We start from the raw sequence: 57,671 nt of genomic DNA, 5'->3' as shown, positions 1-57,671 counted from the left end.
TTGGATATTACATCGGTAACGAACGGTATTTTGATACCGCGTGTGAACCTCACTGCAAAAAACGCATCCGCACCCGTCGTAAACCCTAACGGAGGCGGAACTCCGATTGACGGGACGCTTGTCTGGAACATTGCTACATCTGGAGTTTCGCCCAATAACGTCACGCCCGGATTTTACTACTGGCAAGGCACTTCCTGGAAAGAAATAGGAAGCGCAACGACCAACCAATGGGCACTTTTGGGAAATTCAGGAACGACTGCGGGAACGAATTTTATCGGTACGACAGATGGCCAAGACATACGATTCAAGACCAATTCGAACGACCGTTTTAACATCAGCAATACGTTGGGAACGCTGCAATCTTACGGCACGGGTTCGGTAAACGGCCCAAGTTACAGCTGGACAGGAAGCACGAATACCGGGATGTTCATGCCGGCGACTTCCAATATCGGTTTTGCGACGAATGGGACGGAAAAGCTCCGCATCCCGAACGCCATGCAAGTCTACGCCATGGGATTGGGAAGCACGGGCGCGCCTTTCTATTCGTTCAACGCAGACCCGGACACAGGCATTTGGAGTTCCGGGGCAAACACGCTCAACTTCTCGACAGCGGCAACCGAACGCATGCGCATCCTATCGACAGGGCAAGTAGGCGTAAACACGACCGCTCCCGATGCAGTCGATTTATTTACGGCTACGGCTACAGCCACGTACAACTACGGCATCAACGGCTATAACAACCAAACATCAGGCTCTGCCATTTATGCCGAAGCTTCGAATACGGGCACTTCTTATTCCGCTCTCGAAGGAACTACCTATTCCGGAGTAGGATCGGGAATTTTGGGCAACAGTTTCGGCGCGGCTACCGGAACGAATACGCCAACCGGTGTGACCGGACAATACACGGGCTCATCCACGACAGGCGTAAGGATCGGCGTAAGCGGCTATTCCGGAAACGGCTCGGGCAATCGTCAAATTGGCGTGCAGGGCAATTACAATGGTTTCGGATACGGAATCGGCCTTATGGGAATCGGGTTCGGCGGCGGCGTGCCTACGGGAAACAACGATATCGCGGTAGTCGGATGGCGTGCGAACAATTCCAATTACAGCGGTTATTTCAACGGAAACCACGTCATCGCAAACGGTACGAAATCGGCCAGTGTAGGTACGAGCAAAGGAAACCAATTGCTTTACGTGACCGAAACGCCCGGAGTTTGGTTCGAGGATATCGGACGCGCGCGACTTGTGAACGGATCGGTCGAAATAAAACTCGATCCGATGTTTATCGAAACCGTTTTTATAGACGACACGCATCCGATGAGTGTCTTTCTTCAGGAAGAAGGCGATTCGAACGGTCTTTACGTGACAATAGGAAAAGACGGATTTACCGTGAAAGAGAAAAACGGCGGCACATCGAACATCGCATTTTCATATCGCATCATGGCAAAACGCCTGAATTTCCAAGACCACAGATTCGGGAACGATCCCGTTTGGGGCGAAGGAGACACGCGAAAATACAGCCAATACGCGACGCCTCCGCCTGTCGATTACAATGAGAACGTGAAATTTCAGGAAGAGCAGAAACGCAATTACAAGCCTGCCGAAATGCCTGCCGGATTCACGACTTATGTAGAAACACAAAATCAGGCGAAAAAAATCAGTTCGCGCCCTAAGAAAAACGAGACCAAATAATCACAGATAGCTTATAAACTTCCATAAAGCCCGCGATTTCAAATAGTCCGGGCTTTTTTCGTTGGCATAGGCTTCACGTTCGAAACAGATGTTCCTATAAGCCAACTTCCGATCGCGATACTGGATCAAACGCAGCAAATATTCAAATCCGTACCACAAAAAGAAAGGCAACACAAGCAATTCGCGTTGTTGAAAAAGATGGATGCGTTCGTGGTTGAGCAAAACGGCATTGTCGCGACCTTTTTCCGACCCGAGCAACACGAACGGAAACAGCGTCAACCCCACAAAACCCTTCGGAATTAAATATTTCGCAACGATAACTATCATTGCTTTCAAATATCCTAAATTTGTGGCTAATGACACGCGAAAATCAGGCAAATCAATTAATCGAAGGCGAAGATTACTATCTCACGCCCGAAGGCTTCAAGGTGTTCACCGAAAAATACCATCTCAAGCGCGGTTATTGCTGCCGAAGCGGATGCCGTCATTGCCCTTACGGATACGACAAAAACACGAATACATTCAGGAAAAAATGACATTCCAAGAACAGATTTTAGAAGGAATCCCTTCGATATTGCCTCTGCCGAAACCTTACGAACCGCAAATCAACCACGCGCCGAAACGCAAGGAAATTTTGTCGGCGGACGAGAAAAAACTCGCAATCCGCAACGCTTTGCGTTATTTCGACAACAAAGACCACGCGGTACTTGCAAAGGAGTTTTCGGACGAACTCAATACCTACGGCCGCATTTACATGTACCGCCTTCGTCCCGATTATGAAATGAAAGCGCGCCCGCTTGCCGATTATCCCGGGAAAAGCGAACAGGCAAAAGCCATAATGCTCATGATCCAGAACAATTTGGATTATGCCGTGGCGCAACATCCTCACGAATTAATCACTTACGGCGGAAACGGCGCGGTGTTCTCGAATTGGGCGCAATATCGCCTCACGATGAAATATCTCGCCGAAATGACCGACGAGCAGACGCTTGTCATGTATTCGGGTCATCCGATGGGACTTTTCCCGTCGCATAAAGAAGCGCCAAGAGTCGTCGTCACGAACGGCATGATGATCCCGAATTACTCCAAACCCGACGATTGGGAAAAATTCAACGCGCTCGGCGTGACGCAATACGGCCAGATGACCGCCGGAAGTTACATGTACATCGGGCCTCAAGGCATCGTACACGGAACGACTATCACCGTGATGAACGCGGGTCGCAAAATCGCTAAAAACGGAGAGGATTTGAGCGGAAAATTGTTCGTCACTTCAGGCTTAGGAGGAATGAGCGGCGCCCAACCCAAAGCCGGAAAAATCGCCGGAGTGATCACGGTTTGTGCCGAAGTGAACCCGAAAGCCGTCCACACGCGCCATTCGCAAGGTTGGGTCGATGAAGTCATCACCGATCTGGATGCACTCGTAACCCGCGTCAAATCTGCGAAAGCGAATAAAGAAACGGTTTCGATCGCCTATCAAGGCAACGTGGTCGAGGTTTGGGAAAAGTTCGATTCCGAAAATCTATATATCGATTTGGGATCGGACCAGACTTCTCTTCACAATCCTTGGGCAGGCGGTTATTATCCCGTAGGCGTTTCGTTTGACGAAGCCGTGGCGATGATGGCCGAACAACCGGAATTATTCAAACAAAAAGTTCAGGAATCGTTGCGCAGACATGCTTCCGCAGTAAACAAACACACAGCGAAAGGCACATATTTTTTCGATTACGGAAATGCATTTTTACTCGAATGTTCACGCGCCGGTGCTGACATTTTTGCTGCGAACGGCATCGATTTCAAATATCCGAGTTACGTGCAGGACATTTTGGGTCCTATGTGTTTCGACTACGGATTCGGGCCTTTCCGATGGGTTTGTACGTCTTGCAATCCAGAAGATCTGGCGAAAACGGACGCAATCGCTTTGTCCGTTTTGGAAGAAATGGCGAAAACCGCTCCTTCCGAAATCAAGCAACAGATGGAAGACAACATCCGTTGGATCAAAGGCGCACAACAAAACAAGCTCGTCGTCGGGTCTCAAGCGCGTATTCTATATGCCGATGCCGACGGACGCACCAAAATTGCCGAAGCGTTCAACCAGGCGATTGCCAAAGGCGAAATCGGATATGTGGTTTTGGGACGCGACCATCACGACGTTTCAGGCACGGATTCCCCATACCGCGAGACGTCGAACATTTACGACGGCTCTCGTTTCACAGCCGATATGGCCATCCATAACGTCATCGGTGACAGCTTCCGTGGTGCGACTTGGGTAAGCATCCACAACGGCGGCGGAGTCGGTTGGGGCGAAGTCATAAATGGCGGATTCGGCATGGTTCTTGATGGTTCTGAAGCAGCTTCCAAGCGCCTGAAATCCATGCTTTTCTGGGACGTGAACAACGGAATTTCCCGACGAAGCTGGGCAAGGAACGACGAGGCTATTTTCGCCATCAAACGTGCGATGGAACACGAACCTTTACTCAAGGTGACGCTTCCGAATCTCGTCGATGACGGTCTTCTGGAAAATCTCTGACATGGAAAAACTCAACAGCATATCGCTTCTTATCATGGGAACCGGATTTTTGCCTCTGGCGATGATCATGGACAACATGTTTTTGAAGTGTTTGGCGCTGTTGATCTCGATCGTGCTCAACATCATGGCGATTGTCAGGAATTTTCGTGAAAAGCGTGAAAACAAACTGTAAATCAATCTGCTATGAAAACTATAAAACTATTACCTGTGTTGCTGGTGCTGTTCGTCGCCGGCTCGTGCTGTTCGGTACGCGTTTATACCGATTACGACAAAAACGCCGATTTCGGCCAGTACAAAACCTACGCATTCTACAAATCGGGCATCGACAAAGTAGAGATTTCCGATCTTGACAAGAAACGTATCATGCGCGCGATCGAAGAAACTATGACGGCAAAAGGCTTCACCAAAAGCGAAAAACCCGATCTGCTTGTGAACATCTTCACCAAAGCGCGCCAACAAGTCGATGTGAATACTTACAACGCTGGTTGGGGTTATGGTTGGGGTTACGGCTGGAATCCTTACATGTGGGGCGGAAACACTTCGGTCAATACGTATACCGAAGGCACTTTGTTCATCGACCTCATCGACGCCAAGAAAAAAGAGCTCGTCTGGCAAGGCGAAGGTGAAGGCGTGTTGACGAAAGACATGGAGAAAAAAGAGGAACGCGTCAAGGAATTCGTTTCTAAAATCCTTGAGAAATATCCGCCTCAACCGAAAAAATAATTTAAGATTTACTACAGGAAAACTGTAATCGGATAGATTGGTTTTTTTGTATTTTGGTAAACCTCAAAGGTTTTTCAAAACCTTTGAGGTTTGTCATTTTCCATGATTTCGAATTCTTCCAAAAATCCCATTACCTCTTAAAATCATCCGTTTACCTCAAAAATTTTCAAATGACGTAACGTTAAATTTACATTTGTCGCTTACCACGAATGCTGCCCCGAATCCAGATTTAACCTAAATGAACGACAAAATGAAAAAACTTCTACTTTGCGTTGCCTTGTTTGCGTTTTATCCGGAAACCCAAGCGCAGACTTTGCCTTCAGAAATGCATTATTCCGCAGACGGCAGGATTCTTTACACCGGTGGCGAAGCTCCGACCGGACTTTACGATCGCACCGTAATCCGAAACGTCTATCTCAATTTCGCCCAAACCAATTACTGGACGTTGCTCACGAACAATTACGCGAGCGAGACCGAAATCCCGGCATCGATGACCATAGACGGCACGACCTATGCCGACGTTGGCGTGCGCTTCCGCGGAAACACCTCCTATACGACCATCGGCACTTCACAGAAGAAATCGTTCGCGATCAGTTCCGATTTCGTCAATGCCGACCAAACCATTATGGGCTACAAGAACCTCAAGTTCAACAACGCCCATCAGGACGCGACGTTCATGCGCGAAGTGTTGTACAACCGTATGGCGCGTCGCCACACGCCTATCGCGAAAGGAAATTACGTGCATTTATACCTCAACAATCAGGATTGGGGCATTTATCCGAACGTACAATCTGTAGACAAAACCTTTTTGGACGAGTGGTTCCTGAGCAACGACGGCGCGCGTTTCAGAGCCACGACCGAAGAAACCGGAAGCGGCGGACCCGGCGGCGGTTGGGGAGACGGCACGGCCGGGATGAACTACCTCGGCGCCGACACGTTGAGCTACAAGAATTATTACAGCCTCAAATCGAGCGATATTTCGTATCCGTGGCAAAAACTGCTCAACGCGACACAAGTGTTGAGCACGGCTTCGGCAGCGAATATGGAAACCGTAAAAACGGCTGTCGATGTCGACAAAGCGTTGTGGTTTTTGGCGTGCGAAAACATTTTTGCGGACGACGATTCCTACATCATGAAGGGCAAAATGGATTACATGATCTATTACGAACCCGAAACCGGACGTACCACGCCTTTGGAATACGACGGAAATTCGACTTTCCTCACCGAAGCCGCCACAAGTGCGAGTTGGGGTCCGTTCAAGAATGCCACGAACGCAAATTATCCGTTACTGTACAAATTGCTCAACATCCCGCAATGGAGACAGCGTTACCTGGCACATTACCGAACCATTCTGAACGAAACGTTCACGACTGCGAATGCCACGACAATCGTAGACGAAATGAACGCCCAAATCAGTGCGCTGGTCGCATCCGACCCTAAAAAATTGTACACGACGGCCCAATACACGAGCGGCGTTCCGGCTTTGAAGACGTTTGTGACCAACCGCAGGAATTATCTGTTGACGAATACCGAGGTCGCCCAGGTCGCCCCAACAATCGCTTCCGCGCCTTATTACAATACATCGGACGTGCAATACGAAGCGCCTTTAGCCAACCAGCAAGCGCGAATCAAAGCGTCGGTCACCTCTGCAAACGGCATCAGCAAAGTGAATTTGTATTACGCGACGGGAGTTGTCGGGAATTTCACGGCAACACAAATGTTCGACGACGGTCTTCACAATGACGGCGCGGCTTCCGACGGGGTTTTCGGGGCCTCGATTCCGGGTTACGAAGCCAATACGTTCGTGCGCTATTACATCGAAGCGATCGCGAACAATACGGCACTTTCCGTTTCGTATCTGCCGACAGGAGCCGAACACGACATTTTCGTCTACACGGTGGCCGCTGCGCAAATCGCGAACGGCGTCGTCATCAACGAGTTCATGGCGAGCAATTCGGCTGGAAATACAGATGAAGCCGGCGAGTTCGAAGATTGGATCGAGCTGTACAACAACAATGAAATCGGTATCGATTTGAACGGATTCCATTTGACCGACGATACCTCGGATTTGGATAAATGGACCTTTCCTTCGGGAACGACGATCGCCGCCCACGGTTACCTGATCGTTTGGGCCGATAACGAAACGGCGGACGGCTCGCTTCACGCAAGCTGGAAATTATCGGCCGACGGAGAAGATCTCGTATTGTCCGATTCGGCGTTGAATATTGTGGATTCGTATACGTTCGGAGCGCAGTCGACGAACATCGCATCGGCGAGAATCCCGAATGGCACCGGAGATTTGGTGATGCAAGCGGCTACGTTTAACGCCAACAATGAAAGTTTGGGTGTCGAGACGCAAACGTTGCATTCGCTCGTGATCTATCCGAATCCGGCCAATACGATCGTCAACGTCAAAGGTTCGGATAACCTCATCGGACAAAAAATCGAATTATATAATGCTCTCGGACAAAAACTTTACGAAAACACGATTACGGCCGAAATGCAAATCGCGACCGACCGTTTCGCCACCGGAATATATTATCTCAAAATAGGAAGCCTGACCAAGAAATTGAGCATCAGGCACTAATAAAAAGCATTGATCGATTTTTGATTTATTTGTTGTTGTTGTTGTTTTAAAAACCGCGTTCTCCCTAATGAACGCGGTTTTTTTATGATTTCATTTCGGGCTTACTGTTGCGGATTTCGTATTTTTACCCCAACCCTATTGAGAATCTTATGAGTACCGATTTTGAAAGCAATCCTTTGATTGACCGACTTCCCGAACATCTGAAGCAATTCATCAAGCCTCAGGATTACGAGGACTACACGCCCATCAACCAAGCCGTTTGGCGTTATGTGATGCGCAAGAACGTCGATTATCTTTCAAAAGTCGCTCACGAATCCTATCTCGAAGGCTTGAAAAAAACAGGTCTTGAAATCGATTCGATCCCGAACATGTACGGCATGAACCGCATCCTCAAGGAAATCGGTTGGGCCGCCGTGGCCGTAGACGGATTCATCCCGCCGAACGCGTTCATGGAATTCCAGGCGTACAACGTTCTGGTGATCGCTTCAGACATCCGACAGCTCGAACACATCGAATACACGCCGGCTCCCGACATCATCCACGAAGGTGCGGGCCACGCTCCTATCATCGCGAATCCCGAATATGCCGAATATTTGAGACGTTTCGGAGAGATCGGCTGCAAAGCGATTTCGTCGGGCAAGGATTACGAATTGTACGAAGCCATCCGTTTGCTTTCGATTTTGAAGGAAGCAGAGGGAACGCCAGCCGACCAAATCGAAGCCGCCGAAAAAGCGGTAGAGGACTTACAGCAGAACATGGGCGAACCATCCGAAATGGCGCGCATCCGCAATTTGCATTGGTGGACGGTCGAGTACGGCCTGATCGGTTCGGTCGAAAATCCGAAAATTTACGGTGCAGGCTTGTTGTCGTCTATTGGCGAAAGCGCTTGGTGCATGACCGATGCGGTCAAGAAAATCCCGTACGATCTTTCTGCGGCCGACCAAAGTTTCGATATCACCAAACCGCAGCCGCAGCTTTACGTGACTTCGGATTTCGCGCATCTGAATCTGGTTCTCGAAGAATTTGCGAACAATATGGCGTTGCGCACCGGCGGACTCAGCGGCATCCAAAAACTCATCGAATCCAAAGCGATAGGAACGATAGAATTAAGCACAGGTTTGCAGGTTTCGGGCGTTTTTACCAACGTAATCGAAAATTCCGGAAAACCGGTTTACATACAAACGACGGGCAAAACCGCGCTTTCCTACCGCGAGAAAGAACTCGTAGGGCATTCTACAGAAACGCACAGGGACGGTTTCGGGTCGCCTATCGGGAAACTCAAAGGCATCAACCTTGCGATCGAAGACATGAGCCCGCGTGACTTGCGCGCTTACGACATTTACGAAGCCGAAACGGTGACGCTCGAATTCGAAGGCGACATTACCGTAACCGGTGAAATCATCACGGGTTCGCGCAATTTGCAAGGCGAAATCATCCTGATCAGTTTCAAGAATTGTACGGTGACGCATGGAGATACGGTTCTTTTCCGTCCTGAATGGGGCATTTACGACATGGCGGTCGGTAAAAAAGTGGTTTCGGCGTTTTCAGGTCCGGCCGACGTGAAAAGTTTCGATCTGATTACGCACGTGCCTTCGTCCAAAACCATAAAAGCCAAACAATCTGCCGAAAAAACGGAGCTTGAAGGCTTGTACAAAACCGTCCGAAACATTCGCGAAGGCAAGGATTCTTACAAGAATTTGGCCGATGTGTTCGAAACGCTTCACACCAAACATCCGAAAGACTGGTTGCTTTCCGTCGAAATCGTCGAATTGTTGCATCATTCGAACCAAGACGGATTGGAACAGCAGGTGTTGCTTCACCTCGAAAAACTCAAAAACGAGCGTCCGACGGTGGCGCATTTGATCTCGAACGGTTTAGAATTGGTTTTCGAAAACGAGAAAGTTTAAAAATCAGATATAAAATGAAAACCATCCGTTGTGGATGGTTTTTTTTGTTTTTGAGCCATCAAGGAAGTTAAGAGAGTTAAGGCTGCAATCTTAACTTCCTTAACTCTCTTAATGGTTTAAATTTTATCAACCAATGGTTTAAATTTTTACCCTTGAATGTTCAAATTCAACCCACGCTCATCTTTAATCGTTTCTCCGTTGTAAACCAAAGTCCAACCCATCGAATCCGTCAAAATCAAAATCTTCGAAAGTTCACTGACCAATCGGTTTTTCGCATTTGATGTCAACGTTGATTTCTCTATTTTTTTCGCTAGGTTCGCCTTCACCGCCTTATTGATTTTATTGTAATCGTCTCCCGTAAACGGATTCATGCTGCTTTGGTCGATGTCGTAAAACTTGATGTCGGGCGAGATTTTGATTTCTTCTTTCGGAATGTTTTTTATCGTGATGACCTTGTTTTTCTGGTCGATGTCGTAAGTCACTTTGCGCAAATCGTAAGCGACCGTCACATCGGCATTCACGACCAAAAGCGCCTTCTTTTGGAACGACAGCATGTTCATGAAATAACTCTGTTGGTCTTTGTACGTGAGGACTTCGGAAAAATGTCCTTCGGTGACGACCAATTTCCCGACGTTGACGATTTGCTGTTGAATAAGGTTCGTATCCGATTCCAGGCTCGAAGTATCATTTTTCTTGAATTCGCAATACCGGAACGCAAGCAAAGCCCCGATGATACAACACGAAATAAAAATTATGCGCCTTGAAGTCATATCTGTTTTTTCTTAAAGATACGATTTCCAAGATTTACAGATAAGCAGGTTAAACGGATTCCTGAAAATCTAAATCAAATTATTGCTCTTCGCTTTCTGGATCGCCTCGAGCTTATTATGCACCTGAAGTTTGGTGTAAATGTTCTCGATGTGTTTGCGCACAGTGCTTGGCGAAAGGAACAGATTGTCGGCGATGTTGTTGTAGTTCAAACCCTTGCTGAGTTGTTCCAAAACCTCTATCTCGCGAGAGGAAAGTTTGATGTCTTCGGTTTGGGCTTTATTGCCGAAATCGAACGGGTTGCGCAGTAATTTCAACGTTTTCAACGCAATCGACGGATTCATCGCCGCACCACCGTTTAGCGTTTCCAAAATGCCCTGATGCAAATCTTTCGGGTTGACTTCCTTTAAAAGATACCCGTCGGCTCCGGCTTTGATCGAATTGAAGATGTTCTCGTCGTTGTCGAAAACAGTAAGCATGATGATCTTGATGTGCGGATATTTCGCTTTTACCGCCGAAGTCGCTTGCACACCGTTCATTTTGGGCATTTCGACATCCATCAAAATCAGGTCGACGTTGCGGTTCGACTCGAGTTTTTCAAGCAGGTCTTTCCCATTGACGGCGGTGAATTTGACGTGTAGATCGTCGAAAAACGATAGCTTTTCCTGAATCGCGCGGATCAGGAAATTGTTGTCGTCTACAATGGCGATCTTGATGTTCATGTTCACGAACTTACGAAATTCGAGGCTTAAAAAAAGATGATGAACGCCAGATTGAGCCCGATAACCGTAAAAATTATCGCCACGAGCGTCCAAAACCTGATAGTGTGCGGCAGCGTATCCATGGGGACTGATTTAGGATTTCAACTACACAAATCTGCTCATTTTGATGACGCGCCGCAATACGTCATTTGGCGTATTTAAGCGAGATGGCGCTTCGGAATCATGATTTCAACAACCGTTCCTTCGCCCTTTACGGAATCTAAACTGAAAACCCCGCCCACTTCCTCGATGCGCTTTTTCATATTGTGCAGGCCGTTGCCCAAAGACACGTTTCGGATGTCGAAACCCTGACCGTTGTCGCTGATCCTGATTTCGATTTGCGCACGATCGCCGCGAACCCCGATATTGACCTGGGAAGCCTGCGAATACTTGATCGCGTTGTTCACCGCTTCCTGAACCGTGCGATAAATATGCATGCCGTTTACCGACGAAAGCCTGAACGGATTCAAATCGTCATCGATAAAAATCACGAATTCCATGTTCGCCTTGGCGTTTTTGGCCTTTTCGATGAAATTGGAAATGCGCGCGAGCACGTCCTCAAAAGTGATTTCCTTGGCATTCATCGCCCAAATCGTATCGCGAAGCTCCGAAATCGTGTCTTTGGTGAAATCGCTTATGCTTTCCAGTTTGCGCGCAAGCTTCGAATCGTTGAGATCGAACGCATATTTGAGGTTATCGACCGATGAGATGATGAACGTAAGCTGCGACCCGATGTTGTCGTGAAGGTCGCGCGAAATGCCCAGACGCTGTTCCTGCAACTGGTTTTGGGTCTCGATCTGCGCAATCGCCGTCTTGAGTTCGTGTTCCTGCGCCAGTTGCTGGTTTTTGAGGCGTTGTTGTCTCCAAATCAAGAATCCGGTAATGGAAACCGATGCGACCAAAATCCCCATCAAAAGCAACAGATTCGACTTGCGCCGCGATTCGGACTGCTTCTCTATAAGCTGCTTTTCCTTTTCGTTGGTTTCGAACTGCACTTCGAGCTCGGCGATTTTTGCGTTGGTTTCCTTATTGAGCAAGCTGTCTTTGAACTGGACGTATTTTTTGTAATCGGACAAAGCTCCCGATTTATCTCCCGATGCTTCTTTCAAATCCGACATCGCCTGATAATTATGCGACAACAATTGGAAATATTTGTTCCTGTCTGCGATTTCGTTCGACGATGCGAAATGCTGCAATGCGCGTTTTTCGTCTTTCATCATGCCGTACAAATCGCCGAAATACGAGTAATTTTCGGCCATTCCCGCCGAGTCTTTCTTGAGTTTTCGCAACTGCATCGCCTGTTCGAAAAGTCGTTCCGCATCGATAAATTTGCCTTTCATCGCATACACGATCCCGATATTGTTGAGACTGAACGGAATTCCAGTCGTGTCGCGTATCGCCTGCTTTATGACGAGTCCTTTCCTATAAAAAAACAACGCGCTGTCAAGATCTTTCTGCATTTCCTTGATCACGCCGTAGTTGTTGTAGATGCTCAAAAGTGAAGTCGTGTCTTTAATTGATTCGGCAAGACGTTTGCCTTTGAGCATGTAATATTGCGCTTTCGGAAGATTGCGGCGCTTCATCGCATAACCCAATTCGCCGTATTCGCGCGCCGTTTTGCTTTTGTCGCCGATTTTCTCGAACAGCCGTATCGCCTTGAACGCATTTTCTACAGACAGGTTGTGTTTTCCCTTGTAGTTGTAAACAAGCGCGAGGTTGCTGTAACTCATCGCTTCTCCGGCCGCATACGATATCTTTCTTGCAGCTTCGGCGTTTTTGAGATACGCTTTGTCGAGAACGGCTGCCTTGGCGATCCTGGTCTCGAAAGGCAGGTCGTTGAGCGAGTCGATTTGCGTTTTAGTCTGGGCCGAAAGCGAAAGCGACAAAAAAAGCCATATGACGACGAGACGGTTCATATCAGGTGGCGCAAATTCCCGGAATCACGATGTGGATGTGCGTACCTTGGCCGATTTGCGATTGCAAATTGAATTTCCCGCCAAGTGCTCCGACGCGCTTTTTCATGTTGTGCAAACCATTGCCGTTTTGGGCCGATTCGGGTTCGAAACCGTCGCCGTTGTCTTCGATCCTAAGATGCAGATCGTCTTTTTCGCATTCGATGAAAATCCCGATTTTGGACGCCTGCGCATACTTTACGGCATTGTTCACGGCTTCCTGGATCGTTCGGTACAGGTTCATTCCGGCCACCGATGAGAACCGCAAATGATCGAGGCGTTCGTCTATATTAAACACAAAGTCGATGTCTTCTTTCGCGTTTTTCGCCTTCTCGACGAAATTGAATATCCGCACACGCAAATCCTCGGGCGAAATTTCGGCGTTGTTCATCGCCCAGATCGTATCGCGCAATTCGATGATCGTAGACTTCGTGAAATTGTTGATGCCTTCGAGTTTTTTCTCGAGTTTGGAATCCTTAAGGTCGAACGCGTAGCGCAAATTATCGACCGAAGAAATGATGAACGTAAGCTGGGCGCCTATGTTGTCGTGCAGATCGCGCGAAATGTCGAGCCGCTGTTCCTGGAGCTTGTTCTGCGTCTCGATTTGCGCGATGGCCGTTTTGAGTTCGTGCTCCTGCGCTTGTTGACGGTTTACGACGCGTTGTTGACGGTAAATCAGAAATCCGGCGAAAGCGATAAATAAAGCCGCGAGCGAAATCCCGATGATCAGGTTGTTACGGTTTTGTACTTCCTTTTCTTTTTTGAGCAGTTCGATATGGTTTTGGGCGATGATCTTCTCTTTTTTCTCGGTCTCGTGAACGATCTTGAATTCGGCCATGGCTTCTTCGCGCTTTTCGTTCATGAGTTTTTTGTAGAGTTCCACGTAATCGTCTTTGGCTTTGATCGCCTGCGGATATTTGCCCCAAGCCGTGTACAATTCGGCGAGCACGGCATACGATTTCACGAGATTGTTGTTGTTGTGCACGCTTTTGAGTATGTCGACGCTTTTGAGCGCATATTTTTCGGAAGCCGCGTAATTGCCTTTCATGAGTTCCAATTGCGAGAGGTTGCTGTACGAATCGGCCACCTGTTTTTCATCGCCAACCATAAGATCGATTTTGAGCGTTTCGTTGAAGTAGAATTCGGCGCTGTCGAGCCTGCCCGAATACATATAGCACATGGCCTTGTTGTCAAGGAACGGCACTTTGAGTTTGGGCGATGCGATGCTGTCTGCAATTCGGATGGCCTCGTTGTCGATTTTGAGCGCCTGCCCGAATTCGCCCGAAATGCCGTGCACGTTGGCCAACGTATGGGCCGCAGTTAGGTACGGGTTCTGCCATTTTTGGTGGGCGTATACGTCCATCGCCTTGCGCAGATGCTCCTTGGCCAAAGCCATATCGTTCTTTTGCATATAGACTTGGCCCAGGTTGCCGTTCGAGGTCGCAATCCCGCTTTTGTTCTGTCGGATTTCGAAAATCTTCTGTGCGGCGAGCAGGTTCTCGAGTGCTTTGGGATTGTCGCCCGTATTCTTGTAATAATTTCCGATGCCCAAAAGCGCGCGTGCACGTAATGTGTCGGCTTTGGAACGCGCCAAAAGACGCAGCGCGTTCTCGAATGTCTTATGACCGAGTTCGTATTGGCCTTTGTTCATATACATACCGCCTTTAGCCAGCAACGCCATCGCCTTGAAATCGTTGGGCTGGCCTTGCGCCAAAGCCCCGAGTTTGTCGGCAAATACTTTCATCGAATCTACCGAAAGCTTGGCCACTTGCGGCATGCGTCGGAATTCGGTTATGATTTGCTGTTGTTTCGAGGTGAATTGGGTCGATCCGGTTTTTTTTTCGCGTGCGCATCCGATCATCAAAAGCGCAAAAAGGAACAGTATGAATCTCATTACAAGAATTTTACTGCAATATAGAAAAGTCTTGCCCATACTTTACTTGAGCAGATTGTGGGCCGAAAGTGTCTCGACGAATTCATTGACGAGAACCGTAATGTCTCTTGAAAGGACGGTGTTGGCCGACCGCAGCCGTTTCATCAATTCGTCCGAAAGCTGCAGTTGCTGGTTTTTTAGGGCTGAATTTCCGGCGAGTTCCACGATCACGCGTCTCAACACTTCCATCTTTTGTTCGTGTTCGTGTCGCGACCTATTGATGAGGCGCATCTGCAAAACGATCACCGCCAAAAGCGCGATTATGGTGAAAAGCAAAACGTAAATCATCTGGCCATACATTGGAACTACAAAATTGCACAATCGCAAAAACCAAAAAAATACGGCATCTGCCCTATTTCCAAAAGAAAAACCGGGACGATGCCCGGCTCAACCAAATAACTACTACTCCATTAGTTTTGCATGAAAACGCCCCTGAATTTTCCGGTGGTGACGGTTTTAGAAGACGAGCAGTTTTCATCGTCCTTTCCGGTAAACGAGAACGTACCTTCGATTTTCTCTTCGGTCAGGTTCGTAATCGTGACCGTTCCGGTGGCGCCCGAACAATTGCTCGTATCGTAACTGATGTTGTTTTCGAGATACGACAGCACGTTATCGGTATCAGGGCCGACCTCGTAAGTGCCTTCGCCGGTCACGTTGAAAAGGCCGATCGCGATATTTTTCAGATCGCCGTTCGATCCGCTCACTTGATAAAAATTGCCATTCTTTACAGCAACAACGGTTGATTGGCCCATGATTTCGGCCTTGAAGTTGGAACCGTCCACTTTTGAGCTCAGGTAGGAACCAGATCCGCCGCCCGATCCGCCTGCGTCGTCACTGCTGCAAGCCGCGGCGAAACAAAGCGCCAATGTCAAAAATGCCATTTTCCCAATTGATTTGAACTTTTTCATGATAAAAGGTTGGTTTAAGGTTAATTACAGATTCGTTAAAAAGTTTTTACAAATCTGCGGGTAACCCTGTCCCAAATCAATACGACATTTGCCGTATTTATGAAAAGCCCAGAAATGGCAGGCGTTCGCGAAGTTTTCGAATGCGATTTTCTACAGCCGAAACGAATTTTCGATGCTGTTCCGAATCGGGATTGAACGGTTTATGCGCAAGGGCTTTTCGGATCGCGTCGACTTCGTTCATGTCGGCAGAAACGTTTTCCGAAATCCAACAAGAAACGAACTTTTCCCAAATGTAATCGATCGCGACCTGGTTCGGATGGATCATGTCCGGAGCATAAAAACGATAATCGCGCAACTCGTCCATCACGATCTCGTAAGAAGGAAAATAATGGCAATTCCCGGTGTTTTCCAATGCCGAATGCAATCCCGCCAAAAGATGCGATTTGCTGCGTTGATTCTCTGCGAAACCATCTTTGATATGGCGTACGGGCGAAACCGTGAAAATGGTCTGCGCGTTCGGATTGTGTTGTGAAATCAGTTCAACAATGTGACATATCGACCGCGAAATATCGTCCACACCCAAAACCTCTTTCGAAAACTCGCGCTGCGGCACTTTATGGCAGTTCGCTACCAAATTCCCCGAATCGGATTTTCGGTACACCCAAGCCGTTCCAAGCGTGATGATGAAATGCGAAGCCGTCTTGAGATAGTCGTGCGTCAAAACGATCGCATTGTTGAGATTGGTCAGTAGGGTTTCCTTATCGGAATGCGACACATCGGAATGCGCATCGAAGCAGTGCCAACGTTCGTTGTGATAGAAAATGTCGGTTTCGGTGAACGATTTCTTTTCGGATGCGGACTGCATAAAACGCTCCAACGCTTGCGGATGGAACAGGATTCCAAGCGGGTTCACCTCGTTCCGAAATTGGAAATGATCGAATTTTTCGGCCATGTTCACCGCGAAACACGAACCCAATGAAAAAATTTTGGAATCGTACGAAATAGGGAAATTCGATTTTATGACTGGGACGGGCGTGGTGAACTGCATGAGGCAAAAATACTAAAAAGAAACCCGGACGGATCCGGGCTTTATTGCTATTGGTAAGAATAGGTGGTCGAAATCGGGTCGCTTCCCGAAGACGTGCGTATCGAAGTCGCCGGATAGTCGTCGGTGTTGTACGTGTACGTAGCGCTTTCCGATCCGGTAACGTTTCCGTTGGTCGAAGAACTCGTCGTCAGAATATTATGGTCGACGCCTTGAAGCAGCAACAGATCAGACCAGCCTACGACATTCTTGAACGGATTGTTCTTGTCGTCGTATGTGTAAGAATAGGTCGTCGTGCTGCCCGAAGCCGTGTTGGCCAACGTCGAGATTTCGCCGTTCGAACCGATCGTGTACACTTGGTCATATAGCAATTGGTCCTGCGAATTTTCGTCTCCGATAAAGGTTTGGCCCGTAATCGTGGTCGCATTCGGATACGCGAACGTTTGCAGCATCACGATTCCTAAACCGGTTTGGGTGCGCTTGGCTTCGACCATATGTCCGCCGGAATACGTGAACTCGAATTCGTAAGACGTCACGCCGTTGGCATTCTGTACCTCGATCGACGTGATTTGGTTGCCTGTGTACGAATACAGCGTCGTGTCGCCGTTCTCGATGACCGAGCTTGCGATTTTGTTTCCGTTATAGGTGTAATTTGTAGTATACGAATCCGAACCCGTAGTCTGGACGGTACTTTGCAGCAAAACGCCGCCTTCCGTAGGTTGGTTGCCCGAATCATCCGATGCGCACGACTGCAATACAAAAGCCGATGCGACAAAAAACAATAGTACTTTTCTCATATTCATAATTTTAGCCAATATACAAAAAAACAAACCCGGCATTAAACCGGGTCGTATTTCAAAACTGGATTCTTAGTTGTAGAAAAACTGTGTGTTGTACACGTCTCCGTCCCAATTTTCGACTGCCGTAGCCGGAAAGTCGTTGTTGTTGTACGTGAATGTGTACGTGCTTCCGCCGCCTTCGCTAGAAGATTCCTCGGTTACGTTGTGCATGATGCCCGAAGCGCCGCCATCGATGTACGAAATCTTGCCGTAACCCGTAACATTCTTGAACGGATTGTTCTTGTTGTCGTACGTATACGTGATGGTTTCGAACGGCGTCACGATCTGTGAAACCTCGCCGTTTGCAAACGTGATGGTATACGTATCGCCTTCAAGCGTTTGAGAAACCAAGTCTCCCGAGTAGTTCTGTACCGTAGCGGTATTGTCGCTGTTGTACGTATAGACTTCTTTAGAACCCCATCCGATTTCATAATCAAGCAATGTATGTGTCGCAAGTTTGCCGCTCGCATCGTACGTGTACAATTGCTCCTCGATGAGTTCGTTGTCGAGTTTCCAGGCCATTTTCGTGATGTCGTCGCCTGTGTAGGTAAAATCGATCCTACCGCCGTCGTTAGTGGTGATTTTGACGATTTTGTGCCCGTTGTAAGAAGCCTCGCTGATGAACTGCCCGTCGGGTCCGTTTTCAATCGTCTTCTTTAACAGAACGCCGTCGCCGGTTTCTGTAGAATTTCCTCCGTCGTCACTTCCGCATGATGAAAAAAGCACGATAAGCGCGCTTAGTCCGAAAATCATTTTTTTCATTAAATAGTTTTTGTATAGGATTAGGCCGCAAATATATCTTTTTACGCTAACGTTTTACCGCTTGTTGAGAATTTGACGACATCTATAGAGAAATCGTGGTGTTTGGCCTAACTTCTTACGGAAATTGGGAAGTATAACCTTACGGCGCCAAATTGAAAAGGTCATTTCAAGGCAAAAAAAATCCGGGAACAAAACCCGGATTCGTATTGAAAACTTCTGATTATTTGACGAACTCGATCGCTTTCTCCAACGCTTCAGGAATTCCCAAAACGTCTTTTCCTCCGGCCGTCGCGAAAAACGGTTGACCGCCGCCGCCGCCTTGGATGTATTTGCCGAGTTCGCGCACGACTTGTCCGGCATTGAGACTTTTTTCGGCCACGAGTTCCTTCGAGATATAAACCGTCAGCAACGGCTTGTCTTCGTTTGCCGTAGCCAAAACGACGAACAGGTTGTTGTCGATGTTTCCGAGTTCGTATGCGAGGTCTTTTGCGCCTTCTGCAGTCAAATCGACTTGTTTGGCAAGGAAATTTACGCCGTTTATCAGTTGGAATTCCGAAGCCAATTCGCCTTTGAGCGCTTTTGCTTTGTCCTTCAGAAGCGCTTCTACTTGTTTCTTCAATTTCGCGTTCTCATCCTGAAGCGACAAAACAGCTTTTATCGAATCTTGCGGATTTTTAAGCACCGTCTTGATTTCGGCCAACGTCTTTTCCTGAGCCGCGAAATAGACTTTCACTGCGTCCGAAGTGATGGCTTCGATGCGTCGGATTCCGGCTGCGACCGCACCTTCGGACACGATTTTGAAATGCCAGATTTCGGCCGTGTTCTGCACGTGGATTCCGCCGCACAATTCAACGCTGTCGCCGAATTTGATCGCACGCACCGAATCGCCGTATTTTTCGCCGAACAATGCCATCGCGCCTTCTTCGATCGCCTGTTGGAACGGGATGTTGCGTCTTTCGACAAGCGGCAAATGCTCCTGGATTTTCTCGTTGACGAAATCTTCTACTTTCTTGAGTTCCTCATCGGTCACTTTAGCGAAATGAGAGAAGTCGAAACGCAGGTAATTCGGGCTTACGAGCGAGCCTTTTTGTTCGACGTGCGTCCCTAAAACCGAGCGCAAAGCCTGGTGCAGCAAGTGTGTCGCCGAGTGGTTGCTCGCCGTATGTTCGCGCAGATCACGGTCGACCTGGGCAATAAAAGTCGCACCTAAATCTTCGGGCAATTTCTGCGTGAAATGCAAAATGAGGTTGTTCTCTTTTTTGGTGTCGATAATTGGAATCACCTCGCTTCCGTTGGTCAGAATTCCTTTATCGCCGACTTGTCCGCCGCCTTCGGGATAGAATGGCGTGTGATCCAAAACAAGTTGGTAGATTCTTCCGTCTTTCTTGGAGTCGACGACTCTGTAACGCGTGATCTTGACTTCATTGACAAGCAAATCATATCCGACGAACGTTTCGACGTTTCCATCGACAAGCACTTGCCAATCGTCTTTAGAAACTTCCGAAGCCGCACGCGAACGCATTTTCTGTTCGTACATTGCCTTATCGAACGCTTCTTCGTCATACGACATGCCTTTTTCCTTGAGAATCAATCCCGTCAAATCTTTCGGAAAACCGAACGTGTCGAACAATTCGAACGCTTTCACGCCCGAAACGACTTCGCCTTGGGTTTCGTCGATCACGTTGTCGAGCAATTGCAAACCTTGGTCAAGTGTGCGCAGGAACGAGTTTTCTTCCTCGCGGATCACGTTCTCGACCAATTTCTGTTGTTTACGGATTTCCGGAAAAGCCGTTCCCATTTGTTCCGCGAGCGTCTCGACGAGTTTGTAGATGAACGCTTCTTTCGTATTCAAAAACGTAAATCCGTAACGGATCGCGCGTCTCAAAATGCGTCGGATGACGTAACCCGCAGCCGTGTTCGACGGCAATTGCCCGTCTGCGATCGCAAACGCAACCGCACGAACGTGATCGGCGATTACACGAATCGCGATGTTGGTTTTTTCTTCGTCTTCCGAAGCGTTGTCTTTCGTATATTTTTTATGCGTGACGGCTTCGATTTTTTGGATCAAAGGGCCGAAAACGTCTGTGTCGTAATTCGATTGTACGCCTTGCAGCACCATGCAAAGACGCTCGAAGCCCATTCCCGTATCGACGTGTTGGGCAGGCAATTTTTCGAGTGAGCCGTCGGCTTTGCGGTTGAATTCCATAAACACGTTGTTCCAGATTTCGACAACGTGCGGATGATCGGAATTCACGAGTTCGCGTCCCGGTTGTTTCGCTTTTTCTTCAGCCGAACGGATGTCGACGTGGATTTCGGAACACGGCCCGCACGGACCTTGGTCGCCCATTTCCCAGAAATTGTCTTTTTTGTTTCCGAGCAGGATTCGGTCTTCGGAAATCAAGCTTTTCCAAATGTCGTAAGCTTCCTGGTCGAACGGTACGTTTTCTTCTTTCGAACCTTCGAAAACCGTGACATAAAGGATGTCTTTGTCAATTTTGTAAACCTCGGTCAATAATTCCCAAGCCCAATGGATCGCTTCTTTTTTGAAGTAATCGCCAAACGACCAGTTGCCGAGCATCTCGAACATCGTGTGGTGATACGTGTCGATTCCGACTTCTTCCAAATCGTTGTGTTTTCCCGAAACGCGAAGACATTTTTGCGTATCGGCTACACGTTTCGATTTAGGCGTGCCGTTTCCGAGGAAAAATTCCTTGAACTGTGCCATTCCCGAGTTGTTGAACATCAGCGTCGGATCGTCTTTGAGTACGATGGGCGCCGATGGCACGATCAGGTGGCCTTTTGATTGGAAAAAGTCTAGGAATTGCTGGCGGATCTGTTGAGATGTCATGACTGAAAATTTGGAAATCAAAAAAATGTCAAAAGTTTCCGTCAACTCCGCCCCAATCCAAACATTTAATTAAATTTGTTGATAAGGCAAAACAGCCGAAAACCCTGTTTTTGAACGGCAAAAATAGGACTTTTTGAGACATGAAAAAGGTAAAATATTACTACGATTCCGAAAATCTGGCGTTTCGCAAAATCAAGATCAAAAAGCGCACGAAAGTAGCGTATGCGGCCTTGTTCTTACTGGCTTCGGCTTTGTTCGGTACGTTGGCCTTCATCGTGTTGCTCAACACACCTTATTTCGAGACTCCGAAAGATCGTTTGCTGTCTCGCGAAGTCGACAATTTCAAGATCCAGTATTCGATCCTGAACAAGAAAATGGACCAGATCGACGAGGTTTTGGCGAACATCGAAGAACGCGACAACAACATCTATCGCACGTATTTCAACACTTCGCCCATTCCCGATGAGCAGCGAAAAGCAGGATTTGGCGGCGTAAACCGATATAAGGAGCTCGAAGGTTACGACAATTCCGAACTCGTAGTCAACACCTCAAAACGTGTCGATGTGATTTCGAAGCAACTTGCGATACAATCCAAATCGCTTGATGAAATTTTGAAACTCGCGAAGGAGAAAAATAAATTATTGGCCGCAATACCGGCGATCCAACCCGTGAAGAATGAAAATTTACGGGCGGTCGCGTCGGGTTTCGGGTATCGCACCGATCCGTTTACCAAAGTGCGCAAATTCCACGCGGGTATGGATTTTTCGTCGCGCACCGGAACGCCGATTTACGCCACGGGCGACGGAATCGTGGAACGCGCCGACAACACGGCATCGGGATACGGAAATCACATCGTGATCCGTCACGGATACGGATACGAAACCTTGTACGGACATTTGAGCAAGTACAACGTTCGCGCCGGAAAACGCGTCAAACGCGGCGACTTGATAGGATTTGTGGGAAGCACGGGTCGTTCTGAAGCGCCTCACCTGCATTACGAAGTCCATAAAAACGGAGAAGTCGTCAACCCTTTGAATTATTATTACGGAAATATTTCGGCCGCCGAATACATACAGATCGCCAAAGTGGCCAACCAGGAAAACCAATCTCTTGACTAAATCAAGATAATAGACGGATAAATAATAGACAGTGCCGTGTTTAGACAGAATACCGTTCAATCTTCGGCATCAGAGAATAAAAAGAATACATGCACATAGAACTTTCACCAGACAAACGATATTACAGCATAGGCGAAGTGGCAAAGGCGTTCAACGTCAATGCGTCGCTGATCCGATTTTGGGACAAGGAATTCGACATCCTCAAACCCAAGAAAAATGCCAAAGGAAACCGACTTTTCACACCCGAGGACGTAAAGAACCTGCAACTCATCTATCATTTGGTGAAAGAGCGCGGTTTTACGCTCGAAGGCGCGAAAACACATCTCAAGGAAGGCCAGAAAAAAACGCTCGACAAGTTCGAGATCATCTCAAAACTCGAAGCCATAAAAAAACAGCTGACAGACTTGAAGAATGGACTGTAATTTGATACATCGACTGCCAATAACATTAATAACAAATTAAAATCAAACATCATGAAAAGATTTTTGCCATGGATTATCGGAATCGGAGCGATTCTAGGAATTATTCTCCTCGTAGTAATTTATTCGTTTAGCGTGAAAAATTCCGCGCTTCGTAAGGACCAAGATGTTCAAGGCCAGTGGGCGGATGTAGAAGCGGCATACCAAAGACGTAATGATCTTATTCAAAATTTGGTCAATACAGTTAAAGGTGCCGCGGATTTTGAAAAATCGACATTGACTGCCGTAATCGAAGCTCGTTCGAAAGCTACATCTGTACAAGTTGACCCGACAAATATAACCCCTGAACAATTGACGCAATTCCAACAAGCGCAATCAGGTGTCAGTTCGGCGCTTGGGCGACTTTTGGTGACAGTAGAGAAGTATCCTGATTTAAAGGCAAATCAAAACTTTTTGAAATTACAAGATGAACTTGCGAGTACGGAAAATCAAATTTTAACAGCAAGGACGCGTTTCAACGAAAAGGTTAGAATTTATAACAGCTACATACTTGCTGCACCTCAAAGCTTTTTCCTCGGAAGTTACGCGCAAAAACCTTTCTTCAAGTCAACCGAAGGCGCCGACAAACCCGTAGAAGTCAAATTCTAATGACCGAAGTAAGCGATCTTTTAAGTCACGACGACGAACGCGAGGTGATCGAAGCCATACGATTGGCCGAAAAGGAAACCTCGGGTGAAATACGCGTGCATATCGAAAAGCATTCGAACAGCGACCATTTCAAACGCGCGACCGAAATATTCCACCTGCTCAAAATGGACAATACCAAATTGCAGAATGGCGTACTCATCTACCTTGCCGTAGACGACCGCCAATTCGTCATACTCGGCGACAAAGGAATCGATGCCGCAGTAGAGAACGATTTTTGGGATTGCACCAAAGACGTGATGCAGTCGCATTTCAAGAATGGCGATTTCAAGCAAGGTCTTGTTGAAGGAATTGCACGCGCCGGTGAAAGATTGCGCCAGTTTTTCCCGTGGGAAGAAGGCGATACGGACGAATTGTCGAACGAAATATCGAGAAGCTGATGACAAAGTGGTTCAGAAAAGCGATATTACCTTTTGTACTGTTGCTCACTACGATCGGTTTCGCCCAGTTCGACATTCCGAAAAAGCCCGATTTCCAAACGAGCCTTTACGATTACGCGAATTTGCTGAGTGCTTCCGAAAAGACGCAGCTCGAAGAAAAACTCGTGCGTTATTCCGATTCGACGACCACGCAAATCGTAGTCGTTACGGTTCCGACCATTAACGGTGAGGACATCGGGATTTTGGCTCCGAAATGGGGTCATGAATGGGGTGTCGGACAGGCCAAAGAAGACAACGGTGTGTTCATTTTGCTCGCAGCCCAGGAACGCCGTATTTGGATCGCTCCGGGTTATGGAGTCGAAGACCGATTGACGGCGGGTATCACGGGAGAACTCGTGCGCAACGTCATCATTCCCGAATTCAAGGCCGGAAGCTATTATCGCGGCCTTGACAAAGGTGCCGACGCGATTTTCGACGTGCTCAAAGGCAAATACAAAGGCACACGCCAAACCGAAGACGGACCTGCGGGCTTCATCGCCATCATCGTGATCATGATCGTCATTTTCGTCCTTATTGCGATTTTTCGCGGAAAAGGCGGAGGCGGTCGCGGCAGCGGACGTTTTTCGGGACCCGATCTTGCAGACATCCTGATCCTTAGCAGTCTCGGACGAGGCGGTTTCGGCGGAGGCGGATCATCGGGTGGCGGTTTCGGAGGCGGAGGCGGCGGTTTCGGCGGTGGCTTCGGCGGCGGCGGATTCTCGGGCGGAGGCGCGGGAGGAAGTTGGTAATTGGGGAAAATTCCAAATTCCAAATTCCAAATTCCAAATTCCAAATTCCAAATTTTAATAGAATAATCATAAGATCGCGGCCTTAAAACCGCGATTTTTATTTTTAGCTTTCTATAGAAAATCGCTTCGGATAGAACATGAAGCAAGGCACCGAAATCATCGGGAAAAACTGCAAATAGCACAACGAAACGATTTTTTTATTTATTTCGTAGATAATACCGCCCCAATGAGTAAACGATTTCTTCCCAGCATGCTGATTGTGTTGCTTTTATGCGCGCACTCCCTTTTCGCACAAGGTTTCCCTAAAGAACAAATCCTAAAGAACATCGCCGAACTTGATGAAAAAATCAAGATAAATCCTACAATCGATTATTATTACAAACGCGGCTATTGGAAAGCCAAGCTCGACGAGATGGCCGATGAAGCGCTCAAAGATTACGAAAAAGCGCTCGAGAACAATCCGAACCCGTTCCAGGTGTATTTCAGCCGCGGCCTTCTATACGAACGACGCAACGAACTCCAGAAAGCCATAGCCGATTATGCTGCCTGCGTAAAACTCAACAGCAAAGAATACAAGGCGCATTTCAACCTCGCTTACGCCAAATCGCTGACCGAGGACAAACGTGGTGCGATTTCGGCATATACGGCTTGTATCGGTCTTGATCCGATGAATGCGCAGGCGTATATCAACCGCGGATATTTGTATTTCCAACTCGAGATGTACCGCGAGGCCGTAACCGATTTCGACCGCGCGCTTACGATTGATCCTAACGACGGCGACCTGTATTTGAGTCGCGCGCTGTGCAAGGAAAAACTCAAGGATAAAACCGCTCTTGCCGATTTCGACGTAGCCGTAAAACTGCGTCCGAAAGATCCCGAAGCCGTTTACGATCGCGCTTTGTACCGCATCAACAATAAAATTTCGGGCGATTATTGTTCCGACTTAAGAAAAGCCAGCGCGCTAGGATACCTAGAAGCCCAGACGTTGATCACCGAAAAGAAATGTCCCTAAAAAATAAAACCACGGCTCTCACCGTGGTTTCTGATTTTATTTCCAAAACAGATTGGACATCATAAAGGTCGGATTCGCGGCATTGGACGCATAGATGTGATAATATAGCGTCGACATGATCATTACAGGCTCGATGTCGTCGTCGTTGACTTCCAAATCAAAACCTTTTAACGTAATGGCGTTATCGTTTTTGATTACGACAAGATCCTCATCGTTTTCGTTTACAAGACGCGTTCCGGGCTTGAACCATTTGCCTTTCACTTCATAGCCTATCGGTTCTCCGTTGGCCTCGATTTCGGCTCCGCCCCAAAGTTTGTCGAAGTTGAACTTGAACACAGGAACGTCCGCTTTGGTCACCACGATGTCTTTGTCGGCGGCACTTTCGGGCCCGACGTGGAATCGGTCGGTGTAAATAAAAATATCGGCATGCGCCATTCTCTCCTTGCTGAAATCGATAGAACCGAACAGCTTCTCACCGTTGTAAACCCTGACGGTTTTCCCGTCGAATTTTGCCGTATATGTCATGTATAAATATTTAGTCGAACATCCAGAAACGCCTTCCGCCTTCTTTCTTCTTGCCCGCGAACTTGTCGAGCTTGTAAGTCAGCGAGAACATCGCGTAGCGCTTGAGCACGACATTTTCCTCATCGCGTATGTACGTAGCCGAAATGCTGCGCGTGGTGTTCTGATTTTGGTTCAACACGTCGTAAACCTTCACCTTGAACAACAGATGGTCACTTAGGAAATTGTAGCCGAGACTAGCGTTCCAAAGATAGAAATCCTTTTTAAATCCGTCGGCTATATTTGAATTATACGTGTAGCTGAAATCGTTTCCGAAAACTACGTGTTTTGGCCAATAGCTCGTCGTCTGCAACGTGAACTTGTGCGTGACGTTGGTTTGTTTGTCGGTAGAGAAATTCGTGTAGTTCGTTTCGTTGTACGTGAGTTCGTAACGAGGCGCGACGCTCAACAATTCGCCATAATCGTAATTGAACATCACGCGAGGCGACAATCTCGTCGATTTTGCGTCGTACAATTCGCCTTCGAGGAAACCTTGGTTGCGGTTGTAGCCGCCGTTAAGCCCGAAGCCAAAGCGATACGAATGCGCTTCGTGCTTGATCGTCCTGCTCCAGTTTCCGCCGAACCACAAGCTTGAGTTGCCCGAAACGTTCACGTATTCGGTCGTGCTCTTGCGGCTCGAATCATATGTAGTGGAACCGACAACCTGGCTTTCAAAGAAATTCCCGCCTCCGTAAATGCTCCAGCCCGATTTCGTCGCGTAGTCGTAATCGCGGAAGCTGATATACGTGTAGTGCGATTTGTTCGGACTCAAAGCCGGATTTCCCGTCCTCGTGTTGAGCGGATCCGAAACATCGGTCACGGGCAAGACTTGGGCCGCGGAAGGAAAATCTACGTTAAATGAATAATTCACCCATAAATTCATCGATTTCGTAAAGTTGAAGCCGCCCCAAAGATTTCCCGTCGGGTAGATTTTTTCCTGGCTTATCGAAACCTTGTCACCCAAATAATCGGAATTCGCTTCGAACAAATACACCGCCGTCCCGAAATTCGCCTGCAAGTTGAGTTTCTTCTTGTTGATCGAGAAACCCGCCTGCGGTGCAATCTTGCGCGTAGCCGAACGCAGGTAATTCGTGATGGAATCGTTGAGCAACGAATAGGAGTCGGTCGTGGCATCGAAGTCGTACGTGTGTCGGTTGCCGATGTTCTGCTCTTTCGAGAAATCGATGCCGATCTTGATGTTGATCGAATCTTTCAAAGGTTCGGTGAAGTCGATGCCGCCCTGGAAACGGTCGCTTAGGTTGCGATCGAGTCGCTTCTGGTTTCGGTCGTCGTTGTCGATCGCATCGGTCACGCCGTCTTCGTCCGTGTCGCGATAGAATGTGTTTTGCGAAAGGTTCCGGTTTTCGGCATCCGATTTGGTGAATTCGCTCTCTAACCACAAGCTCACGAATCGGCCTTTTCGCTTGAATGCTCGGTTGATATACAAGTTTCCTCCAAGGCTTTGGTTGTCGCTGTTGCTGAAATTGTCGCGCGAAGATTCTCTTGAAATCCTGCCGTTTTCCTCGGTCGTCACAGATCCGCCTTTGTTTTCATTATACGAATGGCCTTTCACGAAACGGGGCGCGAAATTCACCGTCGTAAGCGAGTCGATTTTGTATTCCAGATCGAGATTGACGTTGTGCCCGATGCGATCGTCGACGGTTTTCGAATTCGAATCCGTCGTGAAACTTCCCGAATTCAGGAGTGTCTTCTCGCGCGTGCGGTTCGTGTTTTCGGTACGCGCCGCATTGTAGAAATAACTGCCGTTGCTCGAAAAATCCTTGATCAGCTCATCCCCATAATTGAGTCCGACGAGTTGCGAGGTCGTAATCCCGTTCCCGCCTCCGAATTGCATGTTGTTGATTCCGAAAGAACCATTGTCGTTAGTCCAGACCGAATAATTGCGACCTCCGCCCATCGAATCGAAAATCTCGTTCATCGTGAATCCCGTCGAGTTGATGTTATTGGCCGAAGCGAGCAACGAAATCTTGCGCTTGTTGTTGAAATAGTTAAGCATGAGACTCGATTCGTATCGGTCGTCTGTGCCGTATCCGCCATTGATTTTGCCGAAGAAACCTTTATTTTTCTCCTCGTCTATCGTCAGGTTGATGCTCGCGTTGTTGGAACTCGCCTTTTCGCCCGAAAGTTCTTCTTTCTTGGTCTTGGCGTCGGTAATCTGTACTTTGTTGATGATGTCGCTCGGAAGATTCTGCAACGCGACTTTTCCTTCCTTGTCGAAAAACGGCTTTCCGTTCACGAGGATTTGCGAGACTTCTTTTCCGTTGACGGTGATTTTTCCTTCGTTGTCGATCTCGACTCCCGGCAGTTGCTTGAGCAACGTCTCGACATTGGCATCGGGCCTGATCTTGAACGAAGATGCATTGAATTCGAGTGTGTCGTTTTTGATTCGGATCGGCGGCGCTTCGTTCTTGACGGTCACTTCGCCGAGCATCATCTCGCTTTCTTCCATGCGCATCACGCCGAAATCGAGGTTTGTCGAAAGCCCTTTGTCGTAGGTTTTTTCGATGGATTTGAAACCGATGAACGACACTTTGAATACTACGGGTTTATCGGTTTTGCGCGACGTGAACGAAAACGCCCCGCTTTTGTCAGTGACCGTATAATCGATTACGGTAGAGTCTTTGGCCGATGCGATGTAAACCGTCACGGCTTCGAGTGGAATTTGGGTTTTGTCTTCAAGGATTTTGCCCTTGATGGTGACGGAATTCTGCGCAAAGCAGCCTAGCCCGACCAGCAGCGCCAGCACGGAGAGATAAAGTTTCGGCATTGAAGATTAGTTTGTTTGATTTTATTAACTGCCAAATAACCGAATTAGTATTCCAACGAGAAAATTTCTTACAAATTTTTTAACGATTTGTAATTAAGCCGCCTATATCCTCAACAGAAAATATCCACCTCATCCAGAATACTTGTGGCGTCGCATCCAATGTTGGTGTATTCCATCCTTTTATTGGAGAATTACTGATGCGTCTTGCAGTTCATCCGATAGCCTCAAGGAATATTTTACGTTTTAACAAAAACACGTCCCAAAACTCATTTTCGGACTTTTTTACTATCCGGAAAAACTGTGAAATAGTACAAGATTTGAAAGAAATCATACAATATAACTTGCTGATTTTAAGACTTTTAAAAATTTACGTTACTTAACTTTGGGTAACTAAATTTTAATCTTATGAAACGAATTTTTTACTTTTTGGCACGTGCGATTTGTGTTATCGCATTGTGCATACCAACTATCGGAAACGCCCAATCGGAGATTTTTACAACCTCTGGAACCTTTACCGTTCCCGAAGGCGTAACTTCTATTACGGTAGAAGCTTGGGGCGGCGGAGGCTGTGGCAGTACAATCTCAGACAATTTAGCCGGCGGTGGCGGTGGCGGCGGTGCTTATGCGCGCAAAGTAGTCGCCGTAACACCATTGGCCACTTATACGGTAACTGTCGGTCAAGGCAGTATAAGCGGTTCTGAATCCGGCGGTGATTCCTGGTTCATCGATACGGCGACCATAGTCGCGAAAGGCGGGGCAAGCGCATCCGACAACTCGGCCACTGCTGCAGTCGGAGGCCAGGCTTCCTTAAGTATAGGCGATGTCACTTTCGACGGCGGTAATGGTGCCGACGGAACCGGATCCATTGCCGGTGGCGGTGGTTCATCGGCAGGAAGCACAGCCACCGGAAATGCGGCAACGGGTGCTACAGGCGGACTCGCACCTTCTGAAGGCGGAATCGGAGGCGATGGACGTATCGATACGAGCGGTCCAGGCATAAACGGCGGATTTCCAGGCGGCGGCGGCGGTGGCGCTTATCGCGTCGATGGCGGAATAGCCGTCGGCGGAACTGGCGGAAACGGCTTGGTACGCCTAACTTGGATCGGAGCCGAAATCAACGTATTCGGAAACGACACGGCCATCAACAACGGCGACACTACGACTTCGGTAGACAATTGGACAGAATTCGAAGCCACGTCTATCAACCTGCAAAGTTCGCGTACTTTCCAAATCGAGAGCTCGGGCACGGCGTCTTTGTCGTTGACCATTTCGACGATCACGATTTCGGGAGACAACGCTTCCGATTTCACATTGACCTCATCGCCTACGCCATCGATAAACCCTGGCGCAAGCTCGTTTTTCACTGTTTCTTTTTCTCCATCCGAAGTCGGTTTGAGAACGGCGGTCATTTCGATCCCGAACAATGACGACGATGAGAATCCGTTCACGTTCGCCATTTCGGGCATGGGTATGGCCGAAGACGGTGACGGCGACGGATTTTCTGCCGATATCGACTGCGACGATACGAATCCCGATGTTTGGCAAAACCTCGAATTCTATGTAGACGCCGATGGTGACGGATACGGAACTGGCGAATTGACGTTGGCCTGTGCCGGCGATCCCGGAACAGCACCTGTCGGATTCTCGTTGACCGCTGATGATTGCGACGACACAGCGGCTACCACAAATCCGGGCGCTGTAGAAATAGATTTTAATGGCATGGACGACAATTGCGACGGTACGATCGACGAAGGAAGCCAATTGCTTTCTCAGGTTTTGCCTTCTCAATGCGGCCAGACATTCCAATCTATCAACGCTTTGGTCGGTGCGGTAAGTTTCGGAGGCGGCGTCGACGGTTATCGATTCCGTTGTACGAACAATACAACGATGACCACCGAAGACATCGATAGCAATGTCCCGCATTTCAACATGACATCACTTGCCAGTTATGACTATTCTACCACTTACACAATTTCGGTCATGTTAAGACGCAACGGTATTTGGCTCAACTATTTCGGACCGTCTTGCGAAGTGTCGACTCCGGCAATTTTAGGACCGGGTGGTTCAGCATCTATCGTACCTGCGCAATGCGGCAGCACAGTAACATCGTTGAGTACACTTGTAGCCACGAACAGTCTTTTGGGTGTTACCGGATACCGTTTCCAGATTACGAACATGACCGATCCTTCGGCTCCGAACCAAGTACAGACGTATGAAAATAATCACCATTGGTTCTCGATTTCGAATCTGGATACGTTCACATACGGAACGACCTATGCAGTCGAAGTGGCCGTTAAAACAAACGGGGATTTCACGAATTTCGGCTCCACTTGTACGATCTCGACACCAAATGTGCCGGGAATCGTAAATCCGGGAATTGCAACCTCAACCGGCACTTTCTTCTACACACAGAGCAAAGGTCACGTAACTTCTTACCGATTTGAACTCACCAATACCACCGATATGACGGTTAATGTAATCGACAGGCCGGTTCACTATTTCAGCTTCACACAGGTACCGGGCTTTATGCCAGGCACTCAATATTCGGTTCGGGTCGCGCTCATGACCACGGGTATCTGGTCGCCTTACGGACCTACCCAACTTGTAACAGCTCCGGGAGCGGCAAAAGTGATCGTGAAAGACACCGAACCAACGGTCGGGCCATTTGAAGTGGTCGGCTACCCGAACCCATTCAACGACAGATTCTCGCTTGAATTGGATGCCGCTGAAAACACCAACATCCAAATCAAGGCCTATGACATGATGGGAAGGCTTCTCGAAGATCGCGACATTTCGTCCGAAGCTTTGGAAACACAATCATTCGGCGCGGAATATCCTTCGGGCGTCTACAACGTAATCGTCAGTGAAGGCGACAATGTGAAGACATTGCGGATGGTTAAGCGATGATTTAGGATTTGAAAAGCCTCCAGTACGGAGGCTTTTTTATTATATGGAACAAACCTCAAAGGTTTCGAAAACCTTTGAGGTTTCCACAAAAAAAACCGGAACAAGTCCGGCTTTCATTATTTCTCTCTAATATAAATATCGATCGGTACTCCCGAAAAATCCCATTTCTCGCGGATCTTGTTCTCCAAAAATCGCTTGTACGGATCTTTCACGTATTGCGGCAGGTTCGCGAAAAACACGAACTGCGGCATCGGAGTCGGCAACTGCATACAATATTTGATCTTGACGTATTTGCCTTTCAAAGCAGGCGGTGGCATGTGTTCGATGATCTTGAGCATGTGCTCGTTGAACTTCGAGGTGGAAATACGCTGTTTACGGCTTTCAAATACGCCAACTGCCGTTTCAAGCGCCTTTAGCAAACGCTGTTTGGTCGTAGCCGAAGTAAAAATGATCGGCACGTCGGTGAACGGCTCGATTTCTTTGCGGATTTTTTGCTCGTAATCGCGCGTCGACATGGTGTCTTTTTCGACCAAATCCCATTTGTTTACCAGAATGACGATGCCTTTTCTGTTCTTCTCGGCAAGCCAGAAGATATTTTGGTCCTGGCTTTCGAATCCTCGTGTGGCGTCGATCACCAAAATACACACGTCGGCGTTTTCGATGGCACGCACCGAACGCATGACCGAATAAAATTCGAGATCTTCCTTCACTTTCGCTTTTCTGCGGATTCCGGCCGTATCGACGAGGTTGAAATCGAATCCGAAGCGGTTGAACTTCGTATCGATGGCATCGCGCGTCGTTCCGGCAATGTCGGTTACGATATATCGGTCTTCCCCGATCAACGCATTGATGATACTCGATTTTCCCGCATTCGGACGTCCGACGACGGCAAAACGAGGCAACTCGATTTCTTCTTGCGTAGGTTCTGGTTTTTCGGGGAACGCCTCGATGAGCGCATCGAGCAATTCGCCCGTTCCGCTTCCCGAAGTTGAGGCAAACGTGACGTAATCGCCCAAACCGAGGTTATAAAATTCGATCGCGTCTTTCTCGCGCATCGCATTGTCTACCTTATTCACGCCCAAAAGCACAGGTTTGGTAACCTTGCGCAACAATTTGGCTACTTCCTCGTCCATCGGCGTAATGCCTTCCTCTACATCGACGATGAAAAGGATCACGTCGGCTTCGTCTATGGCCAATTCTACCTGCTTGCGGATTTCGCCTTCGAAGATATCGTCGGAACCTTTGATGTATCCGCCCGTATCGATGACCGAAAATTCCTTGCCGTTCCATTCGCTCTTGCCGTAATTTCGGTCGCGCGTCACGCCGGCGACAGAATCGACGATGGCTTCCCTTCTTTGTATCAATCGGTTGAACAACGTCGATTTCCCGACATTTGGCCTACCTACGATCGCTACGATATTGCCCATTGTACTAAAATTTTGCGGCAAAGGTACGTTTTCTTTTCGCGTGTTCCAATTAGGTTCTCTTTGGCAAAGGTTTAACCGTCTTTAACAAATAATAAAAACGCAGTTGACGTTATCCGATAAATGACGATGATGAAAACGCGAACCACTTATCCCGACCAGTTCCATCAACCTTCGCGAAAAACGTCCGAAGAGATTAAACGCGCTTGCGAAAAACTCGAATCGACCGCAAATAAGGATTACATCGTCAAGCATAACGGCAAACACATCTGGATCGAAATGGGCGAGAAAAAACACGAAGTCTGGTCGCCGCTGCTTCATCTTGAAGTCGATGAAAAAAGCGACACCACTTACGTGAAAGGCCAATACGTGGAGAATCCGGTGCTTTGGGTGGCTTTGCTAAGCGCGCGCATGGTCATTTTTACGCTGTTCTTTTTAAGCGCGGCTTCGTTGGCGTTCAAATGGTATTCGCACCAACTTTTCGGGACCGAACTAATGATTATGTTCGCGATGGCGAGTTTGTGGTTCGGGATTTACTTACTTGTAAAATGGAACAGGCGCTTGTCGTCTAAACAAGCCGAAGAACTGCACGACCTTATGAACGACATTGTCGCTTAACGGTTGTCGTACCCGAAACGCCTCAATTGTTTGGCGTTGCTTCTCCAGTCTTTATTGACCTTGACGTACGTTTCCAAGTGGATTTGTTTGTCGAAGAATTTTTCCAAATCGGCTCGTGCCTGGATGCCTACGCGTTTCAAAGCCTCCCCTTTGTGTCCGATGATGATGCCTTTTTGCGTATCGCGTTCCACCATGATCACGGCGCGGATGCGGATGATGTTGTCGTCTTCGATGAACTCCTCGGTCTCAATTTCTACCGAATACGGGATTTCCTTTTTATAGTTGACGAGTATTTTTTCACGTATAATCTCGTTCACGAAAAAGCGCTCGGGCTTGTCGGTAAGCTGGTCTTTCGGATAGAATGGTGGCGACTCGGGCAACAATTCCAAAATACGAGCGAAAACCTCGGGTACGTGGAAATTGTTGATCGCCGAAATCGGATAAATCTCGGCATTCGGCAATTTTTCCTTCCAATAACCGATTTGGGTTTCCAATTGTTCTTGGTTCGACGTATCGATCTTGTTCAAAAGCAGCAAAACCGGAATTTTGGAATGCTCGATTTTCTTGAAAAATGCTTCATCTTTGAGCGCCTGCTCACCGATTTCGACCATATACACCAAAACGTCGGCGTCCTCGAATGCCGATTTCACGAAATGCATCATCGCTTCCTGCATCTCGTAAGCGGGTTTAATGATGCCCGGCGTATCCGAAAACACGATCTGGAAATCATCTCCATTCACGATACCCAAAATGCGATGGCGCGTCGTTTGTGCCTTAGAAGTGATGATCGAAAGACGCTCGCCCACGAAAGCGTTCATGAGTGTCGATTTTCCTACGTTCGGGTTTCCGATGATGTTGACGAAGCCGGCTTTGTGCATGAAGATATTTTTTGCAAAGATAGGCGGATAAAAATTCCAAGCGCCAAATTCCGATTCCAAAAAATTGCAACCGATCGGAATTTGCGGATGTTATTCGATACCCATAACAGACTACTATCGAATTTGGATTTAAACTTTTCTTAATCGACGCGTAAAGTTCAAATTTATCGTGCGTGATACGTTTGCGGTTTAATTTTTCCACAATGCCGACCCCAAACCTCAAGAAAATCGCAATCCCGCTAACGGCCATTTTTTTGGCGCTTATCTTTTCACCCGCCTCGAAAAGGACCGAAGAAAAATCGTCTTTTCTCGACAAAAACCTGAACCAGCTCAGTTTGCAGATCGTCAAACTCGAAAAGACCGCATCCGATTTCCATACCGGGAAAACTTCGGTCGATTCGCTCCAATCGGCGGTTCGCCAAACCCGTCTGCAATTCAAGAAAGTCGAGTTCTTTCTGGCGTTCCAATATCCCGAATTCACGACCGAACACTTTAACGGCGCGCCTTTGCTTCACATCGAAAAAGAAGGTACACAACCGTCTGTGATCGAGCCCGAAGGCTTGCAGGTTCTCGACGAATTGGCGTTTTCAGAAAACCCGTCCGATGAAAAAGCGACCATCGACGCGCTTTCCAAAAAACTGTTCACGAACTACAAAGCGCTTTTTCTAGGTTATCAAAACAACAAAACCTCCCAAAAACCCGGAACCGATGCGCTTCGTTTGGAACTTGTGCGCATTTTCACTTTGGGCGTCACGGGTTTCGACACTCCGGGTTCTTTGAACGCGCTCGACGAAGCGAAATCGGCTTTGGAAGGTATGAAAGCGTATTGGGTCGAAAACTACGATTCGGAAAAAAACAGGCGCATATACAACTTGTTCGAAGACGCGATCGGTTTTGTATCTTCCGAAAAATCATTCGAAAAATTCGACCGTCTTACTTTTTTGCGCGAGTACATAGAACCTCTGTATGCCGAACTCGCGAAGTCGCAAGAAAGTACAAGCGAAATCCTGCAACGCACTTCGGCCTGGAACAATAAAAGCTCTACGATTTTTTCGGATGCTTTCCTCAATCCGTATTATTTTACCGAACTGCAAGCCGATGACGACACGCCCGAACTTCGCGATCTTGGCAAAAAACTGTTCTACGACACGAGGTTGAGCAACGCGAACATGAGCTGCGCGAGCTGTCACGCGCCCGAAAAAGCATTCGCCGACGGTTATCCGAAATCGCAAAGCAGCCTACCCGGAAAAACCGTATTGCGAAACGCTCCTACGCTACTCAACGCGGTTTACGCCGACCGTTACTTCTACGATTTGCGTGCCTTTTCGCTCGAGCAGCAGGCCGAGCATGTGATTTTCAATCCCGAGGAATTCAATACCGCGTATTCTTCGATTCTCGAAAAGCTCAAGTCCGACCCTAAATATGCTTCGGATTTCAAGAAAGTTTTCGGAAAGAAAAACATCACGCGCGAGGCCTTTTCGAAAGCGCTGGCTTCGTATGTGCTGTCGTTGCGTTCGTTCAACAGCGAATTCGACAAATACGTGCGAAAAGAATCGGACAAAATCCCCGAAGACGTAAAAAACGGGTTCAACCTGTTTACCGGAAAAGCGAATTGCGCCACCTGTCATTTCGCTCCGACGTTCTCGGGTTTAGTGCCGCCTTTGTACAGCGAGAACGAAAGCGAGATTTTGGGTGTTTTCACAACTCCCGATGCCAAACAATTGCAGCTCGATCCAGACGAGGGCCGACTCGGCAACCAAATCCACAGCGAAAAAGCATGGATTTACGCCAAATCGTTCAAAACGACAACTATCCGCAATGCGGCCAAAACGGCACCGTATTTCCACAACGGCGCTTATAAAACACTTGAAGAAGTCATCGATTTCTACGATCAGGGCGGCGGTGAAGGCCGTGGCATATCAACTCCGAACCAAACGTTGCCGCCCGACAAACTCAATTTGACCGATAAGGAAAAGAAAGACCTCATCGCGTTCATCAAGTCACTCGACGATTCGGGAAATTTCTAACCGATTTCAAAAACACTAAAGCCTCGAGTCAAATCGGGGCTTTTTTATGCATAGGCATCAACTTTTCGACACATCGGAAATTTGAAGTTCACTTAACGCTTTCGACGAAAGTTAATTCTGGATTAAATCGGAAACCACTCGCGATTATCGACGAAACGCGCTTAATGTTAAGCGAGCGTCACGTCAAAATCAAATCAAACCAAAATAGGGCGTAAACTGTAAACATGCACGGGAATTCATATTTCAGGAAGCAACGTTTTGGTAAACCAAGCATAATTCTCACTTAAGTCGAGCGTGGTTTTGCCTGGGTAATTTTGCTTCACAATTGCAACACAAAACACATTCACATGAAAAAGCAACTACTTTGTCTTTCGGCATTTTTGGCTTTGGGCGCGGTCCAGGCACAAACTTTGTCGCCGGCGGCTTATCCGCTGCAAAAAGATTCCAATTGGAATTTTCTCGATAACGGTTCCGATCAGGGCACGACCGATTGGAAACTGGTTTCGGGAACGAACACGAACTGGCTTTCGGGTCAGGCGCCGTTGGGCTACGGAGATCAGGTCAAGACCGTGATTTCGTTCGGACCCGATTCGGCCAACAAGTACATCACGTACTATTTCTTCCGCGACATGAACATCGATTTGGCCGATTTGAGCGATCAGGTCGAATTCCGCATCAAGCGCGATGACGGAGCGGTGGTTTACGTAAACGGAGTCGAGGTTTTCCGCGACAACATGCCGGCAGGTGCGATCAATTATCTTACGACTTCGGCCACGATCGTAGATGCTGCCGATGAGAACCGCTATTTCACTCATTTTGTCCCAAAAACAGCTTTTGTACAAGGTGTGAACCGTATTTCAGTCGAAATGCACAACCGCGACGGACAGAGCTCGGACATCCGTTTCGACATGACAATCAACAATGCACAGACGTTGGGTTACGATTGCTCGGATGACCACATTTCGTGCTTCACCTCTATCCAACCGACAGGGCAGACGCCTCAAATGATCATCGCTCCGGAGCATCGCTTCCAATTGTTGTTCAAACAAGGTGACGCGTATATGACCGGAACGGGAACGGTTGCCGGAAACCACGATTTTACGGGTTACATCCCGATTTCGGGCAGCAGCACGAACGGCTATCTTTCGGTTAACCACGAAAACGGTCCGGGTGGCGTTTCTATCGTAGACATGCATTTCGATGAGACTTCTAAGCTTTGGGACGTAGACAACACGCGTCTTGTCGATATGTACAATACCGATGTCGTAACCACGAACCGCAACTGTTCCGGTGGTGTAATGCCATGGGGAACTGTGGTCACTGCCGAGGAAAACACGACTGCAGGCGACGCGAATTCCGACGGTTACCAAGATTTGGGCTGGTTGGTCGAAATCGACCCTGTGACGGCTCAGGTAAAAGAACACGGAAACGGCAAACAGGAAAAACTGTGGGCTATGGGCCGTATGAACCACGAGAACGTATGTGTCGACCAAACCGGTTCTGTCGCGTATTATGGCGAGGATGGCGGAACGCATTGCGTGTACAAATTCGTCCCGACGACTCCGGGCAACCTGTATTCAGGAAACGTTTATGTGCTTAAATTGGATTTGGGACTTCAAAACGACGAACCGAACTGCAGCACAGGCCAATGGATCCAAGTGCCGAACACGACTCCGGCCGACCGCAACAACTTGGCTTCTGTAGCCGGAACGCTTGGCGGAACGAACTTCAACGGTGTAGAAGATTGCGAAATCGGGACACTTGACGGAAAAGTATACTTCACTTCTAAAGGAAAAAACCGCATCTACCGCTTTAAGGACGATGGCACGACCGTTTCTCAATTCGAAACCTATGCAGGCGGCATGTCGTATCCTATCACGACTGCAAACGGAACCGTGACCGAGCCTTGGGCCGATGGAAACGACAACCTTACCTTCGACGACAAAGGCAACCTTTGGGTGTGCCAGGACGGTGGTTTGAACTACATTTGGGTGATCCGACCTGATCACAGGCAAGACATGCCGGACATCAAATTGTTCGCTTCTATGCCCGCCGGTTCTGAGCCGACAGGTTTGACGTTCTCTCCGGATTACAAATTCGGTTTCTTCTCTGTTCAGCATCCCGATGCAACGAATACGCCTCAATTGGACGCGAATTTCCAAAACGTGACGTTGAACGCTTCGGCTTCTGTCGTATTCGCTTTGGGAACACAAATCGGACTTCAGGCACCGGTGGCCGATTTCGTGGCCGATCAGGTAGCCGTAGACGAAGGGCAAACGGTCACGTTTACCGATCTGAGCTCAAACAACCCGAACGGTTGGTCATGGACGTTCGAAGGCGGAACTCCGTCGACTTCGACAGACGAACATCCGACGATCACGTATCCGACAGCCGGAACGTACAATGTGACGCTTACCGCTACTAACGCGGCCGGAAACAGCCAAACCATCGAAAAGACCGATTATATCGTGGTGGAACAAGCCATGGGCGTAGACGATCAGCTCAAAGGAAAGCTCAACGTATATCCGAACCCTACGCAAGGAAAACTTACGATAGACATTGCCAACGACAACAACGAAAAGGTCGATATCAAAGTGTTCGACATTTTGGGTCGCGACATGAACCACACGGCCGAAAACACCGAGTCGGGTGCTATCCAAAAATGGCAATTAAACATTCTTGACGCTACTGACGGACAGGTTTTCTTCGTTCGCGTAACGGTAGGAAACAAGTCTGCCAGCTATAAAATTATCAAGACGAACTAGTTGATTTTTAATGCAGGAAAAGGATCGGCATTGGGTTGCCGGTCCTTTTTATATTTCTATTCCGATGAAAAAAATACTGATTTTAGGATTGCTTTCGACAGCGCTTCACGCTCAAAACCCGATAAACGAGCCCATTTATTACAGCATTGCCGATGCGTTGGCATCCAAAGCTAAAGTGACCCAACTCAATCTGCGCGACCGTCATCAGTTTTACGTGCCGCGCGAAGTGCAAAACATGCGCGAAATGCGGTTCTTGAACCTTATGGGAAACAACATCGAGGATTTGGACGAGGCGTTGTTCTCACTGTCGAAACTCGAGGATTTGAATCTTCAGGGAAATGCGTTGAAGTTCATCCCGACCGATATTGAAAAACTCAATCTGCTTGTACGCATCGATCTGCGCAACAACGACATTTCGTATCTGCCCGAAGAAATGCGCGAATTGGAACGTTTGCAATTCTTGCAACTATCGGGAAATTCGATTACGAAACTGCCGTCATCGATAGGAGAATGCAAAAAACTTGAAGTGCTCGAGGTCGACAACAACCAATTGAATTGCCTTCCGGCGTCGGTTTCGAAACTCAAAAAGCTCAAGGCTTTCAATTTGGGTTACAACCAATTTTATGAGTTCGACAACGATTGGACGAAACTCAAGTCGTTGGAATTCCTCGATGTGCAATTCAACCAGCTCAGGACACTGCCTCAGGATTTCGGAAAGCTGCGCAAGCTCAAAACGCTGTTGCTCAACGACAACAAGATTTCGGTTTTGCCGTCGACGTTGACCAATCTGGACCAACTGGAATTGTTGTCGCTCGCGAACAACGATTTAGAGAAATTACCCGAAGATGTTGCGCAACTCAAGAATCTGAGGACGCTGCTTTTAGGAGGCAATCGCTTTTCGGATGTGGAAAAACAACGCATCCGCCAAGCGCTGCCAAACTGCAAAGTCTATTTCTGATTATTCGGCCGAAACGATCTTACTCGCGCTTCTGTACAAAAAGTTGCCGTAAATATGGCGACGCGCAAAACGCGCTGGCGACTCGGCATTGATCATTTTGACATAGGTGTTTTTGGGAACCCCGAAATATTCGTAGCTGCTGCCGTCGGCGAAGTGGATGTACAGCGTCTGGTTCTCGAGGTAGAAATCGAGGATTGGCGAAACCGTGGTGGTTTGCACGTATTCGGCTTTCGTCTTGTCGAGGGTTTCGGGTGTGATGCTTACCAGGAAGTGATAGGCTTCGATGAAGTTCTTGCTTTTTTCTTCGGCGGCATGGCGTTCGTCGGCATCGGCAATCGTATCCGGATGGATATCTTTCATGCTGTTGCGGTAAATCGTCTTGAGTTCTTTTAACGTAGCCGTTTTGGTAACGCCGAGCATCGTTCTGTACTCGACAATCTTCTTCATGTTCATAACATCGCTTTAATAAAAAAACCCCAGTGAATACTGAGGTTTCTTATACAGATTTATATTCCGGCTGCGAAGATACGAACAAACTCTTTATGTTTGAGAACATTGTTTTTTCTTAAAAAAAGTCTTACGATTTCCAATTAACGGCTCTTATTTTTTGAAAACTTTCTGTATTCATTCTTGGCAATTGAATCAAGCCATTTACCTTCATAATCGCATAGACAGACCTCAATAATCTTATCTTGTCGCGACGAACCTTCTGCTTTTTGAGTTTTTAAAGCAGCCCTAGCATTTTTTGAATTAGTTATGCGCTTTTTGGCAAGACTGTCTATCACATCGTATAATTCACCCAACACAGGTTCTGAATAACCACTTTTATCCTGCTCCAGAATTTTTTGTATTTCTGGCGAATCGTTGAATCCATGCTTTATGCATTTTTCGAAATACTTTAATTTAAATTCTTGGAGAAAGATAGTCTTATCTGATTTCCGTTCCCTCTGACTGGCACAGGCAGATAGGATTAAACTTAGTAGCAGTAGTTTTTTCATGATTAATTTAATGTCCAAATATCTTTTACCCCACCCTCAGGGTTAAAATAACAGCCTCCGTTACAATCACCGTTTGTCATTAAATCAATATGTCCCGAAGCATCAAATCCAGCAGCGCTAGGGTCATTTGGAATCATAACGTAAATTCCAGAAACAGAATTGAGTGTATCGAAAAAACCTTGCCCATTATTACCCGCATAAGAGCTATCCAACCAAATAGATTCCTCCCCAAAAGTTTTCTTCATCCATTTTAGCATTGGTTTTGCACCCAAAAAATAGTATTTACCATCTGCTCCCAAAAAAGTTTGAGTTGGAATGTTTGGTATCTGAATGCCACATCGCAATAATGCCCAGGAAACCCGCAGTGCACAAGTGTTGCCGTTTCCGGAACTTAAAAAAATTGAATTTGGCGCTCCTCCCACCGCAGCATACATTTGTGTCGAAGTCGCATAATTTGGATTCTGATGACTTGGAAAGTTTGCCGTAAAGTTAGCTAAAGATGGCAATACCTGCGACGGAAAAGTCAGATTCGGATCATTCCAAAAAGCTTCATCGGCAGCAGAGAATTCAATATCCTTCCCTTGATTTTGATTTAAAAATGCGTTTTTAAACCTTGGAAATGTTACAGCCGGATGAGACATAAAAAAACTTACCATAAATACTCCCATCGCTGTGTCACCCGTTGTACCGATATAATTCATTATTTGCGGTTTCAGCGGTGGATTCGCATTAAGCCAAGCTTTTTGGACTTCAGAAAGTGCAATATAAAATGGAAATACATTCTGAAAAGGCTGATTACTTGACTGAGCCAGATCTATGGCCTCAGCAAGATTTTTGACGTAAGTGGCAGGATAAGTAGTTGCAGTCGAAATTAAACCCGGATATGCCGGATTATAATAATCAGATTCCAAGTAATCATACGCAATGCTTGAAATTCCTTCACCTTGGTTTGCATTTACCCAACTTGTCAACCAAGAAGCCTTAGTTGCGCCTAGACCTACGGGTGCGTTTTGTCTTAATGATTTTTTTCTAGCCGATATATAACTATAAGGGCTTACTGAAGATGTCGAAGTATAGCCACCTCCGCCACTGCCGCCTCCGGTGCCACCGCCACCGATAGGACCACCGCCACCACTTCCGCCGCCAGTACAGATTTCCATAGCTCCTAAATAAGTAATAGATCCTGCTTGACCACCGTATTCCGTACATCGACAATCGGGGTCTCCCGGCCAATGGTGACCGTCACATGTACATCGCCTGATTTCGTAAACGTCAAAAACATCACATTCTTCTACTGGCAGTTCGGTTTTGGCTGTAGAAAGATCAAAATTAATTGGAAAGGAAACTGCCGATTCCGCTTTTCCCAAATCATTGAGATCGTACTTAAATATGGCTGCTTTTATAGAATTAGCACTATCAATTTCGATATGAAGATTTTCTACATAGTTGATATACTCCGGCAAATTCTGTCGCGTAATCCCTACATCATAAAAAACTTTATTGTTCACCGTTGTAGTGTAAACGATACTACTGTCTATTGTGAAGCCATTGGTTTCTTCAATGACAGTTTTATTCGACGTGTTCTGCATAATGAGAATTTGCTCCACACCTTTCATCGCCATATTGAATTTGATATCATTACTCAGTTTTTCAAAAGATGTGGCAGTCCATTCGATTGATTGATGATTAACATGGCGAGATGTAATAACATCGTTTTCGGTACTGCAATTAGACATTAGAAGCCCTCATTTGTTTGTTCTATTTGATAAGATTATGTGCTAACGGCGATTTTAGCATGTTATTTTATGAAGAAAAAACTTAATAAAATGTTTTCCTTAAATTTTCAGAAAGATAATCTCCAGATTTTGATTGGATTTAATTGGATATAGAGGTTATAATATCCAACAGGCATGTTGTTAAAAAAATACCAATAAAAAAAACCTCAGTGGATACTGAGGTTTCTTAGTAGCGGGAACAGGACTCGAACCTGTGACCTTCGGGTTATGAGCCCGACGAGCTGCCTACTGCTCTATCCCGCGCTGTTTCGAGTGCAAATATACAACCATTATTGGTACTGGCAAGCTAAATCTTTAAAAATAATTGCCTGTACCTGATTATCCTTCGCCGGATTACCACAAATAACGGTTCATGTTATCGGTATCTTCGTAAAAATCAGGGTATCCGAATTCGTTTTCGTCTTCTTCGGAATCCTGATGATAGTTCATCGTCGAAGGAAGCGTTACATAAAAAATCTCATTATCGATGGCAACGCTCCTTTTTTCACGTCTTGCCTTTTTTGCATTTTCCGTTTTCATGGCTACCGATGTTTTGATACTCCAAAGTTGATGAAAACCAAATCATTACACTTACATTTTACCATCGTTGGATTACACAATTATAGGCAAATTGATAAAATGCAACTAAAGGTCGAAAACGTATAAAACATACATCGCGACAAAAAGCAAAATTTGTAATGAATTAATCATCCACTTATGAAAACGTCTGTACCAACAAAGGTAAAACACCCAAACAAAGGTTCGTTCGAGGATTTGGAAGACGACACTTTCGGCCGCATGCTTTGGAATCCCGCAATGCTGAACCGTGCAATTCCGAAAGACAACAGCAAAGTCCGCAAGATGCGCTCGCGCTAGACTCAAGACACCAAAAACAATTGACATGAAAACACCAGCCCGATTTCAGGAAATACTCAAACACCAAGGCAATCATGCGAGCAAAACGATCGCCCGCAATGTCGGACAATTCTACGTGCGCGTATATGACTGCATGATGGTTTTGCGGCTTTTCCTTTGACTTAACCTAGACAAAGATGGAAAAACGTGGGAACAGCAGCCCGCGTTTTTTGTTAGAATCCTGCAATGTTCGGTGGATTTCCTGTAACACATCCCAAGCCAAAAAAAAGCATATTTGACTATCTGAATGAACGCTTATGAAAATAAAAACCAGTACCCTCGAGAAGACCCCGAATCAAAAAGTACCGGAAAACAAAATCGCACTGTCGCTGACCGAAGTGACCGAACGGTTTGACGAAGAACTCAAACGCCGCTACTGGGCCGAGAACGCATTACTCGATCTTCTCCCCGACCTGGAAAAAAGCGCTACGTCTTACGAGCTGGTAATGGCCATCAAATCGCACGCGATCGTGACCAAACATCAAATTGACCGATTGTTGCATGTTTTCGATGAATTGGAATGGCACGCGTCGGGTTCCCGTTATGAGATAATGGAAAACCTCATGGATACGGCCCGAAAATCACTAGAAGCCAAATCAGGTTTCAAAAGGGACGAGGCCATCGTGAACAGTTGCAAACGCATCATGCAACACGAGATCGCGATTTATGAAAAGTTGCTCGCCTATTCGCGTATCCTCGAGAAAGACTTGGCTGCAGATTACATCTTAAAAGCCATCCGCGAGGAAAAAACGGCTCATATGGTTTTATCGGAAATCGAACTCAAGTCGATTTATTCCGCCTAAACCCGATTACATCAAGTCAACACAAATAAAAAAGCCGCAACTTCACATTGCGGCTTTCGTGCATACGGGCTTTACAGTCCGTCATTATGCTCGTTCGTGTCGATGTCGTCATCGGATGAAATCGACTGCGATTGGTCTTCGTCGAGATCGATGTTGTCACGAAGGATATATTCGTCCTGACTGAACGCTTCCGCATTTCTCGAATTGCGGTTGTTCACGTCGAACTCATCGGAAATCTGGCCGTGCTGACGATATTCGATGTTGTCCGGATTCAAGCTCATCGGATCGGAATCGTCGGTAAACGTGACGCCTTTCTGTTCCATCGCCAGATATTTATCGGGAGACGAATATTCGAAATCGTCACCGTTTCCGTGATCGAGGTCTTCGGCACGGATTTCCTCGTCTAAATGTTCCTTCAGGTTGCGCGCTTCATTGTTGTCGCTTTCCAAATTATTGAGGTCGTTGTTATAATCTTTATTCGGTATCATGTCAAAATAGTAATAGCGTGTTGATATTATTGTTTAAAAGGCACATCTTGTTGGTTGCCATAAGATTCGTCAGATATTGTCGCCGACGCAGTTTCACCTTGCCGTAATCGTTGAACAAATCTTTGGAATAGGTCTCTTTTTCGGCCTTTTCGTCGTGCTTGTGTAATTTTTCGGGTTTCATGGCGCAGGGTTTATGGATAGACATTAGCGTCCTTTAAATTACGAAATCAAACCCAATAACTCTTACAGAATTTTCATTTCACCTTACCCTGAAACCACTAAATCGTCTTTTCGGAAACCCAGTCTACCGCATGGTCGAATTCACTTTTTGGAAAACCCCGGAATTCGCCCGGCATCACTTTGCTGAACGCTTCGGTAAAATCGCGTACCTGCCGTGAATCGGTAACGATAGCGGCGCGATTCCATTTGGTGATGTTTTTTACGCCGAGCAATGCATCCTGTAGCCATGCGCCCGCCGAAAAATCTGCAGGCGAATTGTCGAGCTCGAGCAGATAATTTAATTTTCCGGTTCGATCCACAAGCTCTTCTACTCTCGGAAAGACCGTGTCGAAGTCGTCCTTGGTCACTTCTCCCGACGATCGGAACGCGACCATATTATCGGGAACGTTGTCAATTTGCTGTATCATATCGAGTTGTCTTTTATCGTTTTCCTAAAGTTACCCATTCCCGCAAGAGCCGGCTGTTAGCGATATACTAATAGTTTGTGAAATCGGTCGCTGCGTTTTTAAGGTTTGTCTATTTTTATACTATGAAGAAACTATCGCTTTCACTGCTGTTCGTTTGCGTGGCCTGCGCACAGAATCCGAAAATCGAGGTATTGGGAAAACTCCCGGCCAATCTTGCCGAAAACTCGGCCTGTGAAGTGTTGAACGGTTCAATCTGGACCACCGAAGACCACGGCAACAAGCCCATTTTGTACCGTTTGGACAAATCGGGCAACCTCATCCATCAAACCAAAATTGCAGGTGTTGAGAACAACGATTGGGAAGAACTCGCTTCGGATGCGAAAGGCAATCTGTATATCGGCGATTTCGGGAACAACGACAACACAAGACGCGATTTGTCGATTTATAAGATCGATGCCAAAAACCTGTCGAAAGACGAGACGGCAATCGCTTCGAAAACCACGTTCCATTATCCGGAACAAAAGGAATTCCCTCCAAAAAAATCGGAGCGTTTTTTCGACTGCGAAGCGTTTTTCGTGTCGGGTGATTATTTCTATCTATTCACCAAAAACCGCAGCGCAAATTTCGATGGCACGACCCTATTGTATCGCGTCCCGAACAAACCCGGAAATTTCGCGGCCCAAAAAATAAGCGAGTTCAAAACGTGCGGCAAGTTCAACAGATGCGCGATCACGTCGGCCGACATCAGCCCCGACGGAAAGAAAGTGGCGTTGCTAACAGGCGACAAGATTTTCCTGTTCACGAATTTCAAAGCCGATAATTTCGTTGGCGGAAAATCAAAAACGATAGAACTCGAACATTTTTCCCAAAAAGAAGGATTGGGTTTTTCTTCTAACGACGAAATCCTGATTACCGACGAAAAGACCAAAAAGATTGGCGGGAATCTCTACCGATACAAACTATCAGAAGCCAAACCCTAAACCTGCGAACACACGTGCGCCGTCGCTCGAAACGAAATACGAGGCGCGCAACGTGATCAGGTTTACGCCGTTTACCCAAATTCCGCCGCCTACGGTTTGGTGCCATTTATCGGAATAATCGTTTTGCAGCCACACGCGACCGTAATCGAAACCTGCCAAAATCCCGTAACTCAAAGGCACGATGCTGGTTTTGAGCTTGCCGATGTTCCAACGCAAGTCGGTACTTTGGTAAAACGACTGCTGACCCGAGAAACGCTGGTTGCGGAAACCTCTCAAATCGGAATCGCCTCCGACCGTCGCCGCCTGATAGAATTCGTATTCGTCGTTGAACAAAAATTTAGCCTTGGCATACGTCGCGAGCACGAATTTGCCGCGAGGCGTGAGTTTATATGTGACTCCGATCCCGCCTTCTGCATACGGGAAGTTGCGTTCGGAATCCTTTAGGTTGAGCTTCAGTCCGCCGAGAACCGAAAACGTGAAGCCCAAAGTAGGTTTCGAGACGTTGTCGTAATTGTCGAATCGGTATTCGCCGTTCACATCGATAAAATCCTTGTAATCGAAGACGTCGGCATTGACCACACCCGGAATCGAAATGAAACGGCCGGCGGTCTGATCTACAGAGATACGCTCAAAACTTGCCTGGATATTGGCCGAAGCTCCTTGCTCGCCAACCCATTGCAAAGTCGGTGCGGCTTTTAGGATGCGCATCTTGACGCGGTTGAAGTCCATGTCTTCGTCGTCGTCGTGATTCTCGGTCTCGTTTCCGAATCCGAAGAAATTCTGGCTGAAATTCGGGCTTGTGTAACGCGCTTCCATGAGCAAATTCCAACTGCCGACAGCTTTCGGGAAAGTGCCGTTGTAATACAATTCGAAACCGCTCGTCGCGAAATAATAATTGCCGCCCAAACTGTGCTTTTGCGTAAACGGATTGCGGTCGAAGCCAAACACCGTATAGTTCACGAAAGCACCGAGCTTGATGCCGTCATCGGGGTTGAAACCGGCCATCGGATAGCCCGCGAATACGTTATACTTCGGCTTCATGTAGTCGTAAGTGTTCACATCGTAATCGTCCGAAATCGAAAGACAGGCATTTCCGGCCTTGAGCAAATCGTCGTTTTTCGATTTGAAATCGTAGATCGTGACTTTTCTGCCGTGTTCGACGATGTACGTATCGGTATCGGCTCCGCCAAGCAAACGCAACCTGATCTTGCGACTGCCCTTGCCTTTTACTTCAATCGTATCACTGTCGCCAAGCGCGTACACCCAAATGTCGTGCGTGGCCGAACGGTGATAGTTTTTCTCGAACGTTTTCTCGCGGCTACCGTCTTTCTTGATACGGAAAACCTCTACGTTGGTGTCTTTGCCTGAACGCGTGAGTACGATTTTGTCTTTTTTCTCGGTACCGACGACCAAAATCGTGCGTTGCAACACTTTGTAATATTTGTGGGCGTATTTCTCGAGATGCGTCTTGCGTATTTTGAGCTGAGCTTTGATGCGCTCGACAGTCTCGTCCTGTACTTCTTTAGGCATGTCCTTGAACGCGGCGTCGATTTCGGCATCCGAAAGGTTGTCTTCGATCCATTTGGCCTGTTCGACCCAATCTTCTTCGGTAGAAAGCGGCACGAACGCCAGATCCATAGGATAACCCGTGCGGTTGAACCATTTTACGTTACCCAGATCTTCGTCGAATTTCTTGAAGTGGCGCAATGCCGGAATATTCACTAGTAACGACAACAACGCGCCGTCGATTTTACTGAATGCCTGGTCGCGGTCGCGCGGAATCGGACGATAGACGATTTTGTCGCCTTCTTTGTATTCGCCCCAACGCCATTGGTCTTGATGCCTGTCCCAATCGCCTATGAGCATGTCGAACATACGCGCTTTGATCCACGATTTTTTGTCTACGGAATATTTCTCGTCGGCGTGGATATTGGCCAGAACATCGTCCGTACTTACGAATTTATCGGGTTTTCCGAACGATTTGAGGTCTTTGAACTTATCCATCGGACGCTCTTCTACCAAATACAGCTCGTCTCCGAATTCGTCGTTGTAAAGCCCTAGCGGATTCTGTTTCGGTATGTACAAAAGCTGCGGATTCGAATGTGCAATGCCCAAATCTTCGGAAAGATTGGCCACGGCAAAAGCCGAATACGGATGCGCTGTCGTATAAAAATCGAGCAGGAAGTTTTCGGTGTACGTATTCCTGAAGTCTTTTTCTACGGCCTGATCGCGGAATGCCGAGGTTTGGAGGAAACGCGTCGCACTTTTCTTGATCGCGCGCATCACGTATTCCTTTCCGTTTTTGTCGGACAGGCGCAACGACATCGATTGGTGTCCGCCGCCCGACTGGACCGGCTTCAAACCGCCGTGCAACGTATCGAGTGCCGCTTGGTTGGCCCGGATGACCATGCTGTAATATTTGCGGTAGTGCTTGCCCCACAAAAAGCGGTACCAACCATTTTTGGTCGTCATTTTGGTCGTATAAACCGAAGTGTCTTTGGTCGCCGCAAAGGTTTTAGGGAATTCCCTGATATTGGGAGTCGGACGTGCCGGAAGCGCTTGGGTCGTGAAGATCGTCTTGTCGGTCTTTTCGGATTCCGGAGAAAAATAGGTCACGTTGGTCGCACCGTTCTTGAGCACTTTTACTTCGGCAAAACCGTTTCCTCCGAATGAAAAATCGCGTTTGTCAATCGCACGTGCGGCTTCTTTTTTAGATCCCGATCCGCTGATGACCTGACGTACTCCTTCACGATCGATATACTGCAAGCTGTGATCGTGACCCGAAACGACAAGTACGTTGTCTTTACCTTGCACCAACGTCTTGACGCGTTTCACGAAAGTATTGTACTTTTTGTTCTGCAAATCCTGCGGGCTCAATCCCGACGTTTTGCGCAGTACGTTTATGACCGTACCCACGACCGGCATAGGCACTTTGGTCTTTAACGGAAACAGGTGTTTGTGGAAAGAATATTCGCCTCCGTGCGCCCCATTGCTCATAAGCGGATGGTGCAACGCCAAAATCACGGTCTTGTTCTGGTAGTCGTTGATCTTGTCTTCGAGTTCCTTGAAGAACATTTCGCGCGTCTTGATGTCGCAATCTTCGTTTATGCTGGGCAACTTATCCCAATCTTCGAGAAACCATTGGCTGTCGACGACTATCAACGCGGTAGAATCATCGATATCGATCTTATCCATGCCGCATCCTTTTCTCGGAAGAAACGCTTTTTTGGCTTCTAGAAGTGCCGTGACCAGTTTGGCTTGGTCTTTTACGCCGTCGAGACCATTGTAATAGTCGTGATTTCCCGGGATAAAAATCGTTTTGCCCTTGAAATTCTTGGCCAATGCGATTTGTTTTTCAAGCCGTATGCGCGCATCTGCATAATTCGAAGCATCGGGTTTTGGCAGGCCGTACGGGTAAATATTATCGCCGAGGAAAATCAAAGTGCTCGAACTATCGGCAGCTTTTAGCCTTTCGGACAATAAAGAGAACACTTCGGGCGTTTCTGTTCCGTTCCAGTTGCCCGCATCGCCAATGAGGAAAAAGGTATGCGAAAGTGATTTGCTATTGTTGAAATCGTCTGTCGCCTTTCCCGCATCTTCACCTAATTGCGTTTTGAACGTGGCGCACGACTGCAACATCGCCAATATGGCAAGCACCCAAACAAACCGCATATTTTCCGCTACGACGGCGGCAACCCGAAATAATTTCATAATTTGGTAAGGTAAAATGGAGACAATGACACTCTCTCAAACAGCCGAGAACTACGTAAACGACCTACTCAAAGATAAACTTTCTGCTTTATATACGTACCACAATTTTGAGCATACCAAACGCGTGGTTTCTTCTGTTGCAAAATTGTCGGAAAGCGAGACGCTATCAGAGATAGAGAAATCAGCATTGGTTCTCGCCGCTTGGTTTCACGATACAGGTTACATAAACGGCCCCGACAGGCACGAACACAATAGCGCATTGATTTTCAATGAATTCGCAACAACAACCGATATTCCTTCCGATTTGGCCGAACTCACCGAAAGCCTCATCCGCGTTACGGAAATGTGCATGGAACCGAAATCGACGGCCGAAAAAGTGATCCGCGACGCCGATTGTTCGCACTTCGGAAGCGAGAAATACGAAAAGATAGCCGCTTTGCTGCGCGAGGAGTGGGCAAGCCAGGGACGCATCTATTCCGATGCCGAATGGGCCAAAGGCAACCTTGACATGCTCACGAAATGGCATCAGTTCTACACCGATTTTGCCAAAGCAAACTGGCAGCCGCAAAAAGAGAAAAACATAGCATCCATAAAGGAAAAACTCAAGGACATGGAGGAATTGGAAGACAAATCCGACAAGAAAAAAAAGAAAAAGGACAAACCCGACAAAGGCGTCGAGACCTTATTCCGCGTCACGCTCAACAACCATACGCAATTGAGCCAGATTGCCGACAGTAAAGCGAACATTTTGCTTTCGGTAAACGCCATCATCATTTCGATCGCACTTTCGACGATCATCCCAAAACTCGACAGCCCGAGCAATGCGCATTTGGTGATACCGACGTTCATCATGTTGCTTTTCAGCGTGATTTCGATCATCTTCGCGATTTTGGCTACGCGCCCGAAAGTGAATTCCACGATTTACGACCCCGAAGATGTCAAAAAACGCAAAATGAACCTGCTGTTTTTCGGAAACTTCACGAAAATGCCGCTCGACCACTATCAAGCCGCGATGAAGGAAATGATGGAAGACCGGGATTTTCTCTACGAATCCCTGATAAAAGACCTGTATTTATTGGGAACGGTACTCGAACGCAAATACAAATTGCTTCGCGTTACCTACAACATTTTCATGTTCGGTATCGTGACTTCGGTGATCGCGTTCGTAATCGCGTTCAAGTCGGTTTAAGGCTTTAGGTCGAGTTCTTTTACAAGGTCGTCGAAAGTGTAATTTTCGCCATCGGGCGTGACTTGGTATAATACTTCTACACGCAAAGCGCGCAATCCTGTGACGCCTTGCAAGTCCTCTACCTCAAATGATTCGACATTGTTGCCCAATCGATTCTTGTATTGCAACAAGCGGATGTATCGTCTGTATTCGGCCTCTTCTTGGTTCTGTGAATAGACGATCGTGATTTTTCCGGCTTGCACGATGCGTTCACCCGTACCTTTTATGTGCGATTTGTCGATGCGTTTCTTGACGACTTCGTAACGCGCGTTGTACGTTCCGTCTACGTCGAAGCGTTTTTCATCCATGCGGAAACGGATCGAGATCGGCACGCTGTACACCAAAATCAACGAAGTGACGTCGAGTTCGTAAGGCAATCCCGGACGCAGCCTGAAATATTCGATCTCAAGGTCGCACATCGCCTGAAGCTGCCACAACCTCAAATTGTCGAGATAAATCGGGTTATACGCTTTTTTGGGAGCGATCGAAGCCCCGATGTAAAGATTGTGTTCGACGCCGTCGGTTTTGAACCTTTCGTAATAATGCGGGAAAAACTCCTGCGCTTCTTCCTGTTTTTTATCGAGAACGGCCGCCATTTTCTTGTTGATCAGCGACAACGTATCGTCGAAATTCTTGCGCTCCTTGTACACCATGTTGATCGCGGGATCGAGCTGGCTTTCGTACTGCCCGATCTTTTTGGCGATTTGCGCATCGGACCTGAAATGGTCGAGCATCGGATGGATTTCGTTGAAGATGTAATTCTGCACGATCGACTCCGAATCCGCTTTAAGCGATTCCAAAATCTGCCCTTCCATCTTCTCGAGTTCAAAGAGATGCTGTTCGATAAGCGGCAGTTTGTGTCTTTTGGAAAGGTCGCGAAGCAAATTGAGCAACATCTCGATCTGCAATTTCAAATCGCGTTGCATAGCCTCATTTCTCGCAACAGACGAGCCTTTGATATCGATTTGGCCGTACATCGGATACACGTCCTTGAAAATGATTTCGCGGAACGGTTTGTCGGCGTTCTCGGGAATCGTATGCAAATCGGCTTCCTCGCGGAATTTCCAGTAAACACTTGGGTGAATCGCCGTATATTCCTTTTGGATGATGGCGTCTATATAGTTTTGCTTTTCGGAATAATAACGGTCCATCGTATCGGTGATGAACGGCAAAACGAAATCGAGTTTGTTCGCGTTGATGCTGTTGAGTTCTTTCGGAACCGACGATACGACTTCGAAAACGCCCAGAACACGCCCGTTTTTCATGATCGGCGCAAAAATGCAGCTTTGTACGTCCTGGCTCAACAAATGGTTGGCGAAATCTTTCTCTTCGGGAAAATCCTCGGCGAATTTCTTGACGTCCGAAATGGCGAGATATTTCGCATCGGTAACCAGTTCGTCCATCGAACAGCCGCAGATTTCTTCGTAAGGGCGTTCCATTTTTCCGCCGAGCAATACACTTGGAATATGCGAACCGAAATTGGCCACGCGGAATTTCTGTTCCTCGGGATGGAATTCGGCAAAACCCAATCGCAGGTTACGGATCTTGAAAATCGAACGGAAAATGCCTTGAAGTACATCCGTATCGTTCTCGTCTCGTTTCTTTTCGGTCGTCAGCAAACTTTCCTTGAGAAGCGAAACCGCACTTTCTACCGTGTTGTCGTACAGGTTCATGATTCCGAAACCTCTCAAAATCCAACTGTCGACCGGGAATTTTTCTTTCCAAAGGTCGAAGTTGTCGAAATTGTCGATGAGCAAGGCGATGTCTTCGGGCGTGATGTCGGGTGCGTCGTCGGTCTTGAAAATCTCGAGGAAATCGGCGTTGTAGAGAATCCGGTAATGCTTCACGCTTCCGTCGGCTTCGGGAATGTCGTAAAACACAGGCCTTGCGAAATCTACGTCGTATCCGTAATAGAATTTGAGGATCATGCAACTGCTCATCACGTAGAACTGATGCTCGTCGAAATCTCGGATGCCCATATCGAAATCGGGTCCGGCGTTGAGCAGGATATTCTGGAAGCGTTCGGTATGGTTGAAGATGATTTGGTGGAACGGAATCGTAACGGCCTTGATCTCGTTTTTGCTCAATGCCGTCGGAAAAAGGTCTGCGAGCAGGTGACGGATGAGTTCGGCATGTTCTGAAATTTTGCTCAAATCGCTGATTCCCGTTCGCAGTTCGGGCACTTTTGCCACCTCGGCCAGTAGACCTTTGGCGTAGTTGGCCCTGAAATCCACATCGGACATGGCGATTTCCTCAAGTGCCTCAATTACTTTGTGGAAGGAAATCTCTATTCGGAACGGATTGTCAAACTGCTTCTCGAAACTCATCACCCTTAGTTTTAAACTGCAAAATTACGAATTTTAAACACCGGTGATTCTTGAACCAGAACAAGATTTTTGGTACTTTTAGCAAAACCTCGAAAACCTTATGAATACTGCCTTGCACAATAATCTCTCGCGATACGTGTCGTTTACCGACGACGAGCTCAAAGTCTTGGACGCGTTGATAAAGCCTCAATTTATCCCGAAAAGGACCACGATGTTGCGCTCTGGCGAAAAGTGCAATTTCGAGGCTTATGTCGTAAAAGGTTGTGTACGCAAATACTATATCGATGCCGATGGCAATGAACTCATCCTGCAATTCGGTGTAGAAGATCATTGGGTCGGCGATATTTCGTTCAACGCTTACGACGACCAACCGAGCCGCGTTTTTATAGAAACCATGGAAGATTCGGAGTTTTTGATGTTCGATCCCGAATCGAAAGAAGAACTTTTTGCACGCGTTCCTAAATTCGAGCGCGCGTTCCGCATCTTGGTACAACGCCATTTGGCTTCTACGCAAAACCGCCTGTTCGATTCGGTTTCGAAGAACGCCACCGACAAATACCTCGAGTTCTTGAGATTATATCCTACGATTCCGCAACGCGTCGCCCAGCATTACATCGCTTCGTATTTGGGCATTTCGCCCGAATTCCTCTCTAAGGTACGCGCGCGACTGGCAAAGCACTGATGTTTTATTATTTATTGTCATTGTTCATTCTTTATTGTGGTCGTTCACACCACGGTAATAAATAATTAAGAATAAAAAATAAGTAATCCCATTTCTTGTCCTAGTTCAATGCACACACTTTGAATCTGTCGCAACTTTGCCTTGTAATTAAAACGCAACGCAATGGACCGCAAAGATTTTATAAAGAAAGGGCTCATGGGAACAGGAATGTTCGTCGCTTCGGCCGCAATAGGCGATGTGCTCAAAAACGATATTGACGAAATCAAGGAGTTGGAACCGGTCGGGTTCAACCATCTTCCGAATACCGACAGCAAAATTCTTGAAAATACGGTGTTGCACAAAGCCGAAACCCGCGGACACGCCAACCACGGATGGCTCGATTCGCATCACACGTTCAGTTTCGCGAACTACCACAATCCCGAAAGGATGCACTTCGGCGTGCTTCGCGTCTTGAACGATGACAGGGTCGATGCCGGAATGGGCTTCGGACGCCATCCGCACGACAATATGGAAATCATCTCGATTCCTCTCGAAGGCGATTTGGAACACCAGGATTCTATGGGCAATACGGCCGTAATCCGCAAAGGAGACATTCAGGTGATGAGCGCCGGAACCGGGATTTTCCACAGCGAATACAACCGCAACAAAGATAAATTGACCAAGTTCCTTCAGATTTGGGTGTATCCGAACAAGCGCAACGTGACGCCTCGATACGACCAGATTACGCTCAATCAAGACGACAGACGCAACAAATTGCAGCAAATCCTGTCGCCGAACGCGAACGATGAAGGCGTTTGGATACATCAGGACGCATGGTTTCACCTTGGCACTTTCGACAAGGACACCAAAGTCGCGTACGATCTGAAAAAATACGGGAACGGTATCTATGCGTTCGTACTCAAAGGCGATTTCCAGATCGGAAACATCGACTTGAACCAACGCGACGGACTCGGTATATGGGACACGTCGGCCATCGACATCACAGCAAAAACACAGGATGCCGAAATCCTGTTGATGGAAGTTCCGATGATACTCGCATAAAACAGAAATCATCCGTTCCGAAAAGGAACAAAAAATAAGTAATAACAATAAAAATTAAATAAAATGTCTACAACAAAATGGGTTCTTGACCCAACACACTCAGAAATCGGATTCAAAGTAAAACACATGATGTTCACCAACGTTTCAGGAAAATTCGACACGTTCGAAGCGACTGTAGAAACAGACGGAGATGACTTCACGACTTCCAAAATCGAATTTACGGCAGACACGGCATCGATCAACACAGGAAACGCAGACCGCGACAACCACTTGCGCAGCGCCGATTTCTTCGATGCGGCCGAATTCCCTAAAACAACGTTCAAAGCCGGTGGTTTCGTAAAGAAATCGGGCGATGACTACACCTTGACCGGAGAATTGACTTTGCATGGCGTGACCAGAACCGTAACCCTTGATGCCGAATTCGGCGGATTGCTTCAAGATCCGTGGGGAAATACCAAAGCGGCTTTCTCGATCAACGGAAAAGTTAACCGTAAAGATTGGGGATTGAACTGGAATGCCGCTCTTGAAACCGGTGGGCTTTTGGTAAGCGAAGACGTGCGTTTTGCAATCGAATTGCAATTCGTCAAACAATAACAAGATAAACCGCGAGGTTCATTTTGATTGATTGATTGATTGATTGTTCCAGACCTGACGGACGTTAAAAATCCGTCGGGTCTAATTTATATCCGAGTTTTCGGCTCTATTGACAGTTTTTCTTCATCCTTATAACATCATGACTAAGATTCTTTATATCGGACGGCATGCCGAAATCCTCGAAACCGTCCTGAGGCTCATAAACGCGCGCGAAGACTGGTTCGGATTAGGTGCCGAGACCGATGCCGAAGCGATTGAATTGTTTTCGAAACACGATTTCAACATCGTCCTTCTAGGCTGCGGGCTCGAACCCGAAAGCGAAGCCCACCTCACCAAACTTTTCCGCGAGCTGAAACCCGAAGTCGCCATAGTCCCGCATTACGGAGGCGGCAGCGGATTGCTCCAGAACGAAATCCTATCGGCATTAGCCCAATAAAAAAGCCCGTTGATGACCACGGGCTTTTTTGTGCAGAAATATAGTATATGAGAAATCCTAATCTTCGTTTGCGATAGCTGTATTGTCTTTTTCGACTTTCAACGTAGTGGCGACGCCTTGTTCGTTGATCATCGTCATGTGAAGCGTATCGAGTTGGGCGAGTTTGCGGGAAACCAATCCGTTGAACATGTTGTAGGAAATGTTCATCTCGCGAAGGTTTTTGAGTTTTTCAAGGTCGAAAGGCACTTGCCCGTCGAATTTATTTTCGAAAAGGCTCAGGTTTTCAAGCGAAGCAAGGTTGGCCATATCGGGACTCAATTTTCCCGAAAGTCTGTTGCTGCTCAAAAGAAGCACTTTCAACGAAGCCAATCCGTACATGGTCGTCGGGATTTCCCCTTCCAATTCATTATTGTAAAGAGAAAGCGTCTGAAGACCTTTAATCTGAC

Annotated in this window: 52 protein-coding genes and 1 tRNA gene (2 of these 53 only partly in view); 27 read left to right on the top strand and 26 right to left on the bottom strand. The window is 47.3% G+C overall.

The annotated features are described in order from the left end of the window. A protein-coding gene (locus HZF10_RS13085; RefSeq protein ID WP_176006668.1) for a phage tail-like protein crosses the window boundary here: on the top strand, positions 1-1,692 show its 3' portion. Its footprint begins 99 nt before the window's first position; 1,692 of the gene's 1,791 nt are visible here — the last part of the coding sequence; its start codon lies beyond the left edge, outside the window; its stop codon occupies positions 1,690-1,692. On the opposite strand, the gene HZF10_RS13080 is transcribed toward HZF10_RS13085, so the two are convergent. Then, on the bottom strand, positions 1,693-2,019 hold the full coding sequence (locus HZF10_RS13080) for a hypothetical protein (protein ID WP_176006714.1): 327 nt from the start codon (positions 2,017-2,019) through the stop codon (positions 1,693-1,695). Positions 2,020-2,048: 29 nt separating this feature from the next. Between HZF10_RS13080 and HZF10_RS13075 the strand changes: the two genes are divergently transcribed. The 6 genes from HZF10_RS13075 (at position 2,049) to HZF10_RS13050 (ending at position 9,436) form a co-directional block, all read left to right on the top strand. Then, positions 2,049-2,228 (top strand): C1orf53 family protein, encoded by a 180-nt coding sequence (locus HZF10_RS13075; protein ID WP_176006667.1) that lies wholly within the window; start codon positions 2,049-2,051, stop codon positions 2,226-2,228. Beyond that, the gene (gene hutU, locus HZF10_RS13070) at positions 2,225-4,219 is read left to right on the top strand and encodes a urocanate hydratase (RefSeq protein WP_176006666.1); all 1,995 of its coding nucleotides are present in this window, start codon (positions 2,225-2,227) and stop codon (positions 4,217-4,219) included. The genes HZF10_RS13075 and hutU overlap by 4 nt, the downstream gene beginning before the upstream one ends. A 1-nt stretch (position 4,220) precedes the next feature. Further along, on the top strand, positions 4,221-4,391 hold the full coding sequence (locus HZF10_RS13065; protein WP_176006665.1) for a hypothetical protein: 171 nt from the start codon (positions 4,221-4,223) through the stop codon (positions 4,389-4,391). A gap of 11 nt (positions 4,392-4,402) precedes the next feature. After that, positions 4,403-4,942 carry a DUF4136 domain-containing protein gene (locus HZF10_RS13060; RefSeq protein WP_176006664.1) on the top strand — a complete coding sequence of 180 codons (540 nt, stop codon included), beginning with the start codon at positions 4,403-4,405 and terminating at the stop codon, positions 4,940-4,942. A 250-nt stretch (positions 4,943-5,192) separates the two neighbouring features. Further along, positions 5,193-7,529, top strand: a complete 2,337-nt coding sequence (locus tag HZF10_RS13055; protein ID WP_176006663.1) for a CotH kinase family protein — start codon at positions 5,193-5,195, stop codon at positions 7,527-7,529. A gap of 149 nt (positions 7,530-7,678) precedes the next feature. Next, on the top strand, positions 7,679-9,436 hold the full coding sequence (locus HZF10_RS13050; RefSeq protein WP_176006662.1) for an aromatic amino acid hydroxylase: 1,758 nt from the start codon (positions 7,679-7,681) through the stop codon (positions 9,434-9,436). Between the two features lie 146 nt (positions 9,437-9,582). Here the strand turns inward: HZF10_RS13050 and HZF10_RS13045 are convergent, their stop codons facing one another. From HZF10_RS13045 to alaS, 10 genes are all read right to left on the bottom strand, one after another. Then, complete coding sequence (locus tag HZF10_RS13045; RefSeq protein ID WP_176006661.1) at positions 9,583-10,206, bottom strand: DUF4230 domain-containing protein; 624 nt, start codon at positions 10,204-10,206, stop codon at positions 9,583-9,585. A gap of 69 nt (positions 10,207-10,275) precedes the next feature. After that, entirely contained in the window at positions 10,276-10,926 is a 651-nt protein-coding gene (locus HZF10_RS13040; protein ID WP_176006660.1) for a response regulator transcription factor, read from the bottom strand. A 197-nt stretch (positions 10,927-11,123) separates the two neighbouring features. Next, positions 11,124-12,881, bottom strand: a complete 1,758-nt coding sequence (locus HZF10_RS13035; protein ID WP_176006659.1) for a tetratricopeptide repeat-containing sensor histidine kinase — start codon at positions 12,879-12,881, stop codon at positions 11,124-11,126. A 1-nt stretch (position 12,882) separates the two neighbouring features. After that, complete coding sequence (locus HZF10_RS13030; RefSeq protein WP_176006658.1) at positions 12,883-14,811, bottom strand: tetratricopeptide repeat-containing sensor histidine kinase; 1,929 nt, start codon at positions 14,809-14,811, stop codon at positions 12,883-12,885. A gap of 42 nt (positions 14,812-14,853) precedes the next feature. Beyond that, positions 14,854-15,138 (bottom strand): hypothetical protein, encoded by a 285-nt coding sequence (locus HZF10_RS13025; protein WP_176006657.1) that lies wholly within the window; start codon positions 15,136-15,138, stop codon positions 14,854-14,856. A 122-nt stretch (positions 15,139-15,260) separates the two neighbouring features. After that, positions 15,261-15,758, bottom strand: coding sequence for a DUF6252 domain-containing protein (locus HZF10_RS13020; RefSeq protein WP_176006656.1), 498 nt, complete (start codon positions 15,756-15,758; stop codon positions 15,261-15,263). A gap of 97 nt (positions 15,759-15,855) precedes the next feature. Then, positions 15,856-16,806 carry a GSCFA domain-containing protein gene (locus tag HZF10_RS13015; RefSeq protein WP_176006655.1) on the bottom strand — a complete coding sequence of 317 codons (951 nt, stop codon included), beginning with the start codon at positions 16,804-16,806 and terminating at the stop codon, positions 15,856-15,858. Between the two features lie 47 nt (positions 16,807-16,853). Beyond that, entirely contained in the window at positions 16,854-17,600 is a 747-nt protein-coding gene (locus tag HZF10_RS13010; protein ID WP_176006654.1) for a hypothetical protein, read from the bottom strand. 72 nt (positions 17,601-17,672) lie between these two features. Further along, entirely contained in the window at positions 17,673-18,404 is a 732-nt protein-coding gene (locus HZF10_RS13005; protein WP_176006653.1) for a hypothetical protein, read from the bottom strand. 220 nt (positions 18,405-18,624) lie between these two features. Further along, positions 18,625-21,252 (bottom strand): alanine--tRNA ligase, encoded by a 2,628-nt coding sequence (gene alaS, locus HZF10_RS13000; protein ID WP_176006652.1) that lies wholly within the window; start codon positions 21,250-21,252, stop codon positions 18,625-18,627. 140 nt (positions 21,253-21,392) lie between these two features. Between alaS and HZF10_RS12995 the strand changes: the two genes are divergently transcribed. The 6 genes from HZF10_RS12995 to HZF10_RS12970 all read left to right on the top strand — a co-directional run bounded on the left by HZF10_RS12995 (position 21,393) and on the right by HZF10_RS12970 (position 25,674). Continuing rightward, positions 21,393-22,370, top strand: a complete 978-nt coding sequence (locus tag HZF10_RS12995) for a M23 family metallopeptidase (RefSeq protein WP_176006651.1) — start codon at positions 21,393-21,395, stop codon at positions 22,368-22,370. An 89-nt stretch (positions 22,371-22,459) separates the two neighbouring features. Then, on the top strand, positions 22,460-22,792 hold the full coding sequence (locus HZF10_RS12990) for a MerR family transcriptional regulator (RefSeq protein WP_176006650.1): 333 nt from the start codon (positions 22,460-22,462) through the stop codon (positions 22,790-22,792). Positions 22,793-22,843: 51 nt separating this feature from the next. Continuing rightward, positions 22,844-23,437, top strand: coding sequence for a LemA family protein (locus tag HZF10_RS12985; RefSeq protein WP_176006649.1), 594 nt, complete (start codon positions 22,844-22,846; stop codon positions 23,435-23,437). After that, the gene (locus tag HZF10_RS12980) at positions 23,437-23,874 is read left to right on the top strand and encodes a TPM domain-containing protein (RefSeq protein ID WP_176006648.1); all 438 of its coding nucleotides are present in this window, start codon (positions 23,437-23,439) and stop codon (positions 23,872-23,874) included. The genes HZF10_RS12985 and HZF10_RS12980 overlap by 1 nt, the downstream gene beginning before the upstream one ends. Then, positions 23,874-24,662: a TPM domain-containing protein gene (locus tag HZF10_RS12975; protein WP_176006647.1), complete on the top strand. Its 789-nt coding sequence runs from the start codon at positions 23,874-23,876 to the stop codon at positions 24,660-24,662. The genes HZF10_RS12980 and HZF10_RS12975 overlap by 1 nt, the downstream gene beginning before the upstream one ends. 226 nt (positions 24,663-24,888) lie before the next feature. Then, positions 24,889-25,674, top strand: coding sequence for a tetratricopeptide repeat protein (locus tag HZF10_RS12970; protein ID WP_176006646.1), 786 nt, complete (start codon positions 24,889-24,891; stop codon positions 25,672-25,674). A gap of 36 nt (positions 25,675-25,710) precedes the next feature. Here HZF10_RS12970 and HZF10_RS12965 read toward each other — a convergent pair whose 3' ends face one another. Then, entirely contained in the window at positions 25,711-26,199 is a 489-nt protein-coding gene (locus HZF10_RS12965; protein WP_176006645.1) for a hypothetical protein, read from the bottom strand. 10 nt (positions 26,200-26,209) lie between these two features. Continuing rightward, on the bottom strand, positions 26,210-29,023 hold the full coding sequence (locus HZF10_RS12960; RefSeq protein WP_176006644.1) for an outer membrane beta-barrel protein: 2,814 nt from the start codon (positions 29,021-29,023) through the stop codon (positions 26,210-26,212). Positions 29,024-29,428: 405 nt separating this feature from the next. Between HZF10_RS12960 and HZF10_RS12955 the strand changes: the two genes are divergently transcribed. Beyond that, entirely contained in the window at positions 29,429-31,930 is a 2,502-nt protein-coding gene (locus tag HZF10_RS12955) for a choice-of-anchor D domain-containing protein (protein WP_176006643.1), read from the top strand. A gap of 116 nt (positions 31,931-32,046) precedes the next feature. Here the strand turns inward: HZF10_RS12955 and der are convergent, their stop codons facing one another. After that, on the bottom strand, positions 32,047-33,357 hold the full coding sequence (gene der / locus HZF10_RS12950; protein WP_176006642.1) for a ribosome biogenesis GTPase Der: 1,311 nt from the start codon (positions 33,355-33,357) through the stop codon (positions 32,047-32,049). A 129-nt stretch (positions 33,358-33,486) separates the two neighbouring features. Between der and HZF10_RS12945 the strand changes: the two genes are divergently transcribed. Next, positions 33,487-33,972 (top strand): hypothetical protein, encoded by a 486-nt coding sequence (locus tag HZF10_RS12945; protein ID WP_176006641.1) that lies wholly within the window; start codon positions 33,487-33,489, stop codon positions 33,970-33,972. Here the strand turns inward: HZF10_RS12945 and era are convergent. Then, positions 33,969-34,850: a GTPase Era gene (gene era / locus HZF10_RS12940; RefSeq protein ID WP_176006640.1), complete on the bottom strand. Its 882-nt coding sequence runs from the start codon at positions 34,848-34,850 to the stop codon at positions 33,969-33,971. The genes HZF10_RS12945 and era overlap by 4 nt on opposite strands. Positions 34,851-35,053: 203 nt before the next feature. On the opposite strand from era, the gene HZF10_RS12935 reads away from it, so the two are divergent. The 3 genes from HZF10_RS12935 (at position 35,054) to HZF10_RS12925 (ending at position 40,600) form a co-directional block, all read left to right on the top strand. Further along, the gene (locus tag HZF10_RS12935; RefSeq protein ID WP_176006639.1) at positions 35,054-36,877 is read left to right on the top strand and encodes a cytochrome-c peroxidase; all 1,824 of its coding nucleotides are present in this window, start codon (positions 35,054-35,056) and stop codon (positions 36,875-36,877) included. Positions 36,878-37,224: 347 nt separating this feature from the next. Next, the gene (locus HZF10_RS12930) at positions 37,225-39,642 is read left to right on the top strand and encodes an alkaline phosphatase PhoX (RefSeq protein ID WP_176006638.1); all 2,418 of its coding nucleotides are present in this window, start codon (positions 37,225-37,227) and stop codon (positions 39,640-39,642) included. A 64-nt stretch (positions 39,643-39,706) separates the two neighbouring features. Then, positions 39,707-40,600 carry a leucine-rich repeat domain-containing protein gene (locus tag HZF10_RS12925; RefSeq protein WP_176006637.1) on the top strand — a complete coding sequence of 298 codons (894 nt, stop codon included), beginning with the start codon at positions 39,707-39,709 and terminating at the stop codon, positions 40,598-40,600. Here the strand turns inward: HZF10_RS12925 and HZF10_RS12920 are convergent, their stop codons facing one another. The 5 genes from HZF10_RS12920 to HZF10_RS12900 all read right to left on the bottom strand — a co-directional run bounded on the left by HZF10_RS12920 (position 40,601) and on the right by HZF10_RS12900 (position 43,913). Further along, complete coding sequence (locus tag HZF10_RS12920; protein ID WP_176006636.1) at positions 40,601-41,047, bottom strand: KTSC domain-containing protein; 447 nt, start codon at positions 41,045-41,047, stop codon at positions 40,601-40,603. Positions 41,048-41,190: 143 nt separating this feature from the next. After that, positions 41,191-41,598: a hypothetical protein gene (locus HZF10_RS12915; RefSeq protein ID WP_176006635.1), complete on the bottom strand. Its 408-nt coding sequence runs from the start codon at positions 41,596-41,598 to the stop codon at positions 41,191-41,193. A gap of 2 nt (positions 41,599-41,600) precedes the next feature. Further along, entirely contained in the window at positions 41,601-43,334 is a 1,734-nt protein-coding gene (locus HZF10_RS12910) for a T6SS effector amidase Tae4 family protein (protein ID WP_176006634.1), read from the bottom strand. Between the two features lie 230 nt (positions 43,335-43,564). Then, positions 43,565-43,637 (bottom strand) — tRNA-Met (locus HZF10_RS12905). A gap of 90 nt (positions 43,638-43,727) precedes the next feature. Beyond that, positions 43,728-43,913: a hypothetical protein gene (locus tag HZF10_RS12900; RefSeq protein ID WP_176006633.1), complete on the bottom strand. Its 186-nt coding sequence runs from the start codon at positions 43,911-43,913 to the stop codon at positions 43,728-43,730. Between the two features lie 177 nt (positions 43,914-44,090). On the opposite strand from HZF10_RS12900, the gene HZF10_RS12895 reads away from it, so the two are divergent. The 3 genes from HZF10_RS12895 (at position 44,091) to HZF10_RS12890 (ending at position 45,091) form a co-directional block, all read left to right on the top strand. Beyond that, positions 44,091-44,249 carry a hypothetical protein gene (locus tag HZF10_RS12895; RefSeq protein ID WP_176006632.1) on the top strand — a complete coding sequence of 53 codons (159 nt, stop codon included), beginning with the start codon at positions 44,091-44,093 and terminating at the stop codon, positions 44,247-44,249. 25 nt (positions 44,250-44,274) lie between these two features. Further along, positions 44,275-44,409 (top strand): hypothetical protein, encoded by a 135-nt coding sequence (locus tag HZF10_RS18100; RefSeq protein WP_257008564.1) that lies wholly within the window; start codon positions 44,275-44,277, stop codon positions 44,407-44,409. Positions 44,410-44,545: 136 nt separating this feature from the next. Next, positions 44,546-45,091, top strand: coding sequence for a DUF892 family protein (locus tag HZF10_RS12890; protein ID WP_176006631.1), 546 nt, complete (start codon positions 44,546-44,548; stop codon positions 45,089-45,091). Between the two features lie 71 nt (positions 45,092-45,162). Here HZF10_RS12890 and HZF10_RS12885 read toward each other — a convergent pair whose 3' ends face one another. The 3 genes from HZF10_RS12885 to HZF10_RS12875 all read right to left on the bottom strand — a co-directional run bounded on the left by HZF10_RS12885 (position 45,163) and on the right by HZF10_RS12875 (position 46,226). Beyond that, positions 45,163-45,579, bottom strand: coding sequence for a hypothetical protein (locus HZF10_RS12885; protein WP_176006630.1), 417 nt, complete (start codon positions 45,577-45,579; stop codon positions 45,163-45,165). A gap of 1 nt (position 45,580) precedes the next feature. Next, entirely contained in the window at positions 45,581-45,760 is a 180-nt protein-coding gene (locus HZF10_RS12880) for a hypothetical protein (RefSeq protein WP_176006629.1), read from the bottom strand. Positions 45,761-45,857: 97 nt separating this feature from the next. Beyond that, complete coding sequence (locus HZF10_RS12875; protein ID WP_176006628.1) at positions 45,858-46,226, bottom strand: SpoIIAA family protein; 369 nt, start codon at positions 46,224-46,226, stop codon at positions 45,858-45,860. A gap of 122 nt (positions 46,227-46,348) precedes the next feature. On the opposite strand from HZF10_RS12875, the gene HZF10_RS12870 reads away from it, so the two are divergent. Beyond that, positions 46,349-47,206 (top strand): NHL repeat-containing protein, encoded by an 858-nt coding sequence (locus HZF10_RS12870; RefSeq protein WP_176006627.1) that lies wholly within the window; start codon positions 46,349-46,351, stop codon positions 47,204-47,206. On the opposite strand, the gene HZF10_RS12865 is transcribed toward HZF10_RS12870, so the two are convergent. After that, positions 47,189-50,917, bottom strand: coding sequence for a metallophosphoesterase (locus HZF10_RS12865; protein WP_176006626.1), 3,729 nt, complete (start codon positions 50,915-50,917; stop codon positions 47,189-47,191). The genes HZF10_RS12870 and HZF10_RS12865 overlap by 18 nt on opposite strands. Positions 50,918-50,942: 25 nt before the next feature. Here HZF10_RS12865 and HZF10_RS12860 point away from each other — a divergent pair, with 25 nt between their 5' ends. Further along, positions 50,943-52,106 (top strand): Pycsar system effector family protein, encoded by a 1,164-nt coding sequence (locus tag HZF10_RS12860; RefSeq protein WP_176006625.1) that lies wholly within the window; start codon positions 50,943-50,945, stop codon positions 52,104-52,106. Here the strand turns inward: HZF10_RS12860 and HZF10_RS12855 are convergent. Beyond that, a complete protein-coding gene (locus HZF10_RS12855; protein ID WP_176006624.1) occupies positions 52,103-54,472 on the bottom strand; it encodes a GAF domain-containing protein in 2,370 nt (789 codons plus the stop codon). The two genes, HZF10_RS12860 and HZF10_RS12855, sit on opposite strands and share 4 nt — an antisense overlap. Before the next feature lie 100 nt (positions 54,473-54,572). On the opposite strand from HZF10_RS12855, the gene HZF10_RS12850 reads away from it, so the two are divergent. From HZF10_RS12850 to HZF10_RS12835, 4 genes are all read left to right on the top strand, one after another. Continuing rightward, complete coding sequence (locus tag HZF10_RS12850) at positions 54,573-55,154, top strand: Crp/Fnr family transcriptional regulator (RefSeq protein ID WP_176006623.1); 582 nt, start codon at positions 54,573-54,575, stop codon at positions 55,152-55,154. Between the two features lie 162 nt (positions 55,155-55,316). Next, complete coding sequence (locus HZF10_RS12845) at positions 55,317-56,195, top strand: pirin family protein (RefSeq protein WP_176006622.1); 879 nt, start codon at positions 55,317-55,319, stop codon at positions 56,193-56,195. Between the two features lie 63 nt (positions 56,196-56,258). Further along, entirely contained in the window at positions 56,259-56,789 is a 531-nt protein-coding gene (locus HZF10_RS12840; protein ID WP_176006621.1) for a YceI family protein, read from the top strand. A gap of 139 nt (positions 56,790-56,928) precedes the next feature. Next, positions 56,929-57,225, top strand: coding sequence for a hypothetical protein (locus HZF10_RS12835; RefSeq protein WP_176006620.1), 297 nt, complete (start codon positions 56,929-56,931; stop codon positions 57,223-57,225). Between the two features lie 57 nt (positions 57,226-57,282). Here HZF10_RS12835 and HZF10_RS12830 read toward each other — a convergent pair whose 3' ends face one another. Further along, positions 57,283-57,671, bottom strand: partial view of a leucine-rich repeat domain-containing protein gene (locus tag HZF10_RS12830; protein ID WP_176006619.1) — the 3' portion only. 460 nt of this gene lie beyond the right edge of the window; only the last 389 of its 849 coding nucleotides appear in the window; the start codon falls outside the window, past its right edge; it ends in the stop codon at positions 57,283-57,285.

The sequence above is a fragment of the Flavobacterium agri genome (genome assembly GCF_013401995.1).
GTDB classification, from domain to species: Bacteria; Bacteroidota; Bacteroidia; order Flavobacteriales; family Flavobacteriaceae; genus Flavobacterium; species Flavobacterium agri.
The sequence above is the reverse complement of the archived record's forward strand: the minus strand, read 5'-3'. Positions and strand labels throughout refer to the sequence as shown.

What these genes read in the sequence shown, in the direction of transcription:
- HZF10_RS13080 (WP_176006714.1), bottom strand. Translation starts at nt 2,019, where the DNA reads ATGATAGTTATCGTTGCGAAATATTTAATTCCGAAGGGTTTTGTGGGG.
- HZF10_RS13075 (WP_176006667.1), top strand. Translation starts at nt 2,049, where the DNA reads ATGACACGCGAAAATCAGGCAAATCAATTAATCGAAGGCGAAGATTAC.
- hutU (WP_176006666.1), top strand. Translation starts at nt 2,225, where the DNA reads ATGACATTCCAAGAACAGATTTTAGAAGGAATCCCTTCGATATTGCCT.
- HZF10_RS13065 (WP_176006665.1), top strand. Translation starts at nt 4,221, where the DNA reads ATGGAAAAACTCAACAGCATATCGCTTCTTATCATGGGAACCGGATTT.
- HZF10_RS13060 (WP_176006664.1), top strand. Translation starts at nt 4,403, where the DNA reads ATGAAAACTATAAAACTATTACCTGTGTTGCTGGTGCTGTTCGTCGCC.
- HZF10_RS13055 (WP_176006663.1), top strand. Translation starts at nt 5,193, where the DNA reads ATGAAAAAACTTCTACTTTGCGTTGCCTTGTTTGCGTTTTATCCGGAA.
- HZF10_RS13050 (WP_176006662.1), top strand. Translation starts at nt 7,679, where the DNA reads ATGAGTACCGATTTTGAAAGCAATCCTTTGATTGACCGACTTCCCGAA.
- HZF10_RS13045 (WP_176006661.1), bottom strand. Translation starts at nt 10,206, where the DNA reads ATGACTTCAAGGCGCATAATTTTTATTTCGTGTTGTATCATCGGGGCT.
- HZF10_RS13040 (WP_176006660.1), bottom strand. Translation starts at nt 10,926, where the DNA reads ATGAACATCAAGATCGCCATTGTAGACGACAACAATTTCCTGATCCGC.
- HZF10_RS13035 (WP_176006659.1), bottom strand. Translation starts at nt 12,881, where the DNA reads ATGAACCGTCTCGTCGTCATATGGCTTTTTTTGTCGCTTTCGCTTTCG.
- HZF10_RS13030 (WP_176006658.1), bottom strand. Translation starts at nt 14,811, where the DNA reads ATGAGATTCATACTGTTCCTTTTTGCGCTTTTGATGATCGGATGCGCA.
- HZF10_RS13025 (WP_176006657.1), bottom strand. Translation starts at nt 15,138, where the DNA reads ATGATTTACGTTTTGCTTTTCACCATAATCGCGCTTTTGGCGGTGATC.
- HZF10_RS13020 (WP_176006656.1), bottom strand. Translation starts at nt 15,758, where the DNA reads ATGAAAAAGTTCAAATCAATTGGGAAAATGGCATTTTTGACATTGGCG.
- HZF10_RS13015 (WP_176006655.1), bottom strand. Translation starts at nt 16,806, where the DNA reads ATGCAGTTCACCACGCCCGTCCCAGTCATAAAATCGAATTTCCCTATT.
- HZF10_RS13010 (WP_176006654.1), bottom strand. Translation starts at nt 17,600, where the DNA reads ATGAGAAAAGTACTATTGTTTTTTGTCGCATCGGCTTTTGTATTGCAG.
- HZF10_RS13005 (WP_176006653.1), bottom strand. Translation starts at nt 18,404, where the DNA reads ATGAAAAAAATGATTTTCGGACTAAGCGCGCTTATCGTGCTTTTTTCA.
- alaS (WP_176006652.1), bottom strand. Translation starts at nt 21,252, where the DNA reads ATGACATCTCAACAGATCCGCCAGCAATTCCTAGACTTTTTCCAATCA.
- HZF10_RS12995 (WP_176006651.1), top strand. Translation starts at nt 21,393, where the DNA reads ATGAAAAAGGTAAAATATTACTACGATTCCGAAAATCTGGCGTTTCGC.
- HZF10_RS12990 (WP_176006650.1), top strand. Translation starts at nt 22,460, where the DNA reads ATGCACATAGAACTTTCACCAGACAAACGATATTACAGCATAGGCGAA.
- HZF10_RS12985 (WP_176006649.1), top strand. Translation starts at nt 22,844, where the DNA reads ATGAAAAGATTTTTGCCATGGATTATCGGAATCGGAGCGATTCTAGGA.
- HZF10_RS12980 (WP_176006648.1), top strand. Translation starts at nt 23,437, where the DNA reads ATGACCGAAGTAAGCGATCTTTTAAGTCACGACGACGAACGCGAGGTG.
- HZF10_RS12975 (WP_176006647.1), top strand. Translation starts at nt 23,874, where the DNA reads ATGACAAAGTGGTTCAGAAAAGCGATATTACCTTTTGTACTGTTGCTC.
- HZF10_RS12970 (WP_176006646.1), top strand. Translation starts at nt 24,889, where the DNA reads ATGAGTAAACGATTTCTTCCCAGCATGCTGATTGTGTTGCTTTTATGC.
- HZF10_RS12965 (WP_176006645.1), bottom strand. Translation starts at nt 26,199, where the DNA reads ATGACATATACGGCAAAATTCGACGGGAAAACCGTCAGGGTTTACAAC.
- HZF10_RS12960 (WP_176006644.1), bottom strand. Translation starts at nt 29,023, where the DNA reads ATGCCGAAACTTTATCTCTCCGTGCTGGCGCTGCTGGTCGGGCTAGGC.
- HZF10_RS12955 (WP_176006643.1), top strand. Translation starts at nt 29,429, where the DNA reads ATGAAACGAATTTTTTACTTTTTGGCACGTGCGATTTGTGTTATCGCA.
- der (WP_176006642.1), bottom strand. Translation starts at nt 33,357, where the DNA reads ATGGGCAATATCGTAGCGATCGTAGGTAGGCCAAATGTCGGGAAATCG.
- HZF10_RS12945 (WP_176006641.1), top strand. Translation starts at nt 33,487, where the DNA reads ATGAAAACGCGAACCACTTATCCCGACCAGTTCCATCAACCTTCGCGA.
- era (WP_176006640.1), bottom strand. Translation starts at nt 34,850, where the DNA reads ATGCACAAAGCCGGCTTCGTCAACATCATCGGAAACCCGAACGTAGGA.
- HZF10_RS12935 (WP_176006639.1), top strand. Translation starts at nt 35,054, where the DNA reads ATGCCGACCCCAAACCTCAAGAAAATCGCAATCCCGCTAACGGCCATT.
- HZF10_RS12930 (WP_176006638.1), top strand. Translation starts at nt 37,225, where the DNA reads ATGAAAAAGCAACTACTTTGTCTTTCGGCATTTTTGGCTTTGGGCGCG.
- HZF10_RS12925 (WP_176006637.1), top strand. Translation starts at nt 39,707, where the DNA reads ATGAAAAAAATACTGATTTTAGGATTGCTTTCGACAGCGCTTCACGCT.
- HZF10_RS12920 (WP_176006636.1), bottom strand. Translation starts at nt 41,047, where the DNA reads ATGAAGAAGATTGTCGAGTACAGAACGATGCTCGGCGTTACCAAAACG.
- HZF10_RS12915 (WP_176006635.1), bottom strand. Translation starts at nt 41,598, where the DNA reads ATGAAAAAACTACTGCTACTAAGTTTAATCCTATCTGCCTGTGCCAGT.
- HZF10_RS12910 (WP_176006634.1), bottom strand. Translation starts at nt 43,334, where the DNA reads ATGTCTAATTGCAGTACCGAAAACGATGTTATTACATCTCGCCATGTT.
- HZF10_RS12900 (WP_176006633.1), bottom strand. Translation starts at nt 43,913, where the DNA reads ATGAAAACGGAAAATGCAAAAAAGGCAAGACGTGAAAAAAGGAGCGTT.
- HZF10_RS12895 (WP_176006632.1), top strand. Translation starts at nt 44,091, where the DNA reads ATGAAAACGTCTGTACCAACAAAGGTAAAACACCCAAACAAAGGTTCG.
- HZF10_RS18100 (WP_257008564.1), top strand. Translation starts at nt 44,275, where the DNA reads ATGAAAACACCAGCCCGATTTCAGGAAATACTCAAACACCAAGGCAAT.
- HZF10_RS12890 (WP_176006631.1), top strand. Translation starts at nt 44,546, where the DNA reads ATGAAAATAAAAACCAGTACCCTCGAGAAGACCCCGAATCAAAAAGTA.
- HZF10_RS12885 (WP_176006630.1), bottom strand. Translation starts at nt 45,579, where the DNA reads ATGATACCGAATAAAGATTATAACAACGACCTCAATAATTTGGAAAGC.
- HZF10_RS12880 (WP_176006629.1), bottom strand. Translation starts at nt 45,760, where the DNA reads ATGAAACCCGAAAAATTACACAAGCACGACGAAAAGGCCGAAAAAGAG.
- HZF10_RS12875 (WP_176006628.1), bottom strand. Translation starts at nt 46,226, where the DNA reads ATGATACAGCAAATTGACAACGTTCCCGATAATATGGTCGCGTTCCGA.
- HZF10_RS12870 (WP_176006627.1), top strand. Translation starts at nt 46,349, where the DNA reads ATGAAGAAACTATCGCTTTCACTGCTGTTCGTTTGCGTGGCCTGCGCA.
- HZF10_RS12865 (WP_176006626.1), bottom strand. Translation starts at nt 50,917, where the DNA reads ATGAAATTATTTCGGGTTGCCGCCGTCGTAGCGGAAAATATGCGGTTT.
- HZF10_RS12860 (WP_176006625.1), top strand. Translation starts at nt 50,943, where the DNA reads ATGACACTCTCTCAAACAGCCGAGAACTACGTAAACGACCTACTCAAA.
- HZF10_RS12855 (WP_176006624.1), bottom strand. Translation starts at nt 54,472, where the DNA reads ATGAGTTTCGAGAAGCAGTTTGACAATCCGTTCCGAATAGAGATTTCC.
- HZF10_RS12850 (WP_176006623.1), top strand. Translation starts at nt 54,573, where the DNA reads ATGAATACTGCCTTGCACAATAATCTCTCGCGATACGTGTCGTTTACC.
- HZF10_RS12845 (WP_176006622.1), top strand. Translation starts at nt 55,317, where the DNA reads ATGGACCGCAAAGATTTTATAAAGAAAGGGCTCATGGGAACAGGAATG.
- HZF10_RS12840 (WP_176006621.1), top strand. Translation starts at nt 56,259, where the DNA reads ATGTCTACAACAAAATGGGTTCTTGACCCAACACACTCAGAAATCGGA.
- HZF10_RS12835 (WP_176006620.1), top strand. Translation starts at nt 56,929, where the DNA reads ATGACTAAGATTCTTTATATCGGACGGCATGCCGAAATCCTCGAAACC.